Genomic DNA, 57,671 nt, shown 5'->3' with positions numbered 1-57,671 from the left:
GCATTCTGGGCGACGCCGAAGGCAAGCTGAAAGAACTGAAAGCGGTTGTTTACAGCGAAAGCATCAAAACAGACGATTATTTTGCCCAGACATTGAACGTACTGGCGGAAAATATCCAGGAACTGCGCATGGGCAAATAAGATTACTTGCGGCTTTTTCGGAAGGAAAGCAGGCCCAGCAGGAGCAAAAATAACAGAAGCATATGTACCCAAGGGGAAAAGGCAGTTTCCGTATGGCTGGAAAATACGGGGACTGCTTTTTGTGCCTGTTTTTCCCAGAAATCATAGGTCAAAAGGAAGACGGCACAGGCCAGAACGCCGTTGAGGGCTTGATAGAACAGACAGCGCAGGGAAGAAATGGGAACAGGAGCAAGCAGATCCATGGTCTGGCCCAGGATAGAGGCGCCGCCAAAGGCCGTCAGGAACAGAGCCCCCGTCAGCAGAAGCTTTGGGCTGTCCGTGCATTGGCTCAGTGCCGCCGCGCCGTTGGTCATTTCCAGAAGTCCCGTTCCCAAAGCGGAAATCATTTCCCGGGAAACAGGCAGAAAGGAAAACAGCCGCCCCAGAAGAGAAAAAAATCCGTTTTGTTCCAGAGCAGCGCAAAAGGCGCCGAAAAATACCATATATCCCCCGATTTGGGCTGTCGTCGTCAGGGCGTCCCGAACGGAAACAGAAAGCAGGAAGGAAATCCCTTCTTTTTTTTGTGTCCTTTTTCCGGCAGAAGGCGGAAGGGCCTGGGCGGGCAGAGGCCGAAACAGCAGTCCGGCGGCAAAGGCCCCGGCAACGACAGAAAACAGAAAGGCATAGCCCCAGACGGTGCTATGGAAAAATTCTGCGCCAACGGTACCAACGAGAAAAAGAGGACCGGGATGATTGCAGAAGGCCAGCAGTTTTTTCGCTTCGGATAAAGAAAGCTGATGGTTTTCATAGAGCTGTGCCGTCAGCTTGGCGCCCATGGGATAGCCGGAGACCAGCCCCAGAAACAAAGGAAAGGCGCAGATGCCGGAAAGTCGGAATAAAGGTCTCATAACGGGCTGCAAAAGTCGGCCCAGAGCCTCGGCTGCTCCCAGACGCCAGAGAATGCCGGTGACTGCCAGAAAGGGAAAGAGAGAAGGAAAGACAGCCGTCAGCCAGAGGGACAGGCTGTGGGCAGAGGCGGCCAGAAGCTCCGCGGGAAAACGCAGCAGGGAAAACAGAAAAAAACAGGCAACGGCTGTCCAAAAGCAGGTGGATTTCATAGAGAACCTTCCTTATGGTTTTTGATACAGCTTATGCCTGTTTTTTGATTTCATGTGTAAAACCCCGGGTCAAAGAATGGCCATGGGCGTAGTAAAGTCACGATTGGGGGCGCGGTACAGGGGATTAGGGGACGCCAATGCCTGCAAATCGGTAGCCAGCTTTTCCAGAGCCAGCAGATGCAGTCCGTCCTCGTCCAGAATTTCTGTCGCTTTTTTCAGATTGGTCAGTACGGGGCATTTTGCCTGTTCTGTCAGCTCGCCAAGAATATCGGCGTGGTCCTTCTGAAAGCCCAGCACCCGCAGATAGGGCAGATGCTTCCGCTCCAGAAAATATTCCACTTCCTTTGTTTTGATGTCCAGCAGGATATGTACCAGAATCCGCTGGATCTTGGTGCGGGTATACCGTTTTGTCTTGATATACTGCAGCAGATCCTCCATGGCATAGTGGTCATCTATGGCGGAAAGAATACGGTTTTCCAGTCCTTCTGTCACCTCGAATATTTCATGGAGTTCCTCTGCCGAGGTGGTCCGCAGTTTGTAGTGGAGGGCGTCCGTCAGGTTCTCCAGAGAGGCCGGGGCCGTTCCCAGAGAGATTTCCTTGGTCCAGAGGTCTACGGTGTTTTCCGGTACCTGGAGCAGAGCGTCCGTGGCGTTTTCCTCCAGAATGGCTTTGCGGATGGCCGCCGCCGAAGCGAATTCCCCCTCCAGAGACGGACTGTTGTAAGCGCCGCCCTTCCGGCGGATGGTGTAGGGCGTAATAGAACTGCCGCGGCGTTCCAATGCTTTTAGGTATTCCAGCCCTAAAATATGGTTGGGCTGGGAAATGATCTCGCTGTTGATATGGGAGACGGTCTCCAAAGCCTTTGCTCTTGCAGCGGGATAGGACATTCCTTCGTCCAGATGGGCTTTCAGCAGGTTCTGGAACTCCTCCGTTTCATTCATCATCAGCTTTGCCGCTTCCTGCATGGAGGCAAGATCGCCGCTTTCGGAGCCAAAGCAGATGGCGTCAATCATATTGGCGTCCTCCATAACCTTGATGCCTCCGGCGGCAAAGACCTCCGCGTTGGCCGCCGCGAAAAGCACTGGCAGTTCCAGCACCATATCCGCGCCGTTTAACAGGGCTGCTTTTGATCTGGTCCATTTATCAAAAAAAGCGGTGTCTCCCCGCTGCACGAAGCTCCCGCTCATGACGATGACAGCCCGCTGTGCCTCCGCGTGGGCCTTGGCTTTTTCCAGCATATATTGATGTCCCTTATGGAAGGGGTTGTATTCCGCGATGATCCCGACTGTTTTCATGTTTTGTCGCCATCCTTTCACAAAATATTTCTAAAAGCAGTATAACATATTTCGTAACAATTATGAAATTTTTCTCTGGAAAAAATAAGGGAATCAGGATATACTTAAAACAGAATCAGCATATAAGAGGATGATACCATGGAGAAATTTGTAGAAAATCCGGATTTTCTGCAGGAACTCTTTTTAGAAGAGTCATGGAAAAATATAGATAGGTTAGACCGTTTTATAGAAAGTAAATCAGGGGCAGAAAACATCACAATCAGTAAAGAAGAAGTAGAAAGTCTGTTTCGCACGATGCACAGCATCAAAGGCTCGGCGTCCATGATGGGCTACCCGGCCATTTCCGAAACAGCCCACAGTGCCGAGGATTTATTTTCCTATTTGCGGGAAGAGGAAAATCCGGCGGAAAAAGATCTGTTGAGCATATTGCAGCTGCTGCGGATGGTTTCCGGCTATATGAAGCGGGAACTGCGGCGAATGGAAACGGATGATGAGGTGACGGACTTCGGCTGGGCGGTGGTGCGTCGTATCAAGAATTTTCTGGCTCATGTGGACAGCGATAATGAGCCGGAAGGCCCCAGCTATCAGATCGCCTATACCAGAAAAGGAAAGCAGATGATCCCCTATACGGATTTTTCGGCGCTGGTGGCCCAGATGGAGCGTCTGGCGACGGTCATGGGGCGGGCGCTGGAAAAGGATTTCTGCGTGAAGGTCTCCGGGGCGGAAACGGAAGTGCCCAGAGACATCTACGATAAAATTTCCATGGCGGTGATGCAGATGATGAAAAACAGCATGGATCACGGTCTGGAAAAAACAGAGGACAGAGAAACCATGGGCAAAACGCCGGTGGGGGAAATTTCTCTGGAAATACAGAAAACAGCCCAAAGCGTGTTCGTCTCCTTCCGGGATGACGGCAGAGGGTTGGATAGAAAGAAAATATTGCAGGCGGCTAAGGCGAAAGGCTGGCTGAAAAAACCGGAAGAGGACTACGAGGACAGCGAAATTTACGCTTTTCTGCTCCGTTCCGGTCTGACGACCAAAAGCAGCGCCACCCTGTTTTCCGGCAGGGGCGTGGGACTGGATGTGGTCAACGCGGCAGTATCTTCTTTAGGCGGTACGATCCGCATTGAAAGCAAGGAATATATGGGGACGACATTCTTTATGGAATTCCCTCTGGCGGCATAGAGGAATTATGTGGACAGGAGGAGCCTATGGATTGGAAAAACGGGGAAAAAAAGCAAATACCGGTCTACGTCTTTTTGATAGCGGCTGCTTTGATACGGCTTTTGACGGCGGCCCTCATCAGCGGACTGCATTTGTCTGTGCAGATGACACGGTTGTTTTATCAGGGCGGTACGCTGCTGGCCATGGCGGTTCTTCTGCTGGGAATCGGTTATGGATGGAAACTGCGTTTTCGGAATAAAGGCAGCCGCCAGAAACAGAAGGAGGAATATTTCCGCTTCTGTCCCTACTGCGGCGCCAATGTGCGGGAAACAGACAAAATCTGTGTTGTCTGCGGCAAGGATATGTACGCCGAAGAAACTGAACAGATGAGATGAGACGGAGAGGAGTATGCTTATGAGAAGCATCAAACCGGGCAGAGGCCCGTCCTTTATGGGCGGTATCGGCGCTGTGGGCGCCGTGATTTTCGGCATTATTTGGATGGCCGCGGCGGCGCAGATGGGCGCTCCGGTGCCTTTTGTGCTGTTTGGTCTGGTATTTGTGGTGATTGCCGCCGCCAATGCCATATTCTCCTTTCGGAACGCCGCGGGGGAAAACAGATATTCCCTGTATGATATTACGGAGGAAGGCGAGGAGCCGGACCCTCTGGAGGAACGCTTCGGCGGGAAGGAAGAATCATCTTTCCGGAAGGAAAGCAAAGCCCGGCCGGAAGAAAAAGGCGGCTTTTGCCCCTATTGCGGCGCAAGGGTGGAGGCGGATTATGTATTCTGCCGTTCCTGCGGGAAAAAACTGTGAGAAAAGAGGGACTTTTCCCTATTTTTTCATGGATTTTACTTGTAGACGCCTGGATTTTTTATTATAATAGATATGCTGTCCGCTGTTTTTCGGCGGATTTGGAAACAGTATATATTTTTAGGGAAAGCCATTTCCTGTGGTGCGGAGGGCAGGTCCTTCCGGCAAATGTAACCCGAAAAATCAATATTTTAAAATGGAGGTCTTTACCGTGGATTTTTTAACTGAAATGAAAGCAAAAGCAAAAGCTGACAAAAAGGTAATCGTATTGCCTGAATCTTATGAAAAAAGAAATCTGGAAGCTGCTGCGGAATGTTTGAAGGATGAGCTGGCAGACATCGTTCTGATCGGCAACAAAGAAAAGATCATGGAGGCTGCCGGCAGCTTTGATGTATCCAAAGCAATTTTCGTAGATCCTGAAAACTATGAAAAAATGGATGAAGTGGTTGCGGCTCTGGCGGAAGCAAGAAAGAGCAAAGGCATGACTCTGGAAGAAGCAAGAAAGCTGCTGCTGGACGATCCTCTGTTCATGGGCGTTATGCTGGTAAAAATGGACATCGCTGACGGTATGGTTTCCGGCGCGATCCACTCCACAGCTGACACACTGCGTCCCGCGCTGCAGATCCTGAAAACAGCACCCGGCACAGAACTGGTATCCTCTTTCTTCATCATGGTAACAAACACACCTCAGTACGGTGATGACGGTATCCTGCTGTTTGCTGACTGCGCATTGAACCAGAATCCTAATCCTCAGGAACTGGCTTGCATCGCAGGGGATTCCGCAAAATCCTACGAAGCATTCATCGGCAAGGAACCCAGAGTTGCTATGCTGAGCCACTCCACCATGGGCTCCGCGAAACACGCAGACGTTACAAAAGTAGTGGACGCTGTGAAGATCGCGAAGGAAAAATTCCCTAACGTAAAACTGGACGGCGAAATCCAGCTGGATGCCGCTATCGTTAAAGAAGTCGGCGAACTGAAAGCACCTAACAGCACAGTTGCTGGTAAAGCAAACGTACTGGTATTCCCTGACATCGACGCAGGCAACATCGGCTACAAGCTGGTACAGAGATTCGGTCAGGCAGAAGCTTTCGGCCCTATCCTGCAGGGGATCGCAAAACCTGTAAACGACCTGTCCAGAGGCTGCTCCGCAAACGATATCGTTGCAGTTGTGGCTCTGACATCCGTACAGGCACAGGTAATGGCGAAATAAGACACAAACGAAAAAGGTTACTTTATTAAACATTAAAATAAGGAGAGAACAACATGAAAATTCTTGTATTGAACTGCGGCAGCTCTTCCCTGAAGTATCAGCTGATCGACATGGAAACAGAAGGCGTACTGGCAAAAGGTCTGTGCGAAAGAATCGGTATCGAAGGCTCCAGACTGAAACATCAGCCCACCGGCAAGGATGACGTAATCTTCAACGATTACATGGAAGACCACAGCGTAGCTGTAAAAATGGTTCTGGACGCACTGACAGATGCTGACCATGGCGTAGTAAAATCCATGAAAGAAATCAACGCAGTTGGTCATCGTGTAGTACACGGCGGCGAATATTTCGCAAACTCCGTAATCATCACACCTGAAGTTATCGAAGCCATCGAAAAATGCTGCGAACTGGCACCTCTGCACAACCCCGCAAACCTGATCGGTATCCATGCCTGCGAAAAGATCATGCCCGGTGTGCCTCAGGTAGCTGTATTCGACACTGCATTCCACCAGACCATGCCCGAAAGAGCATATCTGTATGCAATTCCTTATGAATACTATGAAAAATACAAAATCAGAAGATACGGTTTCCACGGCACAAGCCACAGATTCGTATCCGAAGAAGCAGCAAAAATGCTGGGCAGACCTTACGAAGAAACAAAGACCATCACTTGCCATCTGGGCAACGGCGGTTCCGTCTGCGCAGTAAGAAACGGCAAATCCATTGATACCACCATGGGCTTCACACCTTTGGAAGGTCTGGTAATGGGTACCAGAGCCGGCGACGTTGACGCAGCTGTGATTACATTCCTGATGGAAAAAGAAAACCTGACACCTCAGCAGATGGATGACATCCTGAACAAACACTCCGGCGTTCTGGGTATCTCCGGTGTATCCAGCGACTTCCGTGATATTGAGGAAGCAAGCGAACACGGCAACGTAAGAGCAGGTATGGCACTGGATGTATTCGCTTACAAAGTAGCAAAGAGAATCGGCGCTTACGCAGCAGCAATGAACGGCGTAGACGCAATCGTATTTACAGCAGGTCTGGGCGAAAACTCCGCTTCCACAAGAAGACTGATCTGCGATTATCTGGGCTTCCTGGGTGTTCATATTGATTCTTACAACAATTCTCTCAGAGGCAAAGCGGTTGAAATCTCCGCTCCCGATTCCAGAGTTCGTGTTCTGGTAATCCCTACCAACGAAGAACTGGTTATCGCAAGAGATACAAAGGAATTGCTTGACAAATAAGAATCCTTTCTGTATAATGTTTTAGGTACGACTATGGGGTGATGATATGATTTTAGAAATGTCTCAATTATACGGAAAAAATGGCGCGTCCATGGAGGTGCGTATGGTTGAGCAGATCGAGGATCTGTCGTCTTATCCCGATGTTGTGGGTTTTATGGAGCCTGTAAAAATAGAAGGAACTCTCAAAAACGAGGAGGAGATCTTCGTTTTGGAGGCAAAGGGCGAAACAAAGGTCAGCCGTTTGTGTGACCGTTGCCTTGCGCCGGTCACGTTAGAGGTTTACTTCAATATTGAGGAGCGTTTTTCCCATACAGGCAGAGATAACGAAGAGACAGAAACTTTTTCGGGAGATCAGATCGATCTTGCGGACTATGTCAAAAGAGGCATCCTGGAGGTCCTTCCCATGAAGGTCATCTGCAGGGAAGACTGTAAGGGACTCTGTCCTGTCTGCGGCAAGGATCTGAACGAAGGTGACTGCGGATGCGACACCACAGAAATAGATCCGAGGTTTGAAAGTTTGAGGGCTCTTTTCAATGTTGATGAGGAGGTGTAGAAATGGCTGTACCTAAGGGTCGAGTATCAAAATCCAAAAGAGATAAAAGAAAAGCACAGAGTTGGCAGATCGCAACACCCAACCTGGTAAAATGCAGCAAATGCGGTGAACTGATGATGCCTCATCAGGTATGCAAAGCTTGCGGTGCTTACAACAAAAAAACAATCATCAAAGTTGACTAATTTGGTCGCTATCAAAGGCAGCAGAAATGCTGCCTTTTTGCGTGGGAAAAATCTGTTCTCTTTCAAAAAAATATGGCTGGAATCTTTGCGGCACAAAGTCTTCCAGCCATAATCATTTCATCAGGATGTCTGTTTTACGAAGAGTCATTCCTTCGGGGAATCAAAGGATGCCCTGGGGATTCTTAGCCAAGAACCGGCGCCAGAAGCACTTTTCCGGTACCGCGGTATACATTGACAAGACCCTCGCCGGATGCGGCGGAGCCGATCAGTGTTTTCCCCGAGCGTTCTACGGTAAACTCCAGAGAACTGCTCCAGGCAATGGCCATATTTCCGTCTACCTTTAATACGTCATTTTCCAGGAAAATTTCCACCAGTTCCTCTCTGGGGCAGGGGCACTCCAGGCAGACTACGCCGTTTCCGCTCAGACCCAGGTTAAAGAGACCTTCGTTGCCCGCAACGGCCGAGGACAGATTGGAGCGCATGATAGCCTTATGCTTCAGCGTGGATTCGCAGGCCAGGAAGAGTCCGTCCTCCAGAACCATGGAACCGTTCCAGTTGGCCAGATCCTCCAGCAGGATGTATTTATAGGTAGGCTCCAGCACCAGAGTACCGTCACCGGTATATTCCGGCTTGATGGCGGACTCACCAGTTACCTTGCCGCGGATGGCTTTTCCGAACAGATCGCCTACGCCTTTGATACCTGTGGTGGCGTTTACGTTGCCCACGGTCCACTGCATGGCGCCCGCCTGTACGGTGACATTGCCTTTTTTCAGATCACAGAGGATTTGGCGGCGGCGTACATTCATGGCCTGAGCAAAATAAGCGGCCTGTGCCGTCATAGCGTTGACGCTGAGATCCCGCTTGTATTCGTAGACAGTAAAGGGCCCCAGCTGCTCCAGAACCTGAATATCATCGTTTTCCAGCAGATTTCTGATCTGATACATAATTTACCCCTCCTTACAAAAAATGTCATAAATGATGTTTTGTGTTCAATGTATCATATTCCCACGGCAAAGGCAATCCTTTTCCGAAAGGATAGTTGGCGTCATGGGATTGTAATTTTCTCTGGAATTGTATATACTTAAAATTACGGATCAATCATAATGAAAGAAGAGAAAGGACTTTGGTGACAGACAGATGGAAAAAGAGATCATTGTTGCCTTAGACGCCATGGGCGGCGATCTGGCCCCTGTGGAAACAGTAAAAGGCGCCGTAGACGCCGTGAAAGAACTGGGCAACGTCAAAATAAAACTGGTTGGCTTGGAAGAAGCCGTAAAAAAGGAATTGGCGAAATACAGCTATCCGGAGGGAAAAATAGAAGTTGTTCCCGCCACAGAGGTAATCTCTACGGATGAGGTGCCCACCATGGCCATCCGCCGGAAAAAGGATTCCTCCATGGTTGTGGGGATGCAGCTGGTGAAAAAAGGAGAGGCGGATGCCTTCGTTTCCGCCGGCAGTACAGGCGCGCTGCTGACAGGGGCGCTACTGATCGTAGGCCGTATCCCCGGGGTAGAACGCCCCGTGCTGGGGACCTGTCTGCCAACGGGCAGAGACTTTACTTTCCTGGTAGACAGCGGCGCTAATGTGGACTGCAAGCCCAAATATCTGGAGCAGTTTGCTAAAATGGGCGCGGTATATGTGGAAAATGTATTCGGCAAAAAGAATCCTTCTGTGGCGCTGGTGAATATCGGCGCGGAAAAGGAAAAGGGGGATACCCTGACCAAAGAGGCCTATGAACTGCTGGAAACGTCCGACTTGAATTTTACCGGCAACATCGAGCCCAGAAATATTCCCTTTGGAGAGGCGGATGTTGTGGTCTGTGACGGTTTTGTGGGCAATACCATTTTGAAGTTTGCCGAAGGACTCAGCAAAGCGCTGGTGGGCATCATCAAAGAAGAAATCACCAAAGGCGCTTATAAAATTCCGGCAGCTATGCTGTTAAAACCCTTTAAAAAAGTGAAGAAAAGCTTTGACGCTGACGAGGTGGGCGGCGCGCCCTTTATCGGTCTGAAAGCGCTGGTGGTAAAGGCCCATGGCAGTTCCAACGCAAAAGCCTTTAAAAATGCCATTCGCCAGTGCGTCCTCTTTACGGAAGCGGATATTGTGGGGAAGATCCAGGATAAGCTGTAATTTTTTTTTAAGGGCTTTCTCATTTTCTGATGACAAACAACAGAAAATGCAGTATAGTTAGGAAGAGAAAAATAGAAAGGAGTCTTGATGATGGAAGAAGCAACTGTGATAAAAATTATTGCGGAGCAGCTGGGGATCTCTGAGGACGCCATTGCTTTGGATATGACCTTTGCGGATCTGCATGCGGACTCTTTGGATCTGTTCCAGATTATTGCCGCACTGGAAGAAACGTATGATCTGGAATTTGATAATGACGAGGCGGAAAAACTGGCCTCTGTGGGAGATATTGTAGCGTATATCGAGAAAGCATTGGAGAACTGAAATGAATTACTTGAATTTAGAAGAATTTGAAAAAAAGCTGGGCTATCGTTTTACGGATAAGAACCTGATTCTGCTGGCGCTGACCCATAGTTCCTATGCCAACGAGACCAAAAAAGGCAGTCATGAGAACAACGAGCGTCTGGAATTTCTGGGAGACGCTGTGCTGGATATGGTAGTCAGCGAGTATATGTACCGCACCTTTCCTCAGATGCCGGAAGGCGAGCTGACGAAGCTGCGGGCAGCCGTGGTCTGCGAAGGCTCTTTGGCGGAGCTTTCCCGGAAACTGGGCGTAGGCCGGAACCTGTTTTTGGGCAAGGGCGAGGAAAGCACTGGCGGAAGAAACCGGGATTCCATACTGGCGGATGCCTTTGAGGCCATCATTGGCGCGGTATGCATTGACGGCGGCGTAGAAGCGGCGTCGAAATATGTAATGCGTTTTATGGAGGATCAGATCAGCCAGACAAAGAAAAACTTCCATAATCTGGACTGCAAGACCCATTTGCAGGAAAAGATCCAGAAACTGAGCAAGGTGCCCCTTCATTATCAGATCGTGGATGAGCAAGGTCCCGACCACAATAAGGTTTTTGTGGCAGAGGTGACCCACGAAGGCAAGGTATTGGGCAGAGGCAGCGGCAAGAGCAAAAAGGAAGCGGAACAGAACGCGGCCAACGCGGCGCTGGAACAGATGGGACATTAAAAAACAGATGATTTTGGGGGAGGAAAATCCTTCCGTGAAATCATCTGTTTTTTTGTTTCGTATCATTTCATTTCCTGAAAGAAACGGCAGTAGAGGTCTTCTTTTCTGTCCGCTTTCAGAGGGAATTTCTTCCGATAGGCTTCTGCCTGCGCGGGGTCGATTTCCACTACCTGTAATGCGTCCTCGCCAGTCAGATGTGCCAGAATCTCGCCTTCCGGAGAAATCAGCATACTGTCTCCCGTATAGGTCAGTGTTTTGTCCTTGCCGCTGCGGTTCACGCCTACAATGAAGCTTTGGTTTTCCAAAGCCCGGGCCTGGAGCAGTGTCTGCCAATGGCTGATACGGGCAATGGGCCAGTTGGCAATGACCGTCAGAAGGGTGCTTTTTTTAGAAGCTGCCTGAAAAATTTCAGGGAACCGCAGATCATAGCAGACGAAAGGCGAAGTGGGGACGCCCCGCATGATACAGGAGGCCAGTTCTGTGCCGCCGGCGTAGTGCTTTGCTTCCGCACCGTAGGAAAAAGGATGGATTTTGGCATAATCCGCCAGCACTTCTCCTGTTTCGCTGAGGATCAGGCTATGGTTGGTGGCGATACCGCCCGCCACAAAAATAATGCCGCAGACAATAGCCATATGGTGTTTTCTGGCTTCCTCCTGAAAGAAGGCCAGAGAGGGGCTGTTTTCTTTTTCTTCACCGTAGACCTGCGGAGACATAGTGAAGCCCGTCAATGTCATTTCCGGAAAAACAATGACATCGGCACCCTGGGCGGCGGCTTTGGCCGTCATTTCCCGGCAGCGCTCCATGGCATAGGGCTTATCCTCAAATTTCATATTTAACTGCGCCAATGCGATCTTCATAGGGTATTATCCTCCTTTGTTACTTCCATTCTTTCCAGACCTCCGGGCAGTAGCCCAGAGTAAAGGAGTTTCCGTTCCGGACAATAGGGGTACGGAAAAGCGCGGGATTTTCGAACAATGTGCCTTCCCGTTTGTTCTCATCGATATAGTCCATATACAGGCTTTCATAGGCTTTGGCTTTCCGGTCAATCATTTCCTCCACGCCCAAGGCAGCCTTTGCCTTTTCAAATACAGCCTTGCTCAGGCCGTAGCGGTGCAGATCAATATACTGATAGGAGATATTCCGCTCCTTGAAATATCGTTCCGCTTTTTTTGTATCAAAGCACTTTTTCGCGCCGTAAATCTGTATGTTCATAGAGAGACTCCTTTATCGTTTTCTGCCTATTATTTTAACCGATTATGGCAAAAGACACAAGACAAAGAGGACAGGCTGTGATATACTGTGACAAATAAGGAAAGAAAGGATGTATGACAGATGAAAATGATCTCTTGGAACGTAAACGGCCTTCGGGCGGCGGTAGGCAAGGGTTTTATGGAATATTTCAAGGAAGCGGACGCGGATATTTTCTCTTTGCAGGAGACAAAGCTGCAGGAGGGCCAGATCCAGCTGGAGACGGAAGGCTATCACCAGTACTGGAATTATGCCGAGAAAAAGGGATATTCCGGTGTGGCCGTATTTACAAAGGCGGAACCCGTTTCCATTTCCTATGGATTGGGCATAGAGGAGCATGATAAGGAAGGACGTGTCATCACGCTGGAATTCCCGGATTTTTATCATGTGACGGTGTATACTCCCAACTCCCAGCAGGAAAACGCTAGACTGGATTACCGCATGGAGTGGGACGACGCCTTTCGGGAGTATCTGAAACAGCTGGATGAGAAAAAGCCTGTGATCGTCTGCGGTGACCTGAATGTGGCCCATCAGGAAATCGACCTGAAAAACCCCTCTACCAACCGCAGAAGCGCCGGATTTACCGACGAGGAACGGGGAAAATTCACGGAACTTCTGGACGCGGGATTTTTGGACAGCTTCCGGTATTTTTATCCTGATGCCACCGGGGTGTATTCCTGGTGGAGCTATCGCTTTAACGCCAGAAAGAACAACGCCGGATGGCGGATCGACTACTATGTGGTTTCCAAACGGCTGGGAGAGAAGATGAAGGATGCCAAGATCCATACAGAGATCACCGGCTCCGACCATTGTCCTGTGGAACTGGATATCGAATTGTAACGCAAAACAGACCGGTGCCTTTTCTGTGAAAGTGTTTCGGTCTGTTTTTTATATTTTTCTGAGACGATACAGCCGCTGAGGACCGTCAGCGGGAGCAGGGAGAAGGTCGGTAGGCAGGATTTCTGCCAGTTCCCAGCCGTACTTTTCGTAGAGCCCCTGATGGACGGTAAAAAGATACAGTTCTTTTAAATCCAGTGCCGCCATCTGCCGGCGGACGACAGCCATGATCTCTTTCAGGATGCCTTTTCCCCGATATTCCGGCAGCAAATAAACGTCCCGCAGCCAGGGATACAGGTCGGGCCGGGTATCCAGATCGGCCATCGCCAGCTGGAAGGTGCCAATGGGCTGATTGTTTTCGTAAACGCAGAAAAGCTGAGGGACACGGTCGGTACAGGCCGCATGACGCACATAGGCATCAACCTGAGTCGTTGTGTAGCCTTCCTCCTTCCCCCACCAGTCCCAAAGCCATTGGATCACAAGAGAAAGCACAGGATCTTCACGGTTTGTGATTTGTTTAATTTCTATCATGGTTTCCTCCCGAAAAAAACAGGGGAGCTGCGATGGCTGTCTTCATAAGAAAATAACTCCGATCAAAATTGAATTGCCGGAATCCTCTTTATTACAGGGATTCCGGCAATGTTTGTTTTCTGATGAAGATGCCCCTAAAGGCAGCTCTCCTTGAAATTTATTTTCTGATATATTTTTCGTTGCACTTGGCAAGGAAAAAAACGCAGACAAGCAAAAGCAGAACAAAAATCACCCAGATGACCGTATTGCCGGGGAAAACTTTTTCCAGAATGGCTTTTACGGTAAAAAGAAAACCGGAGACCATGTTCCAGATACCTTCTTCCTTCAGGTAGGCAGGAAGAAGCTCCGGGTCTACAGGCTCCAAAGAGCGTTTTGTATAAAAAATGGGCTGCCCGAAAAGAGCAAATACGCCTCTGGCAAAGAGATAAATGCCAATGACAAATAAAGGTCCTACAAGTGTCATTTTGATTCCGTCCTTTCGCCTGTTTTTGTTGCGGGTTTGGTATTCCTGTGGTACAATGCCGTCATATGCTTTTTTTCAAAGAAACCGGCATCCAATCGTTTAGTAGGAGCGCTTATTGGCCCGTTTGTTCAGACTGGTCTGTCGTTCGTTGGACTGTTTCATCCATTCCCGCATTTTTTCCTCGAAATCCGCATTGGGATTTACGGTCTGGGGCTTGAAATATTCCTCGGCAGGATTGGTTTTGGGCTCCTGAGCCTGCTTGTGCTGTCGGAAGGGTTTGTCACCTCTGGCGGGACGCTCCGGCTTGGGCAGAGCTTCTTTGATGGACAGGGAAATTTTGTGGTTTTCCTCGTCAATGGAAAGAACCTTTACTTTGACCATATCTCCCACTTTCAGATGATCGTTGATATCCTGTACGAAGGAATTTGCCACCTGGGAGATATGCACGAGACCCTGCTGATCGCCGATGGAAACAATAGCGCCAAAGGGTTTGATCCGAAGGACTTTGCCTTCTACAATACTGCCGATTTCAAGTTTTTCAGACATGCTGTTTTACACTCCTGTTTAGATTTTTAGTTTGAAAATTACACGGAAACAGTATACCATAGAATGAAAGGGATTACAAATAAAATTACTGGTGTTTTGGAGGAACCTATGAAGAAAAAAGAGATCATTTCTGTAACCATAGAGGATGTACGTTTTCCCAATAAGGCCTACGGTCATGTAGAAGGGGAAAAGGTGATTGTGAAAAACGCTGTGCCCGGGCAGGTAGTGCAGGCACAGGTGATGAAAAAACGCAGCGGCGCGATAGAAGCCCGCCTGCTTTCCGTAGAGAAACATTCCTGCCTGGAAAGAGGGGAAGGGATGTGTTCCCATTACGCCATCTGCGGCGGCTGCACCTACCAGACCATGGAGCGGGCGGCAGAGTTGGAAATGAAGGAAAGACAGGTAAAACGCTTGCTGGAGGAAGCCGATATTTCTGTGGAGCAGTGGGAGGGCATTACTCCCTCTCCTCTGGAGGAAGGATATCGGAATAAATGTGAGTTTTCCTTTGGGGATGAGGAAAAGGATGGCCCTCTTGCGCTGGGGATGCGGAAGAAAATGAGCCATTATGAGGTAGTGTCTCTAAAGGACTGCAATATTGTGGACGCTGATTTTGTGGCTATCGTGCAGGGAGCGCTGGCGTTTTTCCAGGAAAGAAAGGTTGCCTTTTACCATCGGATGCGTCATGATGGTTCTCTGCGTCATCTGGTTGTAAGAAAGGGAAAGGCCACAGGGGAAATTCTGGTGCATCTGGTGACGACGTCTGAGGTGCCTTTTTCCCTGGAAGAATTTAAAGAGATGATTCTGGCATTGCCTTTGCAGGGCAAAATCTGCGGCATCCTTCATTCCGTTAACGATGGTGTGGCAGACGTGGTGCGCAGTGATGAAATGACTGTGCTTTACGGCAGAGATTTCTTCATGGAAAAACTTTTTGATCTGGAGTTCAAGGTTTCTGCCTATTCCTTCTTCCAGACCAATACGGAGGGTGCGGAAAAACTATACAGCATCGTTCGGGAGTTTGCCGGTGATGTGGAAAATAAAACGGTGTTCGATCTATACTGTGGCACCGGTACCATCGGACAGATCATGGCAAAAGCCGGTTCTAAAAAAGTCATGGGTATTGAACTGGTGGAGGAAGCCGTTGCGGCGGCCAATGAAAACGCTGCCAGAAACGGCCTGACGAATTGTACTTTCCTGGCAGGGGACGTACTGAAAATGGTGGACGAGCTGACAGAAAAGCCCGATGTAATTATTGTGGATCCGCCCAGAGAAGGCATTCATCCCAAAGCCATTGGAAAGATCATTGACTTTGGCGCGCCGGAAATCGTATATGTATCCTGTAAGCCTACCTCTCTGGCAAGGGACTTGCAGGCGTTCCAGGAAGCGGGGTATGCGGTGAAACGGGCCAGATTGATGGATATGTTCCCAAGAACAGTGCATGTGGAGACGGTTGTTCTCTTAGGTAGGGAATTAGAGAAAAGCCGCGAACATGTCTACTTGGACTATGAGCCTTCAAAAGAAATTGATCTGCCCGGCGGTGCGACCTATGAGCAGATCAAGGCGTATGTGCTGGAGCATACCGGCTTGAAAGTCAGCCACCTCTATATCGCCCAGGTCAAACAAAAGCATGGTATCATCGAGCGGGAGTGTTACAACAAGCCCAAATCAGAGGATGCCAAACAGCCGCAATGCCCGCCGGAAAAGGAAGCGGCGATTGAGGCAGCACTGAAGCATTTCAAAATGATCTGATTGCTCTTAGATTCTGAGCCGGAGGCAGAGCCAGCCACCGCAAAGCGGCTTGCACTTGGCGGGTTCTGGCGGCGGTGCTATACTGGTGAATACGACGGTGAGGTTCTTTGAAGGATTGCTCCTGAGTTCCTCACCGTCGGCCGTTTATGGGCAGTGCCGCCGACAGGTTCAGTCAAGTGTGGCGGTCAAATTTTGCTCAGATTGCAAATAAGGCGCCTAAAGGCACAGATACACGAGAAACGAAGAAAAATTGCACAGCGTAAACGACAGGCGCACATTTCGCTATATTCTAAGACGAGCCGCAACTGCACTATGTAGCTGCGGTTCGTCTTTTACTTCTGCCTGTATTCGGGCGGGCGGCAGCCCGTCCCCATTCCGTCCAAACACACTGTTTTTGCACCAGCGTTTCTTTTTACACCCTTTTAGACTATGGAGTGTAAAGGGTGTAAACGGTGTAAAATTTTTCGTCAAGTGCCGAGAACCCTTGAAAATAGGGGGCCATCCCACAGTGGGCTTGTGTGGGATGGCCCAGAACGCAACGGTGTAAACGGTGTGAAAAAACGCTTCCTACAAGCAAATTCACACCGTTTTAGCAATAGCATATGCAACAGAAACGGTGTGAACGTATTGACTTCACACCGTTTCTACGTTACAATGCAAGAAGAAGCAGTGTGAATCGAGGTGGGCATATGGCATACAAAACGAAAAACAGTGTCAAGGGTGAACGCAAGCTCGGATTGCAGGCCGTAAAGGAAATGGAAGCCGCTCCGGGATACGATCCCCAGGCTACGTTAGCGCTGGCACAGGCAAATTTGGATGCTTTTGGCAAGCTGGATGATCTGGATGATGCGTCATTTATTGCCTGCATGAATGATATGCGGGCAAATCACCCGGATATTTATCCTGTGTTCTGGTGGTGGCGGAAAGCCGAAGAACAGGCTGGACGCCGCCAGGAAGAAGATGGTGAAGGGACTGAATCCAGATATAAATTTTTCATGGTGACGCAGTTTCTGCTCGACCCTTTCGCTGCCGAATGGGAAGATGACAGGCAAACGCTGAAACCCGGCGTGGCCCCTTGGATTGATACGCCTCAGATTGAAGCCGGTCTTGACCACAAGAGCATCAAGCGTTGGTGTTGGATTTGGCATGATCGTGATATTTACACCGAAGAGGATGAAATCGCTGACCGAACCGGGCGAATCAAAGCAGGCGACCGAAAGTTCAAACACGCGCACATTGTGATTGAAGTCCCCGGCAAAGTGCCTATTTCAACTATTGCCCGCTGGTTCAAAGTACCACCACAGCAGGTGACGATCCTGCGCGGACGCGGGGCTTTTCTCGATGGTTCCGAATACCTCGTGCATGAAAGCCCTCGTGCAGTCGAACAACACAAGACACACTACGGTGACGATGAGGTTCATACTTCACCGGGTTTTGATTTCCGCAAAGAGCTGACCGATTTGCAGGCACATAGAGCCAAATTCGGCAAGCGGTCAGGAGAAATGACGCCAGCGGATACCATGCGGATGCACGTCATGCTGGATGGCTGGACGATGAAACAGTGCCGCGAGGATGACCCGCTTACATTTGCAAAGATCCGGTCTACATTGCCTCCGCTTCGACTTGACTATCTGATGGATGCCCCACCCTGCCCTTTCAGGCTCAACATTTATGTGGATGGTCCTGGAGGTATCGGCAAATCAGCTTTTTGTGAATACATTGCACAGGCGATGTTTCAATCGGTTGATGATCCCTATTTCTGCATCGGCAACGATGAGCGTGTAACATTTGATGGCTATGATGGCCAGCCTGCTATTATCTGGGATGATATGCGCGTGACAGATTTCATCCATCAATTTGGTTCGAACGGCGCTTATAGACTGCTCGATCCACACCCCCGAAAGATTGCGGAACAGGCAAAACATAGTCGGGTAATTCTGAACAACGCCTTGAATATTATCAACGGTGTTCAGCCCTATGAAGAGTTTATCGCTGGACTGGCGGGGACATACACAGATAAGTTTGGCACCCACCATGAGGCCGAAGATGAAAATCAGGCATGGCGCAGATTCCCCATGATTCTGTGTGTCCGCGAAAATGATTTTGATGTTCTCATTAACCAAGGGTTCGTCAATAACGATTTGAGTTCTATCAAAACTATGAGCATTTATTCTCATGTGCGCGGGAGTATGCAAGCCGTCATGCAGCGGCTGGATGGGGCAGCGAAGCAAAAAGCTCTGGCTCAATTTGGTGCGCCAGTACAGACAGCGGCCAAAATGATCGAAGCTAAACACGATGATAAAATTTCCGATCCCGATCAGATTCCGCCGGAACTAATGCCAGTGGCAGAATCAGTCGAAGAGCGTTTCCAGCGCGAGTGTGCCGAATACGAGGAGCGGCGCTTCAATACGCTGGTATCATTCGGCCGTTGGTTCTGGGATTCCCCCGCCGGTGGCTGGGCGGAATACACTAAAATGTATCCCGCAGCTAAAGTTCGTCCGCAAGAAGAATATGAATTTTTGCAAAACTTGCAATGGCCGACGATCCGCGACGCGATTAACAGATATGTAGACGGCGAACTGGTAGCAACCTACACAGAGCAGATTATTCGGGATACAATCGAGATGGTGTGGGCCGGACAGTTATAATTGACTACTTGCGTTCTGCATAATTTACGGTAAACTGAAATCAGAAGTGAGGTGATTCAAATGGCCAAATCAAGCGCCGACTTGAAAAAACAAGCAGATACTCTACGTGCAAAACTTGCCGCAGTCCAGAAAGAAGCACGCAAGATGAAGAAACTGGAAGATCAGCAAGCCGCCGAAGAACAGCACCAGCGTGATATACAGTTTGCGCTCGAATTTGTTCAGATGGCAAAGGAGATGTATTTTCGGGATGGCATTCGAAGCTATTATGATTACATCTCGGAGAAGATGGCTGAAAAGCGAGCAGCCGCACAACCTGCAACTGCTTTAACAGAACAGCAGCCCGTGAATCAATCTGCGGGCTATGCACAGCAGATTTGACCTAACCCCCGTTGGGAAGAACCCAACGGGGTTTATAATTTAGGGGCTTGCGTTCTGAACATTTTGTGGTATGTTGCAGGTAAAGGAAGGTTTGCCGCCCGGCTGGAAACGTAGTTTCCAAAGAGGGAGCTGACGGCAGGAGGACGATGGGTTTGTTTACAAACCCTGAGGACATTCATACTGGGTTTGTAAACGACCCCCGCGGCAGGAGGTGAAGCGATATGGGTTGGAAATGTGCGCCGCAAGTGATGGGCTTGGTGAGAGGTGAACCGAAGCAAGGGCAGAAACATCGTGCGAACATTCGGAAGATTGCGATGGAAGCCGGATACGAGCGAGCATCGAAATCGGATACGCTGGATAAGAGCCGGTCGAGTAAAAACCATTATGACGGATACCGCAGCGGCTCACAATTCGCCGCTGCTATGGAACAGGAAGCCTCTAAGTATCGTGTCAAAGTGAATGGAAAAACTAAAGATAAAAAGCCAGTCGTGCGTGAAAAAGGTTTGCCGCATAATGCTGTGATCGGCTGGGCGGTGATCTATAATCCGCCCGCCGAAGTTTGTGCAGCATGGACAGACGAAGATTATCAAAAATTTTACGCAGACTGTCGGGAGTGCATGGCTGAAATTGAACCGCGCTTGTTCCGCCGTGATAACATTCGAATGTCTGCCGAACACTTTGACGAAGGCATTCCTCCTGATGAAAATTCGGGGGTGATTGACCGTCATTTGCATGACCTCGGAGTATCGAAAGATGCAGACGGACGCTATTGCGGAAATCTTATAGATGCAAAGCTCCTGATTAAAATCAATGAACGTTTCCCTGCCCTGATGCGTGAGCGCGGATGGGATATGGATGACCTTGACCGCACAGACTTTGAACGAGCCAAGACCGACAAAGAATACGCCAGCGAACGAAACGCAAAACGTCGGCAATCTGGTCTTTCTGTTAATAAACACCTGGGCAAGAAAGCTCGTGAGATGGCTGAGGATGCCGCCGAGCTTGTTAAGCAGGCCGATGCACTGAAAGCGCAGACAGAAGCTGATGCCGCTGCACGTCAGCAACAGTTGGATTTGACCGCACAGCAGCAAGAAACCACACGCAAAGAGCAGGAAACCATCGCCCAGCAGCAGGAAGATACACAGAAAAAACAGGATGGCAGGGATAAAGGACAACGTCGTTTGATGAATGCCATTTATGATCTATATCAGCGTCTTAACGGCGGTGAACTTGTCGCATTCCCCACATACACCGAAGGAATTAAAATGTTCAAATCTGCTCTGGATACGTTTGTGGAACGCACAACAACAGAGGCTCAAACGAAAGTACAGGAAGCAGCTGCCGCCGAATTTCAAAAGAAAGAAGATGCGCTGGAAGCCCAGAAATCGGTTTTGGATGAATTAGAGCAGTTAAGAGATAAGCTGCAATCATCCACAGACACAGACGCCAGTAGAAAACGCTTTATGGAAGCTCATACTCTGAAAGACGGCCGCACACTGGAAGATGTCTATCAGGCGTCTATTCAGCAGAAGCGAGAACGTGACGACGCATTCCTTCGTCGTGCGTCCGATCTGACAGATGAATATGATCGGTTGCACCAAGGAGTAGAGCAACAAGAAAAGCAATGATATCCGGCACCTTTTTGGAGGTGCCGGATTGCTTTATCACCTATTTTGTGGTACACTATTACACAAATACACAATAACACAAATTGCGTGTTGAGAGGAAAATCAAAATGGCAGAACGAAACATGGTGAACCTGACAATTACAATGACGAAAGAAGAGCGCAAGGCGCTCAAGCAGATTGCATTGGATAAAGATATGACTGTTTCTGCCCTTCTGCGTGAATGGCTGAAAGAGTATCAGATACAGGAAGGAGCAGAAAAAAATGGCTAACTATAACACTGAACGAGAAGGGCAAATTGAATTTTATCAGACATTCCTTCCCTTGATTGATCCTAGTTTGAGTTTGGAAGACATTCTTTCTGATGATAACGACGGGGTACTGAATGGTAATCTTTTGGAGTTCAAACTGCGTGTAAGTGACTTAAATGCAGTTCTGTTTCAGTGTGTAAAATATCTATCGGCACTAAGAATTAAGGGTAAACCGGTTCCGGCTAATATTGTAATCATCGATCTAAATGGAGAACAGGCATATCTTTATAAGTCTGATGATTATCTGGCAGATATTGAAAAAGTTTATGTTGGTGGAGCTTCAAAATCAAATGCTGGATTTATTGGTCAGCCTTACCATGAAAAATACATGTATGGTACTAACCAGCTTGCAGCAGCGAATTTGATTAAGTGTTTGAAAGAAAAAGATTTTACACGTATCCACATTGATGAAAACTGTATTGTCGGCTGGGCAACAGCTTTTTATAAGGCTATGCCGACTGCTCGCAAGGAAGACTTCATTGGAGATGATACTGGCAAGCATAAGACAATCGGAGAAATTCGAAAACCTTCCATATTTGCTAAATATATTTATCCATATACAGGCGTTTCAAACGTAAAATTCCAATATCTGATGGATAAACTGAACGATACTCTTCAGAAAAAGAATCTGGGAGCGTTCTATACGCCGGAGGCTTATGCCCAGAAGTCTCATGAACTACTCAGAATGGCAATTGAGCGCGTTCCTGCTGGAAACGACTATGTTATTATTGACCGTTGTGCGGGTACAGGTAATCTTGAGAAAGGGTTGACGGATGAGGAGTTGTCTCATTGTATTCTTTCCACTGTTGAGTATTATGAATACAAAGTTATGCAGGAAGTTCTCGGCTCTAAAGTTCGTCATATCATTCCGCCTGTGGAAGCGGCAGATACATTCCAGGCGGGGTTGGTCAAGGGTGCAGATGCTCTGAGTAAAGAATATATCGAAAATCCAATTATCAAACAGTACCTTGACAACCCGAAATGTACGATTATTTTGTTTGAAAATCCACCGTATGCAGAAACAACGAGCATTGAGTGGCATAAAAAACAGCAAAGCAAAAAATCCACTTTATGGAAACAAACCTATATCGTACAGGAGATGAAAAAACAAGTAAAAGGTGCTGCCAGTAACGAATTGGGAAATGCTTTTATTTGGTCTGGATTTAAGTATTACTTACGTCAACCTACAGATAGTTTTGTGGTATATTCACCAGTAAAATATTGGAAAGCGCAACATCTTGTTGATCGCAAATTCATTTGCGGTTTTGCCTTTAATAGGAAATGGTTCCATACTACGATTGATGCCTGCATTATGGTTGCGTTATGGTCGAACGAATATGGAGATGAAGATTCATTCGCTCTCGAAGGGTTTGATATTAGTAAAGAGACTGGCGAATTGATTTCTGTTGGTATGTTACCGGTGAAACAAGTGTTTACGCTTTATAGTAAAGAATACTATGATAACCGCTCTGCTACAGCAGAAACCGATGATGGAATTTTGGTATCTTTGAACGGCCTAGAAGCACCTGATAATGTAAAGAAGAGAATTATACCGCGTTATGCCAATGACCTTCTGGGTTATATGGTGGCAGATGGCACAGGCTTTGACAATCCTGATACACATTCGTCACTGTTGGTGGCTGGTAGGTATAACGGGAATGGATTCTATTTACATAAAGATAACTATTTGAGTAAGTTACCTATGTTTTGTGCATCTCGTTATATCACATATAACCGTGAATGGACAGAGCGTGCCCGTATCATGAAATCCGGTGATGGAGCAGATCGATTTAATGCAGATGTTGCATCGGGTAAATTAGATCAATGGCTTCTCAAATGCCTGCTGTTTACTTGCGTTGAGATGCAGAATCATATGCGCACGTTCACCGGAAGTGATGGCCGCTTTTATCGCAATGAACTGTGTATGGACACAACAAATGGTGAAACGGTGGCTTCCAATGATTTGAAACGCTTGATTCATGGAGACGCAGAGCAGCGTATCATTGACCAGTGGGAGACCTTATTGACTGCTGCAAAGCAGACGAAAGAGTATAACCCTGCTCTGACGTACGGTGTGTATCAGATCTTCGCAGAGATTGATACATCTTACAAAGATGAAGATGGGAACACTGTATGGAATAACCTTGAGGTACATTCTGCATTGCAAACGCTCAAAACACTAGTGAAAGATTATTATAATACTGCTATAGTGCCGACTTTGTTTGAGTATGAGTTCCTGAAGTAAGGGGGACGAGATATGAATCAAGCAAAGAAACGTTGCTATCTCTATACCCGCGTTTCCACACAGATGCAGGTAGACGGATACAGTCTGGATGCACAGCAAGATCGTCTGAAAAAGGAGGCTGCTCACCGCAGTATGCAGGTGGTTGCCACATTTTCGGACGAGGGCCGGTCCGGCAAGAATACCACCGGTAGGCCGCAGTTTCAAGAAATGATGCGCAGGATACAGGCCGACAATGCGGATCGCGTCAATTATGTGCTGGTGTTCAAGCTGTCCCGGTTTGGCCGGAATGCTGCCGATGTGCTGAACAACTTGCAGATCATGCAGGATTTTGGTGTCAATCTCATCTGTGTGGAAGATGGGATTGATTCCGCCAGTGCTGCCGGAAAAATCCTCTTTCCTGTTCTGGCCGGTGTCGCCGAGCTGGAGCGTGAAAACATCCAGGCACAGACAATGGCCGGACGTTGGCAGAAGGCCCGTGAAGGCAAATGGAACGGCGGTCAGGCTCCATATGGCTATCGGATCGAAGATGGTGTGCTTATCATTGAAGAATCCGAAGCCGCCCTTGTTCGGTTGATTTTTGAAAAATATGTGCAGTCTGATATGGGCATAAACGGCGTTGCCAAATGGTTGAATGAGAACGGGTATAGTAAGCAGGCTCGTCAAAATGGGATATACAGCCGGATTTCAACCACCTTCGTGAGGGGGGTATTGGACAATCCAGTCTATGCCGGAAAAATCGCCTACGGACGCCGGAAAAGTGAGAAAATCGAAGGCACACGAAATGAGTACCATACCGTCAAACAGGCTGAATATGAAATATTTGACGGCAAACATGAAGCTATTATCCCGGACGATCTTTGGCAGGCCGCGCAAGTAAAACGGGGTTTGAACGCCTACAAGCGGGAAAAAAGATACAGCCCGGAACATGCTCATATCCTTTCTGGTCTCGTCAAATGCCCTGTCTGCGGTGCGCCGATGTATGGTGTAGTGAACCGGAAGAAGAAAAAAGACGGTTCCGGCGAATTTTATTCGGACATGTGGTACTACATTTGCAAAAATACTAAAACCGTGAGCGGCCAGCGCTGCACATACACAAAGCATATCCGGCAGGACGATGTGAATGAGCAGGTGCGCCGCGTAGTACAGGAAGCGCTGCGAAATATGGATTTCACGCAGGATATTATGAAATCTATCGGAACCGACGCCAATTTGGACGCTTTACAGGCGGAAGTTGATACTCTCGCTGCCACAAAGAAAAAGGAAGAACGCCAGAAGTCCAAGCTGCTATCGAAGATTATGGAGCTTGACGCCGATGACGAGCTGTACGACGAAATGTACGATGACCTGCAAGGGCTGCTGCGCCAGCGAATGAAACGTATTTCCGAATTGGACAGCAAGATCAATCAGGTGAGTATCGCCATTCAGAACGCAGGCAGCAAGGCCGCTACGGCTGAGGAAGTGTATGCCACCATGCGGATCATCGTGGACATGATGGACATCATGCCCGAACGCGACGAACAGGAAATCATGCACGCATTGCTTGACAGCGTGCAGATTTACCCTGAGCGGCAGCCAAACGGTCTCTGGATCAAGAGTGTTCGCTTCAAAGTTCCGCTGGAATTTGACGGTGTATCGTCGCAAGACGTGATTATCGACAATGACGGTAATTCCCTACCTAACGCAAGTAATGATGAATCGGTGGTACTGATGACACGTTGTGGTGGACAGGCGTAAAATGAGGGTGAAACCACAATGCGTACCGGAAAGAAATCCGGCGGCGAAGCCGTTTTTGCGAAGCAAAAATACTGACCAGTTGTGGTTTTAGGACAAAAAAACGGGGGTTTTTGAATGGAAAAAACGCCCGTTTTTTGCACCTGAAAAATGCCCTTTGGACAGATGACATAGAGAAATTTGAAAAAGACAGCGAGAAGGCTTGCTGTCTCTATTTATATAGACAAGAGTATTCAGATATGTAAAGATATAAGCAAGCCGAAGCTGTATGTTTAACAGCATTTGAAAATGTCCGTAGAATATGAGTAAACCAGTGAAGAGGAGGGATACTATGGCAATTACGGTTTCCGATTGTTTAAAGCTGCCGTCTTTGAGAGAAGCGAGGGTTGTGGCGGGGCATAAAGGGCTTAACAAATTTGTTTCGACAGTTTCTGTATTGGAATATGCAAAAAGATATGCTTTAGCGGAAGAATACTTTTTAGGGAATGAACTGATTCTGACTGGTTTTATTTCAGTAAAAGATAATATAGAAGATCAATGTGAAGCGTTGCGTCGACTGCATGAGGTTGGAGAAGCGGGGGTTGTTTTATATTATGTTGGGTGCTTTTTGCCAGAACTTTACCCCGCGTTGATTGAAACTGCGGATGAATTAAATTTTCCGCTGATTGTAATGCCGGAAAAAGCGTATTACTTAAGATACAGCGAAGTGATTACAGAAGTTTTGCAGCTGATTTTTTCAGATCAGCAAAAAGAGACTTATTATGTGAAAAATATTTTAGAGCAGATTGCAAAAATGCGGGAGCGTCAGCGTAATATTGAAAGTGTGCTCCGGCTTTTGAGTGACAGACTGCGATGTTCCTTTTTGCTGTTAAGCCATGACGGCACAGAAAACGGCTATGCCAGTTGGCCCATTGGCTCCAAAAAAATATTTGACAGCATGATGCAATACAGAAAAAGTCATGAGCCAAAACGAGAATGTTCTTTTTTCCAGTCAGAAGAAAAAGACCATGCCTTTCGTCTATTCCAGCAAAAATTTGATACACAATATCAAAAAAGCCTTCAGTTAGTGGCGCTGGATGAAGGGACACTTCTGAATGAATTTAGTTTCCAGCAGGCTATAGAAGTGATACAAATGTTCAGCAGTATCTGGAAGTATGATTTTGAGACTGAAACGGAAGATGAATTGGTGCGGGCCATCATCAATGACCAGCCTTTAGTAATGAACCGTATTGCCAAGAAATATTTTATTGACCTGAAGAAGATCCGTGTCATGTGGGTGTTGAAATCTCGGGAAAAATCAACAGAAAGGCAGGAAGATCTTGCGGCTGTTTTGGAGCAGCGAAAGAGGAAAATCCAATTGTTTTTAAAGGAAAATGGAAAAAGTGTTTTAGTGGATACATTTGATAACAGTGTAGTGGCTTTTATGGATGACGCGCCTTTTCCGGAGATGGAAACACCTTTGGCGGAAACCTTTATGGAACAGTCTGGGGAGTCTGATGAGATTCTTATTTGGTGTGGCGGAATGGATTCCACAAAGGACGTCAGAAGTGCTTACCGTATGATTGAGGATAGTTTCGAAACCATTTGCAAACTGTATCCGGCAAAAAAAGTATTTACGGAAAGAGAACTGGAATTTGCTTTGGAATGCCTGCGGATCATGGAAAAAGGAGAAAATGTGATAGAACGCTATCAGCAAAGCCTTTTTGCCTTGGCGGGACAAAAGGATGAAAAGGATATGATAGATACCCTTTCTGTATATTTGCTGGATGCCAATCGTAGTATTTCTGTTACCGCTGGATTGTTATATCTGCACGATAGTACGGTAAAATACCGCTTAAATAAGATTAAGCAGAGATTAGGATATGATATGGACATGATGCCGGGGGCATATTATCTGTATTTGGCTGTAGCTTTAAAGAGAGTGACATAGGTATTGAACTGAAAGATGAAATACAAAAAAGGTTTTCAAGCATGAATTTTCTTTATGAAAGAAAATTCATGCTTTTTTATTTATGATCCATAATTTATCTGAAAAGACAAAGTTTCACGGTTTATTTCAGCTTTCGGGACGAATACAAATGACTTCGCAGGAACTACAATGTGGATAAGGTTAACCGAGAACGAAAAAGGAGGTATGTATATGGATCAGGAAGTGAAAAAAAGCTCAAAAATGGAAAATCGCGCCATGAGCCGTGTTTCTGAGGAAGAACGCCAAAGCTGGGTCAGCATCGCTTTTTTATGGATTGGTACTATGATCTGTATTCCTATGCTGATGGTGGGTGGAATGTTTTCCGCATCAATGACATTATCCAACATTGTTTTGGCGGCATTTATCGGATTTTTTATTTGCAGTTTCGTTATGGTTTTGACAGGGATGCAGGCAACGGATTTGGGACTGCCTTCTGCCATGTGCGCAACAAAGGCTTTTGGGGATAGAGGCTCTTCTCTTCTGACCAGTTTGGTGGTGTTCGTTGCGCAAATGGGTTGGTTCGGCGTACAGACAGCAACCTGTGCCACAGCGTTTAATACGTTGATGGCATTGGTAGGCATCAATGTCCCTTTCTGGATTTCCTGCATCATTTGGGGCGCTGTGATGCTGATTACGGCTGTTTATGGATTTACCATGATGAAAATTTTGAACTATATCGCAGTTCCTGCGCTGGTTATACTTTGCATCTATGGCGCATATCATGCCGGTTCGGATATGGGCTTAACTGCTATGATGGCATTGGTGCCGGAAACACCATTGCCTATGAGTGCGGCGATTTCTACCGTAATTGGGCTGTTTGCGGTAGGAACTGTAATCAATTGTGACTATGCGAGATATGCCAAAAGCAGAAAAGACGCTGTAAAAGCTACGTTTATCGGTGTTTTGCCGGCGGCGGTTATGATGATTACTGTAGGTGCGGTCATGGCGATGTCTACGGGCAATTACGATATTACCAGTGTTTTTGCAAGTATGGGACTGCCTGCTATCAGTATGCTGGTATTGATTCTTGCTACATGGACCACGAATACCAGCAACGCCTATACCTCCGGGTTGGCGGCAATGAAGGTATTCAGTTTAAAAGATGAAAAACGTCCTTTGGTTACTATGATCTGCGGCGCCATTGGTACACTGATTGCCATTGCGGGGCTGGCAGACGCCCTTTCTGCTTTCATTACAGTGCTTTCCAGTTTCGTACCGCCTATCGCGGGGGTAATGATCGCTGATTATTGGATCGTTGGGAAAGGAAAACCGGAAAATTGGTATCCCATTAGAGGGTTCAACTGGAACGGTATTCTTGCTTGGGCTATCGGTTCTATTGTAGCCTTAAAATTCAGCTTCTTCAGTCCCGCGTTGGATGGTATCATCGTTTGCTGTATTGCGTATGTGGTACTGAATGGTCTTTTTGGAAAAACCGTTATGGCTGGGAAAGGGAAAATGTCTGTGGAAGAAGCGGAGGAAAGTGTTTCCGCTTAATCAAACATAAAGGAGGAATGAAGATGGAAGGAAACAAGAAAATTGTAGAAGCAGCGAAAAAGCTGATTTTAGACTGCATGGGGACAAAGCAGGATGAAAAACTGCTGATCGTAGCTGACGAAAAAACCTTTGAATTGGGCTATGCCTTTGCACAGGCGGGACGTGCCTGCGGCATTGAAACAAGTTTTGTGGAAGCGCCTGCACAGACAAAAGGAGAGCCGCCGGCACCGGTAGCGGCAGCAATGGCAGCGGCTGATGTGGAATTTTTGCTGACCTCTATGAGTTATTCCCATGTAAAAGCCCGGATTGAAGCAACGGAAAAAGGAGCAAGAGTGGCGTCTATGCCTATGATGACAACCGAGATCGCGGAAGGATATCTGAACGCGGACTATCCGTTTATCAAAAAAGTCAGCGAACAGTTGGCGGACATGCTGACAAAAGCAAAAACAGTCCGTGTTGTAACGGAGAAAGGAACGGATATTACATTTTCTGCGGAAGGCAGGGTTTGCCATGCGGATACCGGTGATTTGACAGAAAAAGGCGCTTTGGGGAATTTGCCGGCTGGGGAAGCGTATTTTGCACCAGTGGAGAATATCGGTACAGGGAAGATCGTCGTCGATGGATGTATCGCCTATGTTGGGCTAGTGAAAGATGATATTACACTGACATTGAAAGATGGGATGATTACCGATATTTTCGGAGGAGAAAGTGCGAAAATGCTGACGGAATTTTTGGCGGATAAAGATGAAAATGCCAGAGGCATTGCGGAGTTTGGCATTGGCACCAATCCGGGCGCTAAGATTATCGGGCATCCTTTGGTGGATGAAAAGGTTTGGGGAACCATTCATATTGCTTTTGGCATGAACCTGTCCTTTGGCGGCACAAGAGATTCCAATATTCATTATGACTGTATCATCAACGCGCCTACGGTATGGGTGGATGATGTGATGATTCTGGATAAAGGAAACCATATTTATGAAAACATGAAATAAAAAGGAGGAAATGAGTATGATCAGAAAGTTAAACGAAGAAGCTTTAATCAATGTGATTTGGGGTGCTACACTTCTTGGTGGCGGTGGCGGCGGCTCTTTGCAGAGTGGCTTGGATATGCTGGAATCCTATAAAAAGGCGCATCCGGAAAAAGCGCCTGAACTGGAACTGATTACATATGATGAAATGCTGAAAGGGGAATATGCGGCGGTGACAGCTGGTATGGGTTCTCCCCAGGCCATTGTAGGAGTAGACTTTTCTCAGTATGCCATCAACGCCTTTGAACTCCTTCAGGAAATGGCAAAAAGAGAAGGCAAAAATTTAAAATACAGCATCCCAGTGGAATTGGGCGGCTTCAATACCTTTGTTCCTATGCTGATCTCCTTGGTAAAAGGAATTCCTTTTGTGGATGCTGACGGTGCGGGGCGTGCTGTGCCTGCACTGGAAACATTGCTGCTCCATGTAAACGGATGCGCAACCTCTCCTCTAGCTATGGCGAATGATGTCAATGATAAAATCACCATTGAGCTGGCTGACCCTTATAATGCGCCCTTGGCAGAAAAATTAGGCAGAGATGTATGCATTGAGTTTGGTATGAAATCCGGCTTGTCCGGTTGGATGGTATCCAAAGAGGATATTCGTGACAGGATTGTAGATGGTTCTATTACGTTGGTTGAAGAAGTCGGAAAGGTTTTCAGAAATACAAAAGATAAGGCAATGCTTCTGGAAACATTGGCAGAGAAAGGGATCGTGGAAGCGAAAGTTATTGGCAAAGGTAAGGTGGAAAAAGTATTTACAGATATGTCCGGCGGCTTTGACTATGGCTATGTTCTGGTGAAAGGTGAAGATGATGCTGACTACAAAGTAGATTTCCAGAACGAAAACCTTCTGGTTTCCAAAGGAAAGAACGGTACATTCACACCCTTGATGACTGTTCCGGATATTACTTGTATGTACTGCATTCAGACGATTCCAGGATCTCCTGTGAAGGCAGGAATGCCTGTTTCCAACGCCGATGTAAAAGAAGGTATGGTGGTGGGCATTGGCGCAATTAAAGTCAATGAAAAATGGTTCAAAGACGAAAATCACGATAAAAAATGGTGGACTGTTTGGAAAGAATACATGGATAATATTAAATATACAGGAGACAATATTCCCTTTGATCATTTGAAATAAAGTTTTGCGTTTCGCAATGCTGCTTGTTTTTTGGCAATGATAGCGGGCAGAGAAAAGTTCGTTTCCTTGAAACAAAAATAGGAAAACAAGAAAAGCGACTGATATATCAGTCGCTTTTTTCGTGCCCAAAAGTTTTCAGAAACAGCCGAAAGACCTCCTGATCCGTTTCCAAATCCCGAGTGAGGAATCGCTTCGTCAGTTCTATAAGGATACCTTGAGAAAATAATAGAGCCAAAGGACAGGGAAGAAAACGACGAAGAAGCATCTGCTGAAAAGCTTCCAGAGACTCTTTGTCGCTGTGTTCCATGAGTTTCTGTTCTGTCTGCCGCAGTTCCATCAGATCAATGGAGGCGTTCCACAGAGAAGTTTTTTCGTTTAGGATGTCATGAACTGATTGTTCCAAGATAGAATCTGCCTGCCGTAAGAAGCAGAGATTTATTTTTGTGGCAGGCTCCTGACAAGGAAACTCGGATAGGAGAGATGGATTTTCTTTGAAAGAACGCTGGGCATCCGCCATGGCTTGGTGGACTTCATCCTGTATGATCTTTTGGCAGGATCAAATGCCATGACCGAAACAGAGCCACAATGATACTTCTGCCGAGTCCCAGACATCGCAAGGACGGCAGCCTCCATGACGGGGGAGGTGAGAAACCTATGTGTGCAGCCAGGCACAGTTTATATTGCCATATTTTTATCTGCTTTCACCAGCGGTATGGCTGGTACCGTTGCTGAAAACAGATAAAAACCAAAGGAGGAAACTATATGATAGAGAAGAAAGAAACGAGAGAGGTATATTACGCCCTGTCCAGAAAACTGCTGGATCTGATGCTGCAAAGCGGTTATCTGGATCGGGAGGAGTACGAAAAAATCGACGCACTGAACCGAGAAACTTTTTCTCCGGAACTTGCCCAAGTATATGCGTAAAACCATAGATGTGTCAAAAAAGGTGTGGTATTGTGTTGTGCGAAAGGAGGAAACCTGATGGAAAAGAAGATCACAAAAATTGAACCGGTCAGAAAACAAGAGCAGCAGAACGCACCCATGATGAAGCGAGTTTGTGCATACTGTCGTGTCAGTACAGCGTCAGGGGAGCAGAAGCGTTCTTTGGAAGCACAGATACGATATTATACAAAATTGATACAGGAAAAAGAACATTGGATAAGCAGCTTCTCCTTAAGAAAACATTGTTTTTTTCGTTTCTTTGATTTCTTAAGGGGAACTGCGACGGCTGTCTTCATAAGAAAACAATTGTTGTTTTCTTATGAAGATGCCCTGAATGGGCAGGGATTTATGCGGACGAAGCCCAAATCGGTACAAAATTGACCCATCGGGAGCAGTTCCTGCAAATGATACAGGAGTGCAAAAAAGGAAGGATCGATTTGATCCTGACAAAATCCGTCACTCGATTTGCCAGAAACACCGTGGACAGTATCAGCACCATTCGTATGCTGAAAGAAATGGGAGTAGAAGTCTACTTCGAGAAAGAGAAAATCAGTACGTTTTGGAAAAAAGCGAACAGTTGCTGACCATACTCAGTTCCATTGCCCAAAGTGAAGCGGAAAATATTTCTGCCAACAGCAAATGGGCGGTACAGCGACGGTTTCAAAACGGTACTTATAAAATCTCAACACCTGCCTATGGCTATGAAAAGGACGAGAACGGAGAACTGTTGATTCAGTCAGAAGAAGCCCGGGTGGTACGCAGGATTTTCGAGGCGTATCTGGGTGGGAAAGGCTGCTATACCATTGCCAAAGAATTGCAGGCAGAAGGCGTCCCTACCATACGGAACAAGGGGAAATGGCATGAAGTTGTGGTGCAGGAGATCCTCTTAAATCCTGTCTACGAAGGGAATCTCATTTATCAAAAGACATACAGCACCTCTTGTCTGCCCTTTACACGAAAACGCAATGATGGTACATATCCCAAATATCTAATTACGGAAAACCATCCGCCCATTATCACCAAGGAAGAAGCAGAAGCTGTGCGTCAGATTTATGAGTACCGCAGTCAGTCAGTCAAAAATAAGGCATCCTCGCCAAAACGATATGTATTCAGCGGTCGTGTCCGCTGCGGCATATGCGGAAACACCTTTCGCCGACAGAAAATTTATATGGGAAGGCCTTATGAAGCAGTCCAGTGGTGCTGTAAAGGGCATTTGCAGGATATGACAAAGTGCAATCAGAAAGCTGTTCGGGAGGAAGTCATCCAAGAAGCCTTTGTGCATATGTGGAACCGTCTGGCAGGGGCTTATGAAGAAATTTTTCTCCCCCTTCTGTCTGCCCTGAAAGCAGCGCCAGAGGGGGGGGAAGAGAGCAGGAACAATGGAAAAACCGAATACAGCAAATCCAATGGCAGTGTCAGATGCTTCAGAAAGTTCTTTCGGAAGGGAGCATGGACGCTGCCATTTTTATCGAGAAGCGAAATGCACTGGAGCAGGAACTGGAAACAGCACGACGAAACCTGCGAAAATTACAGGACAAAGGCGCCTTTGAGGAGGAAATCGCCCAGACAGAATACCTGATGGCAGTCTTTCAGTTGCGTCCTAAAGTTATGGAAACATTTCAGGAAGAAGCCTTCACGCTGATCGTGGAGCAGGTGACAGTATATGAAAATCACTTGGAATTTCGATTGAAAAACGGGCTGATTTTAGCGGAAGTATATGGAAAGGAGCGTTGATGGATGCAAAGACATATTCCCTTGGGCTATTGTGTGGCGCAGGGAAAAGCGCAGATAGACCCAGAAACCTGTCAGGTGGTGCAAGCTATTTATCAGGCTTATGACAATGGAGCATCCTGTAATGCCATTGCTAAGGACTTGACGGCAAAAGGCATACGGACGGAGAATCAAAAAGCAGTCTGGCATTGCTGTATGGTGGGAAAAATACTGGAAAATCAAAAATATCTGGGGGATGGTTTCTATCCCCAAATGATTGAGAAAGCCTTGTTTCAGAGAGTGCAGAACAGAAGAAAGGAACGGGCAGAAAAGCTGGGGAAAACAAACACCTTAAACGGGCATAACAACAGGACTTTGTGGAATGAACTCCTGATTTGTGGACAATGCGGCGGTGTGTATTGGCAATGTGTGGATAAACAACAGCAAAAATGGTGGAAATGCAAAAAGGATGCCCATAAAAAGGGGATGGGCTGTGAAAACCTTTCTTTGACACAAGTACAGATGGAAGACGGGTTCCTGCGTATCTTGAGGGAAGTCATGGAGCATCCTTCCTGTCTGATCCAAAGAAAATCAATAAGGGAAAGCAACCAAAGTCTTTTGGAAATCCGGCTGACAAAGGAAATACAAAATCTGTTGATGTCACCGTGTTGCGATACAAAAAGATTAAAAGAACTGGCGTATGAAAGAGCGGTAGAACAGTATCAACATACGGTCTTTGATGACAGTGATTTTCAGACGGAAAAATTGCTGTATCTTCTGAACCATACGCCGGTTCCAACGAAGTTTGACAGTCATCTCTTGGCGGAAACCATGAAAAAAGTCGTTGTTGCGAAAGAAGGGTATCTGGAGTTTCATTTCAAAAATGGGTATCAGCGAAAAATATGGATAAAGGAGGAATGAGAGATGCTGCAGACCATAAAAAAGAATATTTCCGTGATTCCGGCGGTACCTGCCCATGCGGCAGAAGGAAGCCGAGAGACGAAACTGCTTCGGGTAGCCGCTTACTGCCGTGTCAGCACCTTACAGGAACAGCAGGAAAGCAGTTATGAAGCACAGGTAAATCACTATCGGGAAAAGATACAGAACCACCCCGGCTGGAAATTGGCTGGCATTTACGCCGACGATGGGAAAAGCGCCACCAGTACCAAAAAACGTCTGGATTTTCAGGCAATGATCGAGGACTGTATGGCAGGAAAAATCGATATGGTACTGACAAAGTCCATCAGCCGCTTCGCCAGAAATACGGTGGATGCCCTGACCAATATCAGAAAACTGAAAGAAAAGAATATCCCTGTCATATTCGAGAAAGAAAGTATCAATACCGTGGAGGGCAGCGGAGAACTGCTCTTGACTATATTAAGCAGTCAGGCACAGGAAGAAAGCCGGAATATCAGCGAAAACTGTCATTGGGGTATTGTGCGGAAGTTTGAGGAAGGGAAAGTCATGGTGAACCACAGCAGATTTCTGGGTTATACGAAAGATAAAGACGGAAATCTTGTGATCGTGCCGGAAGAAGCACAGCTGGTGCGGCGGATCTATAAGCTGTATCTGGAAGGCAACAGCAGTTACCGCATCAAACGGATTCTGGAAGCTGAGGGCATTCCTACGGTCACAGGGGAAAAGACATGGAGCACCACCACCATTGATCGGATGCTTTCCAATGAGAAATATATGGGGGACGCCCTTCTGCAGAAAACATATACGGTGGATTTCCTGACGAAAAAGAAAGTGAAAAACAACGGGATCGTACCCCAGTATTACATAGAAAATGACCATGAAGCCATTATCCCCAAAGAACTGTTTTATCGTGTGCAGGAGGAAAAAGCCAGAAGAGCAGCTATATAAACCGGCTGTCAAAAGAAAAAATGGATTGCAAAAAGGGAAATACAGCGGGAAATATGTCCTGTCTGATCTTCTCTGCTGTGGAGAATGCGGACAGCCTTACCGCAGACAGGTCTGGTCAAAGTATGGCGTAAAACAGGCGGTTTGGCGATGTGATAATCGGCTGAAAATCGGAAAAAAAGAGGTGTAAGTATTCTCCCACATTGAAAGAAAAGACACTGCATTACTGCCATTATGACTGCTATCCACAGCGTGGCAGAGGATCAGGGGAGGTTTGTGCAGGCGTTTCGGGAAAATGTCTTGCAGGTCATAGGAAGTTATGAGGCATCGGAAAAAGAAACAGAAATCCTCAAACAGATAGAAGCCTGCCAGAAAAAGCTGATGGAGCTTATGAAAACTGGGATAAAAGATGGAAAAGAGGATTTTGAACAGGAATATGACAAGATCATGAGGAAACTGAAAGAACTGCAAAAAGCCAGAGCACAGACCGCAAAAGAAAATAGACTGGCGAAAAGCTGTCAGCAAAGAACGGCGGATTTGGAGCAGTATGTGAAAAAAACAAGCTGGTTACAAAGAGAGTTTGACGAGGAACTGGTGCGCAGGCTCATCCGAGGGATTAAAGTAGTCAATGAAAATAAGCTGGAGATACAGTTTCATTCGGGGATCGTGATGGTACAGCGGATGGATTTTGAGGAGTGAGGGAAAGGAGGAAAAGGCTGGGGGAGTTTTGAGAACAATAGATTTTTTAGGCGGTGGGAATTGAAAATCTCACTGCCTTTTTGTGTTGATGAGAGAAGTAAAAGGAATATGTTTCTCAAAAAAGTTAAAAAACATTGAGATTCTATGAGACTTTTTTTTCGCTATACTCTGGAAAATAAATCATAGAAAGGATAATATGTATGAGTAAAGAGTTAATAGGAAAAAATGGAAAAATCGTAGGATCAGCAGCTTATTTTCAAGAAATGAATCGAAGCTGTAAGATAACAGAAGTGATGAAAGTCCCAAAGGAATATCAATATTTTGATGGATGTAAAGAACTTGCGCGTAGCTGCAAAGAGATTGTTTCTGTGATATATCAAGATGTAAAAAAATGTGCAGACATTTTGGCTTTTCTTCCTGAAAAAGATCGGCAGGAAACTGCAGAATTGGCAAAGGCGATAGGGGAAATTTCACGGCAATGGGGCAGTGCCAGTGGCGATGTGAATCAAATTGTTTCCCTTGTTTTACTGTCTGCAAGTGCATCCAAAAGAAAATCATCTGAAAGCATGGGGATGATCGAAAAAACAGAACGAAAGCTACGAAGTACAACTGGAAGTAGTTTTTCTATGTCTGAAAAGATAAATCTTTTGCAAAAAGCAGTAAGTGGTACGGTCTATCAAGCGGCATCAAATGATGCAAAAAAATTGGAGTTTCTTATGTCTATAGAGCAGGGAAAAGGAAAAGGGTTTTTACAGGATATTTTGCATTATTATGATTATTTGAACCATCAGCGCAATTATGTTGGTAAAAATGGAAAGGTTGTTTGCAGCAGAGAATATAATCAGGAGATGCAGAAAAAAGTTTTTTTCAGAGGCTTTCCACGAGTTTATTCTTATGGGCATCCGAAAAAATATGTTTCAGAAATTCAGAATATGCTGAAAAAAGTATGCGATGAACTTTCTAATGATCTGGATCAAGGAGACAGAAATAAAGATTATATCCTTGATGAAAATGGAGAAATTTGCTTTACAGCCATAGAACAATGTGGAAAAGCAGGAATATCCTGTGCTGGTTTAAAAAATAAAGTGGAAAAACTGATGTGGTTTGTAGGTGGAAACCAACAAAAAATTTTGACTTTACAAAGAAATATAAATGCATTAGGGATCAGAGGTACACATGGAAGCTTAAAAGAGGATGGGGTTTTTGGAGAGGAAACGCTTAGTGCGTGGAATGAATTTTTAAATAACTTTGAACGAGGAACTGTGCCTACATTAGCATGGATAGATGTTTTAAAAACAGATATGACAGGGATAGAAATAGGAGCGACAAAAAATGGAAGTTTAGCAGGCTTAAGAAATGCATATGTGTATAAGAAAAAACCATATATCAGATTTGATCCTTCACATAATAAACAAAATGGATATTTCAGGGGGCAAAAGAGGACTATAAATTATAAACATATGAATTTTGATCAAGTAAGTAATACGAATTCTGTTTATGAAAAAATAAGAGAAAGGTATAATCATTATCCACTTTCAGATGAGGCATATGATTTATTGAAAAATTTAGATGATACAGGAAAGAAGGTTAGAATCGGAGGGAGAGTTTTACTTGTTGCAGGAGTTGTTTTAGATACACTAGAACTTGGAAAAGCAATTAATAATGATTTGCATGATGCAGATCAAAAAATAGGAAGGAAAACAGCATCAACTGCTTTCAGTATAGGAGGAAGATGGGCAGGTGCTATAGGAGGAGCAGAATTAGGCGCTTACTTGGGAGCGTTCACAGGTCCTGTTGCGCCAATTGCTATACCTGTTTTAGGTCTTATAGGAGGGATAGCAGGCAGTTTTGCAGGGGATAGTTTAGGAAAATATGTTGTTGATATTACTTGTTTAGGTGATGAATAATGAGAAAACTAGCAAATTTATTTCAAAAAAAGCAAAAAGTAGAAAAACTGCCGGAGGATATCTTTTTCAGTCCGAGGTGCGTATATTACGAATCAGATATGGAAGGCATCAACAGTGGACAGGTTCAGGTGTTCACCCTCTATCCCAGTCTTTACACAGAGGAATCGGATGATGATTTTTGGAAGATTTGCAATGGAATTTTCCATGGACTGCTGCAAAACAGAAGCGTGCTGATAGCAGTGAAAATCATAGACGACAGCCAAGAAGCGAAAAAAGCAGTATTTCAGAAATTGACAGAATGGAAACATACAAATCCGGAAGTTGTTATTCTGGAGCAGGATGAGGGGTACGATATATTATGCAGAGCAGACAAGATGATTTTTGATTTCAAACAATTTGAGGAAGATTGTATGGAGCTGTTTGACTATAAAATATATGGCTATCCCGAAAAGACGGAATGTCTGTATCTGGAACAGGCAAAACAGATGATTGCACAGTATCAGTACGATATTTATTTGTATTATCATAAATATCCGGATTATCTGGAAATCAGAGTGAAAAATAATCAAAAGGCAAAGGATTTGCTTGATGTTGTCAGCATGGTATGCAAGGAAAATCAAAGGCGGTTGTTTGTGGAGTATGAAGGATGATTTTTCGATTTAAAAACGAATAGGGGAAAAGGAATGTTTTTTCAAAGAAAAAAAGAAAAAATCGCGCAAGAGAAACCATTAAAATATTATATTTCTGTTTCTGCCTGTGAAACGGAATTCACCTGTAGTGTTTCTTACACAGAAGGGATGCACAATACCAAATTTACGGAAATAGGGTATACGCTTATGGATGCGGTTCTGTCTGGGTATTGTGTTTTTACGGTGCGTCATATTCTTGGGAATCCAGAGGAATTGGAGCGCTGTTTGGCTTATTTGAAACAGGAGCCGACAGCGGAATTTATATCAGATGAAAAAGAAATGATCATTGAAAAAGGAAACGGTGTTTCCTCTCTTTTGCTGAAGGATTGTTTTCACAATGTAGAACCAGGCGAGTGGAGTTTTCCTATGAACGATTTTGTACGATACGGCTATCAAAAAGATGTTCGGATGAAAGAAACAGCAGAGGAACAATACACGTTTTTGGAGAAAGAATCCCCAGATATTTGTGTGGACTATGAGGATCATTTTGAGGAATTGCAGTGCCTTTCCTTTATCTTCAAAAGAGAAGTCCTTTCTCCAGAAGATTTTGCCGTGTTAGCCATTCAAGTTTGCAGAAAATATGGAAAAGAGGTTGAATTGCATTATCAGGAGAAAGGATATATGTGAGAAAACGCTTCAGGTTTTTATACAAAATGTTGTTTATGAAAAAACAAGAGAAAGGTATAATCATTATCCACTTTCAGATGAGGAATATGATTTATTGAAAAATTTAGATGATACAGGAAAGAAGGGTGGAATCGGAGGAAGGGTTTTACTTGTTGCAGGAGTTGTTTTAGATACACTAGAACTTGGAAAAGCCATTAATAATGATTTGCATGATGCAGATCAAAAAATAGGAAGGAAAACAGCATCAACTGCTTTCAGTATAGGCGGAAGATGGGCAGATGCTATAGGAGGAGCAGAATTAGGTGCCTACTTGGGAGCGTTCACAGGTCCTGTTGTGCCAATTGCTATACCTGTTTTAGGTCTTATAGGAGGAATAGCAGGCAGTTTTGCAGGGGATAGTTTAGGAAAATATGTTGTTGATATTACTTGTTTAGGTGATGCATAATGAGAAAACTCACAAGTTTATTTCAGAAAAAGCAAAAACAAGAAAAGCTGCCGGAGGATATCTTTTTCAGTCCGAGGTGCGTATATTACGAATCAGATATGGAAGGCATCAACAGTGGACAGTATCAGGTGTTTACACTGTATCCCAGCCTTTATATGGAGGAATCGAATGATGATTTTTGGATACTTTGCAATGGAATTTTCCATGGACTGCTGCAAAACAGAAATGTGTTGATAACAGTGAAAATCATAGATGGCAGTCCGGAAACGAAAAACGCAGCATTTCAGAGACTGAAAGAATGGAAAACTAGAAATCAGGAAGCTGTCATTCTGGAGTCTGATGAGGGATACCAGATATTATGTAGAGCAGACAATGAAAATAAACTGGAGATACAGTTTCATTCGGGAATCGTGATGGTTCAGCGGATGGATTTTGAGGAGGGCTTCTTCTCTGAGGTTCTGGAAAACGAAAAAAGTAGCATTCTGACCTTTTTGCATATACAGATATTCCACATTTATAACAAAAAAATTGTATAATTGATATAGATGTAGAGTAATTAATTGACATTTGTATCAAATAAGAATAATATATTGATATAAATGTGGAATAGGTGATTGCAATGAAAATGAATTCGGTTATATTAGAAGCTTTAAAAAAGAATAACAATGTGATAACCACGGCACAAGTTGTGGAATTAGGATTTTCACGGTACCTACTTTCAAAATATGAGAAAGAAGGATTATTGGAGAGGGAACGACAAGGTGTATATGTTCTTCCCAATTCAGTTCATGATGACATGTACACACTGATGCTGCGTTCAGAAAAAATTATATTTTCACATGATACAGCCTTATTCTTAAATGGATTATCAGAAAGAACGCCGTTTGTTCATTCTGTTACAATTCCCAATAATACACGTGTATCAAAAGTTATACAGGAAGAATGTGTGTGCTATTATATTAAACCGGAATTGCATCAAATTGGAATGACAATCCGGAAGACTACATTGGGTAATGAGGTGCGTTGTTATAATGCAGAACGTACCATCTGTGATTTATTACGTTCACGAAATAGGCTTGATGAGGAAACGGTGATTGGTGCAGTAAAAAATTATGCGGCTTCATCAGATAAAGACCTCAATCTTTTGGCAGTGTATGCTTCTAAGTTCCGAGTGAATAAAGAATTAAAAAGATACATGGAGGTTTTGCTATGAGTTCAAAAGCAATGAGCTTAAAGGGAAGAATAAAAAATTATGCAAAGAGCCGCAATCTCGCAGCACAGGTAGTTCTTCAGAACTATATGTTTGAACGTTTTCTGGAAAGATTATCTGTATCAGAATATAGCGAAAAATTTGTTGTCAAGGGTGGAATGTTGATTGCTGCCATTGTTGGACTTGATACCAGATCTACAATGGATTTGGATACCACTTTACGAAATCTGCCTTTGACAGAAGAACAGATTTCAGCGGCACTTTATTCTATTTGTAAAGTTGATTTGAATGATGATGTTTCTTTCGAGATAAAATCTGTGGCTCCTATTCGCAAGGATGATGTATATGGTGGATATTGTGTAAGATTGGATGCGATTTATGATACAATCGTTACCCCGCTCTCCATTGACGTTTCAACAGGAGATATTATTACCCCAGAAGCCGTGAAATATGAATTCAGTGGTATTTTTGATGAAGATGTCAAAATCACTTTATGGGGATATAATATTGAAACCGTTATGGCAGAAAAAGTGGAAACGATTCTCAGCCGTGGTGTATTCACAACTAGACCGAGAGATTTTTATGATGTGTATATTCTTGGAACTACGCAGAAATATGATAAAGAAATTTTTAAAGAAGCGTTGAAGGCTACTGCAATGCATCGTGGTTCACTGGAAAAGATTGTTGACGTGGGTGGAATTATGGAACAAATTTCTTCCAATGAAGATTTGAAAAATATGTGGGTGAAATATCAAAATAAATTTGCTTATGCTAGGGATATTTCATATGAAAATATAATGGAGATATTGGGTACTCTTATATTAGAGAGTGATATGAAATGATAGTGAAAAGAGGTATTTATATGGGTAATTTCACTGCTGGTACTGGGCTATAAGCCAATAAAAAGAAATAATTTTCAAATATATTTTCTCAGAACGGCTAGGTTCCCATACAGATCCAATATAAAAAGAGATTACATATTTAAAAAAGTTTCATACGATACAAAAAAGGGACACTTTATAAAAGTGTCCCTTTTTATGCAAGAACATTACATCTTGATTTTATATTTCACACGATTGCCATACGCCATACTAGTCAGAAGTCCCATTTCTTTGAACTTCAATACAAAACTGCGGATGGTAGCGTAAGCAGCATTGCCGAAATCTTTCTCCAGCTGCTTGGTGGAAAACTCCTGCTGTCCGTAGGCGGAAAGTACAAAATTCCAGAGGTCTTTTTCCTTTTCGGTGATTTTTCCGTCTTTTAAGGCATCTTGGAAACGGGTAATCTGATTGGTTTTCTGAACATTCTCCTTTTCGATGTGGTTATAGATATTTTCCGTAAAATAGATCAGAAAAGGCGTTACATCGATCACGCCGCTGATTTTGGCGTTATCTTCTATGAGCTTATATGCTTGATAGTATTTTTTTCTGGTCTGGTTGATGTGGTAGGAGAAAGAAACAAACATGGCGGAAGGATACCCTTTCTGTACCAGATACCACTGATGGAGCAGACGTGCCATACGACCGTTTCCGTTAAAATAAGGATGCAGGTAGGCAAAGTAGAAATGAATGACTGCGGCTTTTTGCAGGTCATCCATATCTGTATCTTCCTGAATAAACGCAACCAGTTTTTTCATATATTCCGGAAGGAGAGCGTGGTCTAACCCTGCATGTTCTACCTCTGTACCGACAATATAGACGGAATCATGGCGGTAGAACTGACCGGGCAGCAGGCGGCTTTCCTCCTCCAGAAAGTCAGCAATGGCAATCTCGTAAAGGCGATAGATATTTTCTTCTGTGATGAGATTGCTTTTTTCAGAAATAAAGTCCAGCCCCCTTTTTATACTGTAAACACGGTCTTCCCCGTAACCGTTAGGGGCGTATCCTTTGAAAATTTTGCGGATGCTTTCTCTGGAAGAATCGATGCTTTCAATGGCAAGGGTGGCATAGACTTCTTCTTCCATGGCCTCTTTGCCATAAGAACCGCTTTGAGGCATCAGCAGCATTTTTGCGGGAGCGGATTTCAGTTGTACTAGAGGTTTTAGATAGACACAGGGATTCCCCTTGAAGTCCGGCAGGGGAAGTATCGTATAAACGCTGTCTTTCAGCAGCTGCACAAACTCTGTGACATCTTCAGGGCTGTATTTATACTGCATTTTTTTCAAATTGGTGACGCTTTCGTCAGAAAGCATTTTGAGATAGAGAGCGGCATCCATGAGATACACCTCCTTATGATAATAATTAGTATCAATTTATATCAGTATAGACAATTTGAAAGGAAAATACAAGTTTTTTTGCAATATGGAAATAGAAACTTGATAGGATATATAGCCACACCAAGGGGAATTCCCGCCATGCGTTCATGCGGATAAATGCTTCTTTACATGTGGAATTGGTGATACTGATGACACGTTGTGGTGAAGAAGCGTAAAATGAGGGTGAAACCACAATGCGTACCGGAAAGAAATCCGGCGGCGAAGCCGTTTTTGCGAAGCAAAAATACTGATATGTACCGGAAAGAAATCCGGCGGCGAAGCCGTTTTTGCGAAGCAAAAATACTGACCAGTTGTGGTTTGAGGACAAAAAAACGGGGGTTTTTCGGTGGGAAAAACGCCCGTTTTTTTGGCACTGAAAAATGCCCTTTGGACAGATGACATAGGAATTTTGAAAAGACAGCGAGAAAAAAGACCTTGCTGTCTTTTTTTATACGATCTGCAATGTGTTTCACTATAAAATATTCGAAAAATAGATATTAATCATCTAATTTTGATATTTTACTAATAATTTTCCCTGTTTTAAAATAAAAACAACAGAAAAACTTGCGAAAAGAAAGGAGCAGCAGTATGAATCAAAAAATACTTCAAATGCAGCCTTCTGCCTCCGTGACACTCATGGGAAAAGCAAAAGAAATGCAGAAAACAAATCCGGCAATTATTAGTTTGGCAGGCGGAGAACCAGACTTTGATACACCGGCTCCTATTACCATGGCAGCTATGAAAAGCCTATTGGAAGGAAATACCCATTATGTTGTGGGCCCCGGCATTTTGGAACTGCGTGAAGCCATTCAGAAAAAAATGTGGGAAGAAAATGGTGTTGTATGCGATGTGAATCATATTCTTCTGACACCCGGCGGGAAAAATGCTATTTATCTGGCTGTCAATGCGGTGTTGAATCCAGAAGATGAAGTTATTGTGCTGGACCCGGCTTGGGTATCCTATGAACCGATCATCCAAGCAGCAGGTGGAAAATGTGTAAAAGTAAAACTGGATTACAAAAACCAGTATCGTATTACAAAAGAAAAATTAGAAGCGGCATATACATCTAAAACCAAAATGCTGATTATCAATTACCCCAATAATCCAACAGGTCGGATTTTGCATAAAGATGAAGCGGATATTTTGGAAGATTTCCTGCTGGCTCATCCGGATATTTATTTACTTTCTGATGAAATTTATGAAAAAATTATCTATGATGATCATAAAAACATCAGCATGGCATCCAGAGAATCCATTCGAGATCGTGTGATCACAGTCAATGGTTTTTCAAAAAGCGTTGCTATGACTGGATGGCGTATGGGATATATGGTTTCCAACAAAGAAGTATTTCAGGCGGCATACAAATTATATCAGCACAGCCTGTCCTGCATGAGCGGATTTTTGCAGAAAGGCGCAGTGGAAGCCTTTGGATGTCTAAGAGAAATGGAAGAAATGCGTCAGATTTACCAGCAGCGCAGAGATATGTTTACTGGGATGCTTAATCGGATCAAAGGCGTAAGATGCGATTTGCCGGAAGGAGCTTTTTATGCCTGGGTATATTTTGATGTGAAGAATATGAATTCTATGGAAGTCTGTGAATATTTGCTGGAAAATGCAGGTGTCGTTGGTATGCCGGGCAATGCTTACGGGGAAGAAAACATCTGCTGTATGCGCTTTTCTTTTGCAACAGCAACAGAAGATTTGAGAAGGGCAGCGGAAAACATCAAAGTAGCCATTGAAAAGATTCAGTAAGGAGGTGCCGGAATGAGATTATTCGATTGTACATTACGTGATGGAGCCAATGTGGTTGGCAACGGTTTCTCCAAAGAATTGACCATCAGCATGGTGGAAGCTCTTTTGGATTGCGGCATCGATCAGATTGAATTAGGCAATGCAAAAGGAATGGGTGCCCACGAAAACGGTGCAGAAGCACCTTTGTCAGATTTGGAGTACATGCAGGCAGTTGCGCCCTATGTGAAAAAAGGCTCCCTTGGCATGTTCTTGCAGGCTGGATACGCAACGGAAGAAAGAGTGCGGATGGCTGCGGAAAATGGTCTGCAGTTTTTAAGAGTTGGCACAGCGGCAGGCGATGGCGCAAAGGCTGTTACGGCAGTAAAAATGGTGAAAGAAGCCGGGCTTTGCTGTAGATATTCCTTGATGAAAGCTTATATCTGCTCTCCGGAAGAACTAGCAAAAGAAGCAAAAGTGCTGGAAGATGCCGGTGTGGATATTATTACGATCATGGATTCCGCAGGAACCATGCTTCCTGATGAAGTTCGTACATATGTGAAAGCGTTAAAAGCAAGTGTATCCATTCCTGTTGGTTTTCATGGACACAGCAACATGGGGATGGCACAGGCAAACGCCCTTGCAGCTGTGGAAGCGGGTGCGGATGAAATCGACTGCGGTCTGTTAGGCATGGCAAGAAGTGCCGGAAACTGCGCTACAGAAGTGGCAATGGCATCTTTTCTGCGAAAGGGTTATGGAAAAGAAGAAAATTTATATAGTCTACTGCATTATCTGGACGATAAACTGATTCCGGCAATGGCAAAATACAATTATAAAACAGCAATCTCTCCGCTGGATTTGATTTTGGGACTTTCTGGTTGTCATTCTTCTTTTGTTAAGATTTTTGAAAAAGTTGCCAAAGAAGAACAGGTATCGCTTTATGGCTTGATCGTGAAAGTATCTGAACAGAACAGAAAAAATCCTGACGAGACACTAATGAGAAAAATTGCACAAGAACTGAAATAAGTCTGATGGATGGGAGGTATGGCTATGGAAGAAAATAAAAAATTTGAATTTTACGGAGGCTCTTTTGGACCATGGATTCCTGTTATTTTTATGATTGCGGGAATGGTTGCCGCTACGGTTACCGGTAACGGCGGTTTGCAAAGATTTTGTATTATTTCCTTTATTGCTCTTGCAATTGGCTTCTTCTTGACAAAAAATAAAAAGGATTTTGGTCAGCTTTCTTTGAAAGGCTTGACTAACCCGATGCTTGGAACCATCATTATGGCGTTTGTCATGGCAGGGATTCTTTCTCAGCTGCTGCGCCAGAGCGGCTTGATCAATTCTTTGATTCTGGTGGTTTCTACATTGGATTTGAATGTTGGATTTCTGCCATTTGTTGGTTTTGTAGTCTGTATGCTGATCTCTACTTCCTGCGGTACTTCCACAGGTGCTATTGCGGCAGTTGCGCCTGTGCTGGTTCCTTTGGCGCACAGTTTAGGTATTGATGTGGGCTTGATGTGTGGTGCCATCATCAGTGGTTCCATTTTTGGGGATAACATTGCGCCAATCTCGGATACGACCATCAGCTCCGCTTTGACACAGGAAGCGAAAATCGGAGATGTTGTCAGAACAAGACTCCCTTATGCTATTACATCAGCGGTGATTTCAGCAATTCTGTTCATTGTTTTGGGCCTTCGTATGGGCACTGGAGATGCGGCCCATATCGCCTTGGCAGATGCCAGCTTTAAGCCTCTGATTCTTTTGGTACTTCCTTTGATTATGGTATTCATGATGCGGAAGGGATGGGATTTGACAGGCACTCTGATTACATGTAATGTGATTGGTATCGTATTGAACGTGGTACTGGGAACCATTACAGCGGCAACCATGTTTACTGTGGATGGTCCTATTTTTGCCGGTATGAATGGTATGATGGTACTGGTGCTGTACGTTTTACTGCTGTTCCAAGTATTGGCTGTGCTTATGTCTAGCGGTGCCTTTGATGTTTTGGGTGAAAATCTGATGAAGGTCTGCAAATCTCCCAGAAGTGCTGAATTTGTTTGTTACATCGTAGCTTCTGTTGGTTCTGCAGCGACTGGGGGCAGCGGGATTGCCATCGTATTTTTCGGCTCTCTGGTTCGTAAGATTACAAAAACATTCCATATCGACCGCTGTCGAGGTGCCAATATTCTGGATGGTGTCGCTTGCGGCGCCACAGGATTGATGCCTCATGGCAATCCTGTCAATGTTTGTTTAGGTGTTGTGCTTACACTGGAAAACTTTAATCCTGAATTTTCATTTTTGAATATTTTGCCTTACAACTTCCATTGCTGGGGTTTGCTGATTATCTTCCTGCTCAGTATTCTGACAGGCTTTGGCAGACGATTTGAAAAAGCAGAACAGTAATGATTTTTTATAAAGCCTTTGTATTTCAGATACAAAGGCTTTATGTTGTTTTTCTGAAAAAACTGGGATATAGTTAAGTATAAGAAATGGTATTTAGGATAGGGAGGAAGCATATGGAGTATAAAGACATAGAAACTTTTCTGGAAATCGTTCGTACACGAAATATCACAAAAACCTCTGAGAATATGTTTTTGTCCCAATCCACCGTCAGCAATCGTTTGAAACATTTGGAGGATGAGCTGGGTTATCAACTGCTGCAAAGAGCAAAAGGGCAGCGGATGATTCAGCTTACCCCTTATGGAAAAGAATTTATTCTCATTGCGGAACGATGGAAAAACTTATATGAAGAAATGACATTGTTGAAAGAAAAGAACAATCAGGTTTTGCGTATTGCAGCCAATGAAAGCTCTTATTATGAGTTGGTAGGACCATTTACCATTCAATTTTTGCAGCGTCATCCAGATGTAAAATTGTCTATGCAGATTTGTGATTCGGCTTATATTTATGACTTGGCGGAAGATAACCTGATCGATTATGGTTTCGCCTCTTTGGAATCTACACGAAATGAAATTATCAGAAAATGCATCAATCGCCAAAAAATCTATGTTATTGAGTATTGTGAAGCACCGGAAGGAATCAAAAAAATTCATCCCAAAGAATTGGATATTTCAAAAGAAATCCGATTTACCGGAGGTCATTTTACAAATTTTGATAGTTGGCATGAAAAATGGTTTCAGAATCAATATGCCTTTCGTGTAGATATTAATTCGCCACATGCAGCGATTCCATACTTGAAATCTTTTGGCGGTTGGACACTTTGTCCTCTCAGTTTAGCGAAAACTCTGTCGAAGTACGTGAGCCTGCAGGTATACGAATTGGAAGATGAACCATCAGAGCGAAAAATATATATGATTCAAAGAGAAGGCACGGGCTTAAAGAATATGAGCCTTGGCAAAGTATTTGAAAAAGAATTTCAGGAATATCTGGATGGGATTGAGGAAAAAGAATAGAGGGAAGGATAAGATAACCCGTGTGGAGGAAAAGCGACTGATATATCAGTCGCTTTTTTATGCCGTGGGAAATGGTAATCCGCAGGCGAGGGAAACAGTATATGCCGATTTTGCGTGGAAAATAACAAATTTTGCACGGATTGTATCGGATTTTAAACAATTTTCGCTGGATCGGAAAGAAAGTTGTAAAATAAGGATGAATCCCGGTCAACGTAAGCGCAAACGGGGAGGTTTTGCTGCGTGGCGCATCCAAAAGCTGAGCGGAACCGATTTTCCGAAAGCAGGACCATTGGAGGGCTTGGGGCAGATCCAATGGCGGGATGGATCAATCAAAGTATTTGGCGGCAGGGTTGCTGCTTTATTTTCTTGTATGAGACAGGCCGTTTTCATGCGGTGCTGTGTCAGAAGACTGAAAAGTATGGAGAGTGGTTGCTCCAAGGAGGAATGGCTATGAAAAAATCAATTTTGAACTGGTGCGTGATACTGTCTTTGGTATTTTCGCTGCTGCCGGTACCGGCTGGCGCCGTGGAGGGGGACGTCTGGGAAAATGAGAATACTGTCACGGAGACGGCGCAGTGTACCTGCGGCGCACTGCCTGACGAGAATGGCGTAATCCTTCATGAGGATGGCTGTCCCTGCGCGGTTTCGGGAATTGAAGGAGCGGAACCGGGAACAGAAGGAGCGGAACCGGGAACAGAAGGAACGGAGCCGGAAACAGAAGAAACGGAACCGAACACAGAAGGAGCGGAACCGGGAACAGAAGAAACGGAACCAGGAACAGAAGGAACGGAGCCGGGAACAGAAGGAACGGAGCCGGAAACAGAAGAAACGGAACCGGAAACAGAAGGAACCGAACCGGAAACAGAAGGAACCGAACCGGAAACAGAAGGAATCGAACCGGCAACAGAAGCACCTGTTGAGGAAATTGAGGAAGAAGAAATGCTCGAGGAGTTGGAAACTCCCGCATTGATGGCTGCGCCTCTGGATGAGGAGAACAGTAGCGATATGGTGCTGACAGTAGAAGGAGAGTGGGACAGTTATGCATGGGAGAGTTGTATTTTCGGCTTTTGGTCTCAGTGGGAAGGAGACGGCCCCAGCCTGATCCTTTCCAAAGAGGATTTTGTTTCTTATGGCTTTCGCTGTGTTGTTACGCTGGGAGACCAGTCTGTGACCAGTGAGGAATTTGCCTATGACCCTTCTGTTATGGAACGGCCTATGCTGATGGCGAATACTTTTTCAAGCGGCACGTTGGTGGACAGAAGTGATCACATCCGGTATTATCAAAGCGGGAATCGTTTCGATATCCAGGGGGTAGATGGGGGAGAAACCTTTAAGACTACCTATCGCGACAAAGGATATCGTACCGCCATTTCTGTCAATGGGGGCAGTAAAGTGGATATCCCCTATCAGCTGGGCGATACCTCTGTGGGAAGCTCTCTGACGGCAAAGACCACGCTGGATCTGGCCTATGGCGGCAGATATGTAAAGATTACATATACCGTGAAAAATAATGGCTCTGCCACACAGAAGTTTCAGATCGGCTCCAGTGCCGATGTCATGATCGACAATAATGACCGGGCGGAAGTGAAGCCGACGGGGACGGGGCTGTCCATGGACGGCAATCCGTTGAATGATTATAAATTCAGTCTGGTAGCCCCCGACTGCGATACGCTGTGGTTTGGCAACTATTACAAGGCATATGAAAATATGTTTGTGAATCAGGATAGTTTAAGCTCCTACAGCGGCGACAGCGGCATGGCGTGGTCCTGGAGCGGCACCATAGCGCCCGGCCAGACATGGAGCCGTTATGTGCTTATCGGCGCGGGCGATCTGCCGGAGGCGCCGCAGGCCCCTACACTGAATATTGATACAGAGTCTATCTGGAAAGTGGGGCAGAAGGTATCTATTTCCGGCGCTGTTTCCGGAACGCCTGTCGCTGACAGCGTTACCGTAAGCATCGGCGGGTGGGAATATACAGGAGAGGTACAGCCAGACGGCAGTTTTTCCATAGAAATAGAGGTGCCGGAGCTGCCCGAAGGAGAAACTGCCTTTACCTACTGGTCTACGACAGAGGAGGGCGGTATTTCCGACATTAAGAGCCAGAGTGTGACGATTGTTCCGAAACCCTATGTGCGGCTTACCACAGACAGTGTTTCTGTCATGGAGGATGACGCCGATTTAGACGAAACGAAGTTAAAGAGCTATATTCAGGCCAGCTACGGCACAGTGACCCTTTCGCCCGAAAGTATCTCTGCGGATACGCCGGGGGAATATTCTGTTGTTTATACAGCGACTGATGGTACAGATACAGAGCAGGCTACACTGAAGGTGACGGTGCAGACAAGACCGGCGGCGCTGACTGCGGCAACGGTGACAGACCAGGGGGAGGATTTTTCCCTTTCCGCAACGATGCAGTATACCGGCGGCCTGACTTTTACGGAGACGGGCTTTGTCTATGGCGCGCTGCAAAATCCTACGCTGAATATGAATGACGGTAAGGCAACGACCGGCTCTGTTGTAAATACCAAAGGCGGCAGCATGACAGCGCTGATCGACAAAGACCAGCTGACCTATGGAATCAGCTACTATGCCCGGGCCTACGCAAAAACCAGCGATGGCACGGTGGTTTACGGCGCCCAGAGCGGCAGCTTTGGTATCGGAAATCCTGACTACGGAAAGTTTTCTGTTGCTTATACCAAAACAGAGGGAAATACCTCCACATTTACCATTTCCAGAGACGGCGCAGATGGGGAACAGACAGTATATTACCGCACCGTCAATGGTTCCGCTGTGGGCGGGACGCACTTTGCGCATCAGGCGGACAGTGTGACCTTTAAAGATGGGGAGACAGTAAAGACTGTTACGGTTACGGAATACAGCGTATCCAGTGTATACGATAACAACGCCGCCACTGCCTACGCTAACGCCGACCGCACCTATTCCTTTGAGATTTACCGTGTGACCGGCGGGGCAACTATCGCGAGCGGAACCGCAGTCAGAGAAATGACGAAGGATGCGAACAAGACCATAGACCGAGGTTTATTTAATACTTATCAAACGAGTGTAAATCCCTCCGGAGAGACAGCCCGCGGTGATTATGATGGTACTAGCATGGGCTGGACAAATGGCACAGAAGGCAATAATGCCAAGGTGACTATTTCCTTCGGCACAGGAAATTATATAGATTATATGAAGGCGGTGGCGCAAAATGTCCAGTATAAAGTGTCTTTCCAGGCGAAAGAGGTGAACGATGGCTACCAGCATATCCAGATTGTCCCCGGATCAGGAATCGACTTGGGATATTATCCCTATCAGGGAAGCTGGAATGGAACTATGACTACGGTCGTCTATGCCGCCACTTTTGAACATGGAGGAAGCACCAAGAATACAAGTTATGCAGCGTATACATTCCCCAATGCCAACGGCAGTGTTCCTAACCTGAAGCAAGAAAAATGGAAGGACGACTCCAACAACGGGAATGGCTGTGTTCTTCTGCCGGTGGATACAACCCAACTGACTGTTGGCTTTGGCGCCAGCGGTGATGACAAAGACGAGTGGACCACAAAGAATGTCACCCATTATTTAAAATATTTGGATACCAAAGAGCCGACCCTCCTTGGCGTAGCGCCCATGGCGGGAGGCAGCTATCTGCCCGGCGACAGCGTTACGGTGGCCCTGGTATTTGACGAGATCGTAGACAGTGCCAACAGCAATTTAAACAATGTCTCCATTGAAACCAGCTGGGGTACCTTTGCCTATGCCGGCGGTGCGGATACCAACGTACTGTATTTTAACGGCACGGTAACGAATACGGCCAGCGGAAACCTGACGGTAACGGCTATCAAAAATGCTTCTGATATAAAGGATATGGCCGAGGATACCGGCACAGACACCAGCGGTACCGTAAGTGATGGTAACAGCGGTGCCCAGCTGGGCAACGGTGCCGACGCGCCCACAGTAAATGTTAGTGCCATCAACAACACCGACGGCACCCTCACAGCGACCATTACCGCCGCCAACGCGGGCAAACTGGAATATGTATGGAGTACGGAAACAGACAGCAGCAAAGTGGTTGGCTGGCAGATGCTGACAGATACAGCCAATGCGACAGTTTCCACCAGACAGACCAGCGGTACATGGTATCTTTACGCCAGAGCCACCAATGGCGACGGCGTTACTGTCTATGGCTGCAGTTCCATCAATTTGGATGCGGGAGGCGAGACAGTACAGCTGCCCAGCCTGACGGTGACGGCGGATAATGAAAATTGGACTGCATCCCGGATGGTCAATATAAAGAAAAGCCCGTCCACTGCCACGGTGGAGGTAAAAACACCGGATGGCACAGAGAACGTGGTCACAGGGGATTCCTATACGGCCATGGAAAATGGTATTTATACCTTTACATTGACCAGCGGAGAGGAAACCATTACGCAGGCAGTCAATGTATCTAAAATCGACAATATTGCTCCCACAGTGGAGATTTCCGATCTGGACAATACGGCGCATATTGAAAATGTGACCCTGACCGTTCGGGTATCTGATGCCCAATCCGGCATCCAGACGGTGACAGGCCAGTGGCAGGATGGAACAGAGGCAGTTCTAACGCCCACAGACGAAAGCGGCGTTTACCAAACCGCAACACCGGGCGCGGGAAGCTGGACTCTGCATGTTACCGTTATGGATGCTGTCGGGAACACAGCAAGCGATACTTCAAATACATATACTGTGAATTTGTCCCAACCAACGATCACGGTGGTTAAGAAAGGCGACTCCGGCGACGGGGTTACTTATGAATACACCATCACAAAAGGCGGCTCGGATATCGTATCTGTACAGCTGCCCGATGGATTTGAGCTGGAGGAGGGCGTGAGCCTTCCCGCGGACAATGTCAGCGGCAGTCTGACCTTCCGGGAAAGCGGCACATATACGATCATTGTCCGGGATGAAGCGGGCCATGTGGTGACCAGTGATCCTATGACAGTGGAGATACAGCAGGATCTGATCGCGCCGGAGGTGCGGCTGAGTCCTTCCGCCTTAAATACCACCGGGACGCTGACGGTTTATGTATCGGTGGTGGAAATGGGAAGTATGCCAACCATGACAGTCAATGGTTCGGCGATTACACCGAAGCTGGAAGAAGCTGGCATCTATTCCGGCAGCTTTGAGGTCAATGCCGCTGGAACTTATACGGTGACCGCGAAGGATACCGCCGGAAATGAGGGGACAGATTCTATTACGGTATATTCCGTGACATTTGCGGGAGAGGGTCAGTCATTCCCTGCACAGCTGGCAGTGGCTGGGAACAACGCCGTAGACCCCGGCAAACCAGTAAGAACAGGCTATATCTTTGACGGCTGGTACAAGGACGAAACAGCGTGGGATTTTGCTTCTTCCGTAGAGGAGAACATTACCCTGACAGCCCGGTGGACAGCGGAAGCAGCAGCGGCGCCGGTAGTTACAAAAGGCAATGACGTCACACAGTCTTACGGCACGAAGGATGGCACCGTTTCTGTTGAAGTTGCGGAAACGGCAGGGTATACCTACAGCTATCAATGGTACAGCAATACCACAAACAGCGCTGTTGACGGAACGATGATTTCCGGAGCCACAAGCCCGTCTTATCCCATCCCGGAGGATACTATGGTCGGCGATCACTACTATTACTGTGTGGTTACCGCCCAAAGACAGGATAATCAGGAAACGGCCCAGACCACCAGCGGCGTGATTACTGTGACCATTGAAAAGGCGGCTCAGAATGCGCCGGGTGAGAAGGAAGGCTATACCATAGATTATCAAAATGAAAACATTTCCATTCAGGATGGATATGAGATTTATACCCAGCAGACAGGCGGTACAAAACTGACAGACGGGGCAAAAATCGCCCCCGGCGATACCCTTTATATCCGCAGAACGGAAAGCGATGTGCTAGCGCCTTCTCCTTGGACTACAATCACGATTCCCAACCGCCCTGATGCTCCTGATGGGATCACAAAAACAGACGAAACCATTCAAAATAAGAGCGACGGTACAGTTTCCGGCATTTTGGAAGGCATGGAGTACCGCGTAGATGGCGGAGCTTGGGAATCCGGCCCGGCAACGCTGACGAACCTTCCGGCGGGAACGGCGGTTTCTGTTCGTTATCAGGCAACAGCGGATCAATTTTACAGCGAGGAAACCACGGTAACGATTCTGGATGGTACTGGTACATTGACGGTCACATTTAACACTGCTGGAGGAACAGAGGTGGAGGATGTCAAAGTCTCCGTTTATGGGACAGCCATCATCGCTCCCGAAACCAGCAGAACCGGCTATGAGCTGGATGGCTGGTATCTGGATGGTAAAAAATGGGATTTTGAGAGTAATACGGTTACAGAAAATATGACCCTTACGGCGAAATGGAATCTGGTGTCTTATACCATTACCTATGACTTGGATGGCGGCAGCCTCGTGGAGGGAGAAAGCAATCCCGCATCCTATACGGTGGAAACGGAGACCTTTTCTCTGCACAACCCTACAAAGACGGGTTATGTCTTTGCTGGGTGGACAGAGGAAGGAAGTACAGAACCGAAGGAAACCGTCACCATATCTCAGGGAACCACTGGCGACAAAACATACATTGCCCAGTGGACGCTGGCGGAATTTGCGGTAACAGTAACGGCGGACAAGACCAGCGCCATCTATGGTGAATCCATCACTCTGACGGCGGCCCATAACCATACCGCCGACGGCATGACATACACCTACCAGTGGTACAAAAATGACAGTACGACGCCCATTGCCGATGAAAGTGATTATGCACTGATACTTTCTGATGTATCCCAAAGCGGCACATATCATGTGGTCATCACAGCCGCGGACGGAGTGCAGAAAAAGGAAAGCACCAGCAATGAAGTGACTGTTTCCATAGAGAAGAAAACCATTACGGCCACCTGGTCGGGACTGGAACAGGTATACGGCGAGAAGGAACCTGTGACGGCGACACTGTCCGGCACAGAAGCGGGAGATGATGTTACGGCCCGGGTAGACGGCGTTCTGGAAAGCGCCGGAGAACATCTTGTAACCGCGGTTTTGGAAGGCGAAGATGCGGGCAACTATACGCTGAAAAACAATACGGCAACTTTGAAGATCCAGAAAAAATCAGTGGTCATTACGGTGACAAATAATGCCGCTGTCGAGGGCGAGGTTATTCTGCCGACCATCAGCGCGCCTGGCTTAAACGAGTCGGATTATGAGGTCATCTATAAGGACAAAGACGGCAATAAGGTAAGCAGTCCCACAGAGCCGGGCAGCTATGAGGTCTGGGTAACATTCCCGGACGACAGCAATTACCGGCACCCGGACGGCAGCAGTGAAAAACAGGTAGGCACCTTCCTGATTTCCGAAGTTCCGCCGGTATTATACACGGTGAACTTTGCAGAGGCTGGCGACAGTATGGCTGGAATGCAGGGCGCCGGAGGCAGTACGCTGACTTTGCCGGAATGTGGATTTACCAAGCAAAATGCACTCTTTATGGGATGGCTCTATAACGGGAAGATCTACCAGCCCGGCGATTCGTTCACCATGCCATATGGAAATGTGACCTTTACCGCCCAGTGGCAATCTGTGTTTGAAGTACGCGGCACTGTTACAGAGGAAACGGAAGGTACTGATACACCGATGGTTTCCGGCGCCGTTGTCAGCCTATGGCTGGGCGCCAACAAGCTCGGTGAGGTTACCACAAAAGAGGGCGGCAGTTTTGAATTTGAAAAACTGGTTCCCGGCATTTATAATCTGGTGGTTACCAAGGACGAACGCACCGTTACCAAAAAGGTAGAGATTTCAAGCGAGGATAAGACCTGTGAGGCCGTTCTGCCTAAGGGCGCGACCAACTCCATTGTGGAAGTGGCCCCCGGCAGCCCGGATATGGTCGTAGGCAATCTGGACAGGATATTTGAGAATACCGATACGAATGTCTATACAAAAGACGATCAAAAAACAGTAGACGCAGGCGGCAAGGTGGAGATCACCTTTGCGGCGGAAACGAAACAGCAGGAAGATGTTTCCGCTGATTTGGAAAAAATCGAGGCGGAAAAGAACAGCAGGGATATCCTGGGTCTGGTGATAGATTACACACTGGAAAAAGAGGTCTTTGACCAAAATGGCGACAAAAAAGAAGATGCCAGCGGAAATATTTCCCAGTCCAATGTATTGCTGGAGATTCTGCTGCCGCTGCCTGTGGATATGCAGGGCAAGAACAGCTACTCCGTTTACCGGGTCCATGAGGAGGATGCGCAGGTGCTGACCACGACCCCCAGCGCGGATCTGGGAGAATACTTTACGGTCAACAGTGACAAGACCGTATTGACGCTGTATGTCAAGTGCTTCTCCACCTATGCCATCGGGTATCAGGAAAAACCGAAAAAACATGATAACAGCGAAGAAGCGGCTGCTGTGACAGAAACGATCCGTGTGGAAGAGACCGCGCATGGCTCCGTTTCGATCCAGCCGGAACAGCCGAAAAAGGGAGATACGGTGATTCTTACACTGATTCCCGAAGAAGGCTATACGCTGGAAGAAATCGCAGTGACCGATGCTGACGGCAAGACCGTAGAGCTTACCCTGCGTGAGGACGGTACTTATTCCTATGAACAGCCTGATGGAACGGTGACCATCAAAGCCACCTTCCAGCCTGTTGTTGAGACGCCGGATTGTCCTCGGGATGAAAGCTGTCCTATGGCGGATTTTTTCGATGTGGATCTGAACGCCTGGTACCATGACGGCGTGCATTATTGTCTGGAAAATGGTCTGATGGCGGGCACCGGCACTGCCACATTCAGCCCGGAGGAAACCACATCCAGAGCCATGATCGTGGCGATTTTGTATCGTCTGGCAGGTTCTCCGGCCGTGGAAGGCGAAAATCCTTTTACGGATGTATCCGAGGAAGCATATTACAGAAACGCTGTGGTATGGGCTGTGGAAAAAGAGGTTGCCAGCGGCTATGGAAACGGCGCCTTTGGACCCAATGATCCTATTACCAGAGAACAGCTGGCTGTGATGCTGTATCACTACGCGAAAGCCTTTGGTTATGATACGGACTACTCGAGTGACGCGGCGGAAGACTATCGAGACTATGGACAGGTCTCCGCTTATGCCAGAGAAGCGCTGAATTGGGCGGTGGATATGGAAATTATCCATGGCAACGACGATGGTACACTGGCGCCGAAGGGCGGAGCCACCAGAGCTGAAGCGGCGACAATGCTTCTGAACTTCTGCGAGAAGATAGAAGGATAAAAGCTTAGTTCCTAAAGAGGCTTATGCAAAAAAGATGTTTAAGGCAGTGAGATTTATTCTCACTGCCCTTTTTATGGGATAGAGTTTTTATCAGGGAACGGGCGGCGGTGGGGA

Annotated in this window: 52 protein-coding genes and 1 pseudogene (1 of these 53 cut by a window edge); 43 read left to right on the top strand and 10 right to left on the bottom strand. The window is 46.1% G+C overall.

The window, feature by feature from the left end; translation table 11 throughout:
• Window positions 1-140 carry the 3' portion of an ATPase gene (locus H9X84_RS06790; protein WP_205133553.1) on the top strand. The gene continues 364 nt to the left of window position 1, outside the view, so 140 of the gene's 504 nt are visible here — the last part of the coding sequence; the start codon falls outside the window, past its left edge; its stop codon occupies window positions 138-140.
• A gap of 2 nt (window positions 141-142) precedes the next feature.
• On the opposite strand, the gene H9X84_RS06785 is transcribed toward H9X84_RS06790, so the two are convergent.
• On the bottom strand, window positions 143-1,237 hold the full coding sequence (locus tag H9X84_RS06785; RefSeq protein ID WP_205133552.1) for a nucleoside recognition domain-containing protein: 1,095 nt from the start codon (window positions 1,235-1,237) through the stop codon (window positions 143-145).
• A 69-nt stretch (window positions 1,238-1,306) separates the two neighbouring features.
• Window positions 1,307-2,533 carry a nucleotidyltransferase gene (locus H9X84_RS06780; protein WP_205133551.1) on the bottom strand — a complete coding sequence of 409 codons (1,227 nt, stop codon included), beginning with the start codon at window positions 2,531-2,533 and terminating at the stop codon, window positions 1,307-1,309.
• Between the two features lie 138 nt (window positions 2,534-2,671).
• On the opposite strand from H9X84_RS06780, the gene H9X84_RS06775 reads away from it, so the two are divergent.
• The 7 genes from H9X84_RS06775 (at window position 2,672) to rpmF (ending at window position 7,705) form a co-directional block, all read left to right on the top strand.
• A complete protein-coding gene (locus H9X84_RS06775; protein ID WP_205133550.1) occupies window positions 2,672-3,718 on the top strand; it encodes an Hpt domain-containing protein in 1,047 nt (348 codons plus the stop codon).
• A 26-nt stretch (window positions 3,719-3,744) separates the two neighbouring features.
• On the top strand, window positions 3,745-4,092 hold the full coding sequence (locus tag H9X84_RS06770) for a zinc ribbon domain-containing protein (protein ID WP_205133549.1): 348 nt from the start codon (window positions 3,745-3,747) through the stop codon (window positions 4,090-4,092).
• A gap of 19 nt (window positions 4,093-4,111) precedes the next feature.
• Window positions 4,112-4,510, top strand: coding sequence for a zinc ribbon domain-containing protein (locus H9X84_RS06765; RefSeq protein ID WP_205133548.1), 399 nt, complete (start codon window positions 4,112-4,114; stop codon window positions 4,508-4,510).
• A gap of 208 nt (window positions 4,511-4,718) precedes the next feature.
• Window positions 4,719-5,720, top strand: a complete 1,002-nt coding sequence (gene pta / locus H9X84_RS06760; protein ID WP_205133547.1) for a phosphate acetyltransferase — start codon at window positions 4,719-4,721, stop codon at window positions 5,718-5,720.
• 53 nt (window positions 5,721-5,773) lie between these two features.
• On the top strand, window positions 5,774-6,970 hold the full coding sequence (locus H9X84_RS06755; RefSeq protein ID WP_205133546.1) for an acetate kinase: 1,197 nt from the start codon (window positions 5,774-5,776) through the stop codon (window positions 6,968-6,970).
• A gap of 46 nt (window positions 6,971-7,016) precedes the next feature.
• On the top strand, window positions 7,017-7,523 hold the full coding sequence (locus tag H9X84_RS06750) for a YceD family protein (RefSeq protein WP_205133545.1): 507 nt from the start codon (window positions 7,017-7,019) through the stop codon (window positions 7,521-7,523).
• Between the two features lie 2 nt (window positions 7,524-7,525).
• A complete protein-coding gene (gene rpmF / locus H9X84_RS06745; RefSeq protein WP_205133544.1) occupies window positions 7,526-7,705 on the top strand; it encodes a 50S ribosomal protein L32 in 180 nt (59 codons plus the stop codon).
• 182 nt (window positions 7,706-7,887) lie between these two features.
• Here the strand turns inward: rpmF and H9X84_RS06740 are convergent, their stop codons facing one another.
• The gene (locus H9X84_RS06740; RefSeq protein ID WP_205133543.1) at window positions 7,888-8,649 is read right to left on the bottom strand and encodes an AIM24 family protein; all 762 of its coding nucleotides are present in this window, start codon (window positions 8,647-8,649) and stop codon (window positions 7,888-7,890) included.
• A 193-nt stretch (window positions 8,650-8,842) separates the two neighbouring features.
• Between H9X84_RS06740 and plsX the strand changes: the two genes are divergently transcribed.
• From plsX to rnc, 3 genes are all read left to right on the top strand, one after another.
• Window positions 8,843-9,835, top strand: a complete 993-nt coding sequence (gene plsX, locus H9X84_RS06735) for a phosphate acyltransferase PlsX (RefSeq protein WP_205133542.1) — start codon at window positions 8,843-8,845, stop codon at window positions 9,833-9,835.
• A 90-nt stretch (window positions 9,836-9,925) separates the two neighbouring features.
• On the top strand, window positions 9,926-10,156 hold the full coding sequence (locus tag H9X84_RS06730) for an acyl carrier protein (protein WP_330612294.1): 231 nt from the start codon (window positions 9,926-9,928) through the stop codon (window positions 10,154-10,156).
• A 1-nt stretch (window position 10,157) separates the two neighbouring features.
• Entirely contained in the window at window positions 10,158-10,853 is a 696-nt protein-coding gene (gene rnc / locus H9X84_RS06725; protein ID WP_205133540.1) for a ribonuclease III, read from the top strand.
• 62 nt (window positions 10,854-10,915) lie between these two features.
• On the opposite strand, the gene H9X84_RS06720 is transcribed toward rnc, so the two are convergent.
• Window positions 10,916-11,710 carry a carbon-nitrogen family hydrolase gene (locus H9X84_RS06720; RefSeq protein ID WP_205133539.1) on the bottom strand — a complete coding sequence of 265 codons (795 nt, stop codon included), beginning with the start codon at window positions 11,708-11,710 and terminating at the stop codon, window positions 10,916-10,918.
• A 19-nt stretch (window positions 11,711-11,729) separates the two neighbouring features.
• On the bottom strand, window positions 11,730-12,065 hold the full coding sequence (locus tag H9X84_RS06715; protein ID WP_205133538.1) for an arsenate reductase family protein: 336 nt from the start codon (window positions 12,063-12,065) through the stop codon (window positions 11,730-11,732).
• Window positions 12,066-12,185: 120 nt separating this feature from the next.
• On the opposite strand from H9X84_RS06715, the gene H9X84_RS06710 reads away from it, so the two are divergent.
• The gene (locus H9X84_RS06710) at window positions 12,186-12,941 is read left to right on the top strand and encodes an exodeoxyribonuclease III (RefSeq protein ID WP_205133537.1); all 756 of its coding nucleotides are present in this window, start codon (window positions 12,186-12,188) and stop codon (window positions 12,939-12,941) included.
• A gap of 48 nt (window positions 12,942-12,989) precedes the next feature.
• Here H9X84_RS06710 and H9X84_RS06705 read toward each other — a convergent pair whose 3' ends face one another.
• The 3 genes from H9X84_RS06705 to H9X84_RS06695 form a co-directional block, all read right to left on the bottom strand.
• Entirely contained in the window at window positions 12,990-13,469 is a 480-nt protein-coding gene (locus H9X84_RS06705; RefSeq protein ID WP_205133536.1) for a GNAT family N-acetyltransferase, read from the bottom strand.
• Between the two features lie 157 nt (window positions 13,470-13,626).
• On the bottom strand, window positions 13,627-13,932 hold the full coding sequence (locus tag H9X84_RS06700; protein WP_205133535.1) for a hypothetical protein: 306 nt from the start codon (window positions 13,930-13,932) through the stop codon (window positions 13,627-13,629).
• 99 nt (window positions 13,933-14,031) lie between these two features.
• Complete coding sequence (locus H9X84_RS06695; RefSeq protein ID WP_205133534.1) at window positions 14,032-14,478, bottom strand: S1 RNA-binding domain-containing protein; 447 nt, start codon at window positions 14,476-14,478, stop codon at window positions 14,032-14,034.
• Between the two features lie 108 nt (window positions 14,479-14,586).
• Here H9X84_RS06695 and rlmD point away from each other — a divergent pair, with 108 nt between their 5' ends.
• The 11 genes from rlmD (at window position 14,587) to H9X84_RS06640 (ending at window position 30,791) form a co-directional block, all read left to right on the top strand.
• Complete coding sequence (rlmD, locus tag H9X84_RS06690; protein WP_205133533.1) at window positions 14,587-16,224, top strand: 23S rRNA (uracil(1939)-C(5))-methyltransferase RlmD; 1,638 nt, start codon at window positions 14,587-14,589, stop codon at window positions 16,222-16,224.
• Between the two features lie 689 nt (window positions 16,225-16,913).
• A complete protein-coding gene (locus H9X84_RS06685; protein ID WP_205133532.1) occupies window positions 16,914-18,872 on the top strand; it encodes a Rep family protein in 1,959 nt (652 codons plus the stop codon).
• A gap of 60 nt (window positions 18,873-18,932) precedes the next feature.
• The gene (locus tag H9X84_RS06680) at window positions 18,933-19,250 is read left to right on the top strand and encodes a hypothetical protein (protein ID WP_205133531.1); all 318 of its coding nucleotides are present in this window, start codon (window positions 18,933-18,935) and stop codon (window positions 19,248-19,250) included.
• Between the two features lie 221 nt (window positions 19,251-19,471).
• The gene (locus tag H9X84_RS06675) at window positions 19,472-20,878 is read left to right on the top strand and encodes a hypothetical protein (RefSeq protein ID WP_205133530.1); all 1,407 of its coding nucleotides are present in this window, start codon (window positions 19,472-19,474) and stop codon (window positions 20,876-20,878) included.
• A gap of 107 nt (window positions 20,879-20,985) precedes the next feature.
• On the top strand, window positions 20,986-21,147 hold the full coding sequence (locus H9X84_RS06670; protein ID WP_205133529.1) for a hypothetical protein: 162 nt from the start codon (window positions 20,986-20,988) through the stop codon (window positions 21,145-21,147).
• A complete protein-coding gene (locus H9X84_RS06665; RefSeq protein WP_205133528.1) occupies window positions 21,140-23,431 on the top strand; it encodes a hypothetical protein in 2,292 nt (763 codons plus the stop codon). Before H9X84_RS06670 ends, H9X84_RS06665 begins: the two co-directional genes overlap by 8 nt.
• Window positions 23,432-23,443: 12 nt before the next feature.
• On the top strand, window positions 23,444-25,165 hold the full coding sequence (locus tag H9X84_RS06660) for a recombinase family protein (RefSeq protein ID WP_205133527.1): 1,722 nt from the start codon (window positions 23,444-23,446) through the stop codon (window positions 25,163-25,165).
• A gap of 328 nt (window positions 25,166-25,493) precedes the next feature.
• Entirely contained in the window at window positions 25,494-27,092 is a 1,599-nt protein-coding gene (locus H9X84_RS06655; RefSeq protein ID WP_205133526.1) for a PucR family transcriptional regulator, read from the top strand.
• Window positions 27,093-27,302: 210 nt separating this feature from the next.
• Window positions 27,303-28,625, top strand: coding sequence for a cytosine permease (locus H9X84_RS06650; protein WP_205133525.1), 1,323 nt, complete (start codon window positions 27,303-27,305; stop codon window positions 28,623-28,625).
• Between the two features lie 23 nt (window positions 28,626-28,648).
• The gene (locus tag H9X84_RS06645; RefSeq protein WP_205133524.1) at window positions 28,649-29,617 is read left to right on the top strand and encodes an aminopeptidase; all 969 of its coding nucleotides are present in this window, start codon (window positions 28,649-28,651) and stop codon (window positions 29,615-29,617) included.
• Window positions 29,618-29,633: 16 nt separating this feature from the next.
• A complete protein-coding gene (locus H9X84_RS06640; RefSeq protein ID WP_205133523.1) occupies window positions 29,634-30,791 on the top strand; it encodes a DUF917 domain-containing protein in 1,158 nt (385 codons plus the stop codon).
• Window positions 30,792-30,897: 106 nt separating this feature from the next.
• On the opposite strand, the gene H9X84_RS06635 is transcribed toward H9X84_RS06640, so the two are convergent.
• Complete coding sequence (locus tag H9X84_RS06635) at window positions 30,898-31,194, bottom strand: hypothetical protein (RefSeq protein ID WP_205133522.1); 297 nt, start codon at window positions 31,192-31,194, stop codon at window positions 30,898-30,900.
• 359 nt (window positions 31,195-31,553) lie between these two features.
• Between H9X84_RS06635 and H9X84_RS06630 the strand changes: the two genes are divergently transcribed.
• The 14 genes and pseudogenes from H9X84_RS06630 (at window position 31,554) to H9X84_RS06575 (ending at window position 41,725) form a co-directional block, all read left to right on the top strand.
• A complete protein-coding gene (locus tag H9X84_RS06630) occupies window positions 31,554-31,715 on the top strand; it encodes an SHOCT domain-containing protein (protein WP_204219341.1) in 162 nt (53 codons plus the stop codon).
• A 57-nt stretch (window positions 31,716-31,772) separates the two neighbouring features.
• Window positions 31,773-32,114 (top strand): hypothetical protein, encoded by a 342-nt coding sequence (locus H9X84_RS06625; protein WP_205133521.1) that lies wholly within the window; start codon window positions 31,773-31,775, stop codon window positions 32,112-32,114.
• Complete coding sequence (locus H9X84_RS13395) at window positions 32,111-32,317, top strand: recombinase family protein (protein WP_243423586.1); 207 nt, start codon at window positions 32,111-32,113, stop codon at window positions 32,315-32,317. Before H9X84_RS06625 ends, H9X84_RS13395 begins: the two co-directional genes overlap by 4 nt.
• Window positions 32,293-33,312 (top strand): recombinase family protein, encoded by a 1,020-nt coding sequence (locus H9X84_RS06620; protein WP_243423585.1) that lies wholly within the window; start codon window positions 32,293-32,295, stop codon window positions 33,310-33,312. The genes H9X84_RS13395 and H9X84_RS06620 overlap by 25 nt, the downstream gene beginning before the upstream one ends.
• Window positions 33,312-33,467 (top strand): hypothetical protein, encoded by a 156-nt coding sequence (locus H9X84_RS13080; RefSeq protein ID WP_243423584.1) that lies wholly within the window; start codon window positions 33,312-33,314, stop codon window positions 33,465-33,467. Before H9X84_RS06620 ends, H9X84_RS13080 begins: the two co-directional genes overlap by 1 nt.
• A gap of 3 nt (window positions 33,468-33,470) precedes the next feature.
• Window positions 33,471-34,364: a recombinase family protein gene (locus H9X84_RS06615; RefSeq protein WP_205133520.1), complete on the top strand. Its 894-nt coding sequence runs from the start codon at window positions 33,471-33,473 to the stop codon at window positions 34,362-34,364.
• Between the two features lie 3 nt (window positions 34,365-34,367).
• Window positions 34,368-36,005 (top strand): annotated as a pseudogene (locus tag H9X84_RS13390) (recombinase family protein).
• Window positions 36,006-36,205: 200 nt separating this feature from the next.
• Window positions 36,206-37,912 (top strand): hypothetical protein, encoded by a 1,707-nt coding sequence (locus H9X84_RS06605; protein ID WP_205133519.1) that lies wholly within the window; start codon window positions 36,206-36,208, stop codon window positions 37,910-37,912.
• A complete protein-coding gene (locus tag H9X84_RS06600) occupies window positions 37,912-38,562 on the top strand; it encodes a hypothetical protein (RefSeq protein WP_205133518.1) in 651 nt (216 codons plus the stop codon). Before H9X84_RS06605 ends, H9X84_RS06600 begins: the two co-directional genes overlap by 1 nt.
• 33 nt (window positions 38,563-38,595) lie before the next feature.
• The gene (locus H9X84_RS06595; protein ID WP_205133517.1) at window positions 38,596-39,228 is read left to right on the top strand and encodes a hypothetical protein; all 633 of its coding nucleotides are present in this window, start codon (window positions 38,596-38,598) and stop codon (window positions 39,226-39,228) included.
• Window positions 39,182-39,673, top strand: a complete 492-nt coding sequence (locus tag H9X84_RS06590; RefSeq protein ID WP_205133516.1) for a hypothetical protein — start codon at window positions 39,182-39,184, stop codon at window positions 39,671-39,673. Before H9X84_RS06595 ends, H9X84_RS06590 begins: the two co-directional genes overlap by 47 nt.
• A complete protein-coding gene (locus H9X84_RS06585; RefSeq protein ID WP_205133515.1) occupies window positions 39,673-40,209 on the top strand; it encodes a hypothetical protein in 537 nt (178 codons plus the stop codon). Before H9X84_RS06590 ends, H9X84_RS06585 begins: the two co-directional genes overlap by 1 nt.
• A gap of 83 nt (window positions 40,210-40,292) precedes the next feature.
• The gene (locus H9X84_RS06580; protein ID WP_205133579.1) at window positions 40,293-40,886 is read left to right on the top strand and encodes a type IV toxin-antitoxin system AbiEi family antitoxin domain-containing protein; all 594 of its coding nucleotides are present in this window, start codon (window positions 40,293-40,295) and stop codon (window positions 40,884-40,886) included.
• Complete coding sequence (locus H9X84_RS06575) at window positions 40,883-41,725, top strand: nucleotidyl transferase AbiEii/AbiGii toxin family protein (RefSeq protein ID WP_205133514.1); 843 nt, start codon at window positions 40,883-40,885, stop codon at window positions 41,723-41,725. The genes H9X84_RS06580 and H9X84_RS06575 overlap by 4 nt, the downstream gene beginning before the upstream one ends.
• Window positions 41,726-41,931: 206 nt before the next feature.
• Here the strand turns inward: H9X84_RS06575 and H9X84_RS06570 are convergent, their stop codons facing one another.
• Window positions 41,932-43,098: a Fic family protein gene (locus tag H9X84_RS06570; RefSeq protein WP_205133513.1), complete on the bottom strand. Its 1,167-nt coding sequence runs from the start codon at window positions 43,096-43,098 to the stop codon at window positions 41,932-41,934.
• A gap of 627 nt (window positions 43,099-43,725) precedes the next feature.
• Between H9X84_RS06570 and H9X84_RS06565 the strand changes: the two genes are divergently transcribed.
• From H9X84_RS06565 to H9X84_RS06540, 6 genes are all read left to right on the top strand, one after another.
• On the top strand, window positions 43,726-44,889 hold the full coding sequence (locus H9X84_RS06565) for a pyridoxal phosphate-dependent aminotransferase (protein WP_205133512.1): 1,164 nt from the start codon (window positions 43,726-43,728) through the stop codon (window positions 44,887-44,889).
• Between the two features lie 12 nt (window positions 44,890-44,901).
• On the top strand, window positions 44,902-45,891 hold the full coding sequence (locus H9X84_RS06560) for a 4-hydroxy-2-oxovalerate aldolase (RefSeq protein ID WP_205133511.1): 990 nt from the start codon (window positions 44,902-44,904) through the stop codon (window positions 45,889-45,891).
• A gap of 24 nt (window positions 45,892-45,915) precedes the next feature.
• The gene (locus tag H9X84_RS06555; protein ID WP_205133510.1) at window positions 45,916-47,277 is read left to right on the top strand and encodes a Na+/H+ antiporter NhaC family protein; all 1,362 of its coding nucleotides are present in this window, start codon (window positions 45,916-45,918) and stop codon (window positions 47,275-47,277) included.
• Between the two features lie 113 nt (window positions 47,278-47,390).
• Window positions 47,391-48,287 carry a LysR family transcriptional regulator gene (locus H9X84_RS06550; RefSeq protein WP_205133509.1) on the top strand — a complete coding sequence of 299 codons (897 nt, stop codon included), beginning with the start codon at window positions 47,391-47,393 and terminating at the stop codon, window positions 48,285-48,287.
• A complete protein-coding gene (locus tag H9X84_RS06545; RefSeq protein WP_205133508.1) occupies window positions 48,265-48,741 on the top strand; it encodes a hypothetical protein in 477 nt (158 codons plus the stop codon). Before H9X84_RS06550 ends, H9X84_RS06545 begins: the two co-directional genes overlap by 23 nt.
• Entirely contained in the window at window positions 48,738-57,557 is an 8,820-nt protein-coding gene (locus tag H9X84_RS06540; RefSeq protein WP_205142728.1) for an InlB B-repeat-containing protein, read from the top strand. The genes H9X84_RS06545 and H9X84_RS06540 overlap by 4 nt, the downstream gene beginning before the upstream one ends.
• Window positions 57,558-57,671: the final 114 nt, after the last annotated feature.

The sequence above is a fragment of the Anaerotignum lactatifermentans genome (genome assembly GCF_016902535.1).
GTDB classification, from domain to species: Bacteria; Bacillota; Clostridia; order Lachnospirales; family Anaerotignaceae; genus Anaerotignum; species Anaerotignum lactatifermentans_A.
This window is presented reverse-complemented; position numbering and strand designations above follow the sequence as displayed.

Excerpts from the sequence above, each read along its gene's own strand:
- H9X84_RS06740 (WP_205133543.1), bottom strand. The coding sequence starts at position 8,649 with ATGTATCAGATCAGAAATCTGCTGGAAAACGATGATATTCAGGTTCTG.
- H9X84_RS06650 (WP_205133525.1), top strand. The coding sequence starts at position 27,303 with ATGGATCAGGAAGTGAAAAAAAGCTCAAAAATGGAAAATCGCGCCATG.
- H9X84_RS06615 (WP_205133520.1), top strand. The coding sequence starts at position 33,471 with ATGCAAAGACATATTCCCTTGGGCTATTGTGTGGCGCAGGGAAAAGCG.
- H9X84_RS06695 (WP_205133534.1), bottom strand. The coding sequence starts at position 14,478 with ATGTCTGAAAAACTTGAAATCGGCAGTATTGTAGAAGGCAAAGTCCTT.
- H9X84_RS06640 (WP_205133523.1), top strand. The coding sequence starts at position 29,634 with ATGATCAGAAAGTTAAACGAAGAAGCTTTAATCAATGTGATTTGGGGT.
- H9X84_RS06680 (WP_205133531.1), top strand. The coding sequence starts at position 18,933 with ATGGCCAAATCAAGCGCCGACTTGAAAAAACAAGCAGATACTCTACGT.
- H9X84_RS06555 (WP_205133510.1), top strand. The coding sequence starts at position 45,916 with ATGGAAGAAAATAAAAAATTTGAATTTTACGGAGGCTCTTTTGGACCA.
- H9X84_RS06595 (WP_205133517.1), top strand. The coding sequence starts at position 38,596 with ATGTTTTTTCAAAGAAAAAAAGAAAAAATCGCGCAAGAGAAACCATTA.
- H9X84_RS06560 (WP_205133511.1), top strand. The coding sequence starts at position 44,902 with ATGAGATTATTCGATTGTACATTACGTGATGGAGCCAATGTGGTTGGC.
- H9X84_RS06575 (WP_205133514.1), top strand. The coding sequence starts at position 40,883 with ATGAGTTCAAAAGCAATGAGCTTAAAGGGAAGAATAAAAAATTATGCA.
- H9X84_RS06675 (WP_205133530.1), top strand. The coding sequence starts at position 19,472 with ATGGGTTGGAAATGTGCGCCGCAAGTGATGGGCTTGGTGAGAGGTGAA.
- H9X84_RS06730 (WP_330612294.1), top strand. The coding sequence starts at position 9,926 with ATGGAAGAAGCAACTGTGATAAAAATTATTGCGGAGCAGCTGGGGATC.
- H9X84_RS06550 (WP_205133509.1), top strand. The coding sequence starts at position 47,391 with ATGGAGTATAAAGACATAGAAACTTTTCTGGAAATCGTTCGTACACGA.
- H9X84_RS06545 (WP_205133508.1), top strand. The coding sequence starts at position 48,265 with ATGGGATTGAGGAAAAAGAATAGAGGGAAGGATAAGATAACCCGTGTG.
- H9X84_RS06705 (WP_205133536.1), bottom strand. The coding sequence starts at position 13,469 with ATGATAGAAATTAAACAAATCACAAACCGTGAAGATCCTGTGCTTTCT.
- H9X84_RS06585 (WP_205133515.1), top strand. The coding sequence starts at position 39,673 with ATGAGAAAACTCACAAGTTTATTTCAGAAAAAGCAAAAACAAGAAAAG.
- H9X84_RS06570 (WP_205133513.1), bottom strand. The coding sequence starts at position 43,098 with ATGGATGCCGCTCTCTATCTCAAAATGCTTTCTGACGAAAGCGTCACC.
- H9X84_RS06665 (WP_205133528.1), top strand. The coding sequence starts at position 21,140 with ATGGCTAACTATAACACTGAACGAGAAGGGCAAATTGAATTTTATCAG.
- H9X84_RS06580 (WP_205133579.1), top strand. The coding sequence starts at position 40,293 with ATGAAAATGAATTCGGTTATATTAGAAGCTTTAAAAAAGAATAACAAT.
- H9X84_RS06685 (WP_205133532.1), top strand. The coding sequence starts at position 16,914 with ATGGCATACAAAACGAAAAACAGTGTCAAGGGTGAACGCAAGCTCGGA.
- H9X84_RS06670 (WP_205133529.1), top strand. The coding sequence starts at position 20,986 with ATGGCAGAACGAAACATGGTGAACCTGACAATTACAATGACGAAAGAA.
- H9X84_RS06540 (WP_205142728.1), top strand. The coding sequence starts at position 48,738 with ATGAAAAAATCAATTTTGAACTGGTGCGTGATACTGTCTTTGGTATTT.
- H9X84_RS06565 (WP_205133512.1), top strand. The coding sequence starts at position 43,726 with ATGAATCAAAAAATACTTCAAATGCAGCCTTCTGCCTCCGTGACACTC.
- H9X84_RS06590 (WP_205133516.1), top strand. The coding sequence starts at position 39,182 with ATGGAAAAGAGGTTGAATTGCATTATCAGGAGAAAGGATATATGTGAG.
- rpmF (WP_205133544.1), top strand. The coding sequence starts at position 7,526 with ATGGCTGTACCTAAGGGTCGAGTATCAAAATCCAAAAGAGATAAAAGA.
- H9X84_RS06645 (WP_205133524.1), top strand. The coding sequence starts at position 28,649 with ATGGAAGGAAACAAGAAAATTGTAGAAGCAGCGAAAAAGCTGATTTTA.
- H9X84_RS06775 (WP_205133550.1), top strand. The coding sequence starts at position 2,672 with ATGGAGAAATTTGTAGAAAATCCGGATTTTCTGCAGGAACTCTTTTTA.
- H9X84_RS06715 (WP_205133538.1), bottom strand. The coding sequence starts at position 12,065 with ATGAACATACAGATTTACGGCGCGAAAAAGTGCTTTGATACAAAAAAA.
- rnc (WP_205133540.1), top strand. The coding sequence starts at position 10,158 with ATGAATTACTTGAATTTAGAAGAATTTGAAAAAAAGCTGGGCTATCGT.
- H9X84_RS06625 (WP_205133521.1), top strand. The coding sequence starts at position 31,773 with ATGGAAAAGAAGATCACAAAAATTGAACCGGTCAGAAAACAAGAGCAG.
- H9X84_RS06755 (WP_205133546.1), top strand. The coding sequence starts at position 5,774 with ATGAAAATTCTTGTATTGAACTGCGGCAGCTCTTCCCTGAAGTATCAG.
- H9X84_RS06765 (WP_205133548.1), top strand. The coding sequence starts at position 4,112 with ATGAGAAGCATCAAACCGGGCAGAGGCCCGTCCTTTATGGGCGGTATC.
- H9X84_RS06630 (WP_204219341.1), top strand. The coding sequence starts at position 31,554 with ATGATAGAGAAGAAAGAAACGAGAGAGGTATATTACGCCCTGTCCAGA.
- H9X84_RS06770 (WP_205133549.1), top strand. The coding sequence starts at position 3,745 with ATGGATTGGAAAAACGGGGAAAAAAAGCAAATACCGGTCTACGTCTTT.
- H9X84_RS06785 (WP_205133552.1), bottom strand. The coding sequence starts at position 1,237 with ATGAAATCCACCTGCTTTTGGACAGCCGTTGCCTGTTTTTTTCTGTTT.
- H9X84_RS06710 (WP_205133537.1), top strand. The coding sequence starts at position 12,186 with ATGAAAATGATCTCTTGGAACGTAAACGGCCTTCGGGCGGCGGTAGGC.
- H9X84_RS06660 (WP_205133527.1), top strand. The coding sequence starts at position 23,444 with ATGAATCAAGCAAAGAAACGTTGCTATCTCTATACCCGCGTTTCCACA.
- H9X84_RS06600 (WP_205133518.1), top strand. The coding sequence starts at position 37,912 with ATGAGAAAACTAGCAAATTTATTTCAAAAAAAGCAAAAAGTAGAAAAA.
- H9X84_RS06655 (WP_205133526.1), top strand. The coding sequence starts at position 25,494 with ATGGCAATTACGGTTTCCGATTGTTTAAAGCTGCCGTCTTTGAGAGAA.
- H9X84_RS06720 (WP_205133539.1), bottom strand. The coding sequence starts at position 11,710 with ATGAAGATCGCATTGGCGCAGTTAAATATGAAATTTGAGGATAAGCCC.
- plsX (WP_205133542.1), top strand. The coding sequence starts at position 8,843 with ATGGAAAAAGAGATCATTGTTGCCTTAGACGCCATGGGCGGCGATCTG.
- H9X84_RS06750 (WP_205133545.1), top strand. The coding sequence starts at position 7,017 with ATGATTTTAGAAATGTCTCAATTATACGGAAAAAATGGCGCGTCCATG.
- H9X84_RS06700 (WP_205133535.1), bottom strand. The coding sequence starts at position 13,932 with ATGACACTTGTAGGACCTTTATTTGTCATTGGCATTTATCTCTTTGCC.
- H9X84_RS06605 (WP_205133519.1), top strand. The coding sequence starts at position 36,206 with ATGAGTAAAGAGTTAATAGGAAAAAATGGAAAAATCGTAGGATCAGCA.
- H9X84_RS13080 (WP_243423584.1), top strand. The coding sequence starts at position 33,312 with ATGGCAGTCTTTCAGTTGCGTCCTAAAGTTATGGAAACATTTCAGGAA.
- H9X84_RS06780 (WP_205133551.1), bottom strand. The coding sequence starts at position 2,533 with ATGAAAACAGTCGGGATCATCGCGGAATACAACCCCTTCCATAAGGGA.
- rlmD (WP_205133533.1), top strand. The coding sequence starts at position 14,587 with ATGAAGAAAAAAGAGATCATTTCTGTAACCATAGAGGATGTACGTTTT.